Source organism: Streptomyces sp. NPDC091682 (genome assembly GCF_044756625.1).
GTDB lineage: Bacteria > Actinomycetota > Actinomycetes > Streptomycetales > Streptomycetaceae > Streptomyces.
On record NZ_JBIVTH010000007.1, the window covers coordinates 172099 to 228990 of the forward strand.

Sequence of the window (56892 nt, forward strand, 5' to 3'; positions counted from 1 at the left end):
GAGCTGGCCGTCGCGCGCGCCGGCTCCGCCGACGTCGATGTGGCTGTGCACCACCTGGCGGCTCCGGAGCGGGCGGAGAAGCTTGCCGAGCGGCTCCGCGAACGCATCCCCGGGCTGGTCGAACTGCACGTCAGCGAGGTCGGCGCGGTGATCGGGGCGCACACCGGCCCGGGGCTGCTGGCGGCGGTCGTCTCGCCCCGCTGATCACCGGAACGGGTGGCTCGGTTATCCACAAGGGAGCTTTTTTCCACCGGAATTGAGTGATCCGAACCGGGGACGGGATCGGCCTCTACGGTCGTGGCATGACTCTTCGAACGCGTGCTTCGCATCCGTCGGGCGCCACCGGTGGCCCGGGCCGCTCCCGTCTCTCCGACGGTCGACTTTCCGATGGCCGGCTCTCCGGCAGCGGCCTGCGCCATCGTCGTACGGCGCGACGTGGCCGGCGGGTTCCTCATCCGGAGCCGGGCGCGGTGCGCCGACGGGCCGAGGCCTTGCTGGGCGGCAGCAGCCCGCCGCATGTACCGCCCCCGCCACCGCCCCCGCCCGCGCCGCTCCGGGCGCTCCAGACCCCGCCCGGGGCCCCCGACGGGGTGGATGTCCAGGCGCCGCCCGATGAGGCGCCCGGGCTGCCCTCAGGGGCTGCGTGGAGGCTGGCCGTGCGGGAGCGGCTACCGCTGTGGCTGCAGGACCGCTGCGAGATGCGGCCGCGTGCGGTGGCTGCCGTCGGAGTGGTGCTGCTCGCCGCGGTCGGCTTCGCCGGGCAGCAGTACTGGTCGGACAGGCCGCGGGCGGTGACCGTACCCGCGGTGGTCGCCCCGGGGGCCGTACCGGCGGCGGCCACGGCACCGGCCGGGGCTCCGGCAGCGGGGACCGGCGGGGTCGGTGGGGCCGCGCGGATCGTCGTCGACGTCAGTGGCAAGGTCCGGGACCCCGGGGTACGGCGGCTGCCCGCCGGTTCGCGGGTGGAGGACGCGTTGGCCGCCGCCGGGGGAGTGCCTCCCGGCACCGACACGACCGGGCTGAACCGGGCCCGCGTGCTGGTCGACGGCGAGCAGGTGGTTGTGGGCGCCCCGGCGCAGCCGCCACCGGCCGCCGGTGCGGGCGGCGGTGTCGGCTCCGGTCCGGGCGCCGGCCTCGGCCCCGGACCGCTGAGCCTGGGCTCGGCCACGGTCGCCCAGCTCGACGGCCTGCCGGGGGTCGGGCCGATACTGGCGCAGCACATCGTCGACTTCCGTACCGCCCGCGGCGGCTTCCGCTCCGTGGAGGAGCTCCGCCAGGTCGACGGCATCGGTGAGCGGCGCTTCGCCGACCTGCGCGCGCTGGTGCGGCCGTGAACCGCCCGGCGGGACCGGTTCCGCCGGACCTCCGCCTCGCGGTGCCCGCCGTGGCCGCCTGGGCGGCGGCCGCGGTCGCCCTGGACATGCCCGTCCACCAGACCGCCCTCGGGGTGGGCCTGGCGATGGTCTGCGCGGGCCTGCTGATGCTGGGCGCGTGCCGGCGTCCGGGCCGGCTGTGGCGGCTCGCGCCGGTCGCTGCGGCGGCCCTGCTGTGCGGGGCCGCCGGGGCGGGGGTGGCAGGGCTCCAGCAGGCCGAGGCACGGGCCGGGCCGGTGACCGGTCTGGCACGGCAACACGCCCGTGTTTTCGCGGAGCTCACCGTCGGCTCCGACCCCAGGGCCGCCCGGAGCGCGAGCGGGCCACCGGTGGTGGTGCTGGACGCGGTGGTGACCCGGGTGACCGGGCCCGACGGGTCGAGCACCCGGGTCGATACCCCGGTACGGGTGCTGGCCGGGCATCCGGAATGGGCCCGCCTGCAGCCTTCCACCCGGGTGGTGGCGGCCGCCCGGCTGGCCCCGGCGCAGGGCGGGGAGCGGGCCGTGGCGCTGCTCCGCCCGGCCGGTGACACCCCGCCCGGGGTGACCGGCGGCCCGGATACCGTCCAGCGGATCGCGGGGCGGATGCGATCCGGGCTGCGCGAGGCCACCGAAGGGCTCGCACCGGACGCCGGGGCCCTGCTGCCGGGGCTGGTCGTCGGGGACACGTCCAGGGTTCCGCCCGATCTGCACGAGGCCTTTCGGGCCACCGACCTGCTGCACCTGCTGGCCGTCTCCGGGTCCAACCTGACCGTGGTGCTGTTCCTGCTCATCGGGTCCCCGGCCCGGGCGCAGCAGGCCGAACGGCGCGGGCTGGCACCCCGGCTCGGCCTCTCGCTGCGGGTGACCGCCCTGTGCGGGGCGGCCCTGACGCTGGCCTTCGTGGTGGTGTGCCGGCCGGAACCGAGCGTGTTGCGAGCAGCTGCCTGCGGTGCGGTCACCCTGTTGGCCATCGCCACCGGACGGCGCAGGTCATTGATCCCGGCCCTGGGCGCGGCCGTGCTGCTGCTGGTGCTCTACGACCCGTGGCTGGCCCGCAGCTACGGCTTCCTGCTCTCCGTGCTGGCCACCGGGGCGCTGCTCACCCTCGCTCCGCGATGGAGCCAAGCCCTGCGGCGCCGTGGGGCGGGGCCGCGACTCGCCGAGGCGCTGGGAGCTGCCGCGGCCGCGCAGGCGGTGTGCGCGCCCGTGGTGGCCGTGCTGGCCGCCCGGGTCAGCCTGGTGGCGGTGCCGTGCAACCTGCTGGCCGAACTGGCGGCCGGTCCCGCGACGGTACTCGGCTTCGCCTCGCTCGCGGTGGCTCCGGTGTGGATGCCCGCCGCGGAGCTGCTCGCCCGTTGCGCGGGGGTGCCGGCGGGGTGGATCGCGGGTGTGGCCCGGGCCGGGGCCCGGTTTCCGGGTGCGGAGCTCTCGTGGCCGGGCGGGCTCACCGGCGGCGTTCTGTTGGCCGCCGCCACCCTGGCCGTCGTCGTGGTCGTCGGTGTCCGGTTCCGCGGGCGCGGGTGGCTCTGCTCCGCCCTGGCGGCGCTGCTGCTCCTGGCCGTACTGCGGCCACCGCAGCTCACCCGCACGCTCTCCGGCTGGCCGCCGCCCGACTGGAGCTACGTTCAGTGCGCCGTCGGGCAGGGGGACGCTGCTGCGCTCTCCGTCGGCCCGGGGGAGGCCCTGGTGGTGGACGCCGGCCCGGAGCCCGGACCGGTGGACGAGTGTCTGCGCGCCCTGGGCGTGCACCGCGTTCCGCTGCTCCTGCTGACCCACTTTCACGCCGACCACGTAGGAGGTCTGCCGGGGGTGCTGCGGGGCCGGTCCGTCGGTGTGATCCAGACCACCGCACTCGAAGATCCGCCGGGGCAGGCCGAGTTCGTCCGGCGGACCGCGGCGGCCGCCGGCGTGCCGATCGTGAAGGCGGTGCAGGGCGAGCGCCGCCGGGCCGGGGCGTTCGAGTGGGAGGTGCTCTGGCCGCCGCCGGCCGGGCCTCCGCCCGAGGGGCCCAACGATGCGAGCGTCGCCCTGTCGGTGCGCGGCGCGGGGCTGACCCTGCTCCTGCTCGGCGACCTCGAACCTCCCGCCCAGCAAGCCCTCTTGAGGGCACATCCGGACCTCGGCCCGGTGGACGTCCTCAAGGTCGCCCATCACGGTTCCGCGCACCAGGACCCGGAGCTGTACGCCCGGATCCGGCCACGGCTCGCGCTCGTTCCCGTCGGCGCGGCCAACCGCTACGGACACCCCGCGCCGAGTACGCTCGCCCGGCTGCGGGAGTTGGGGTCGACCGTGCTGCGCACCGACACCGACGGCTCGATCGCCGTCGCAGGAAGCGGAGTTCAGTTACGTTCGTTTCCGGCCAATCGGCGGCGGAATCGGCGCGGCCATACCGGGCGCGACCACTCTGTTTGCCCACAACCCGACAGCATGATCGAATGCGTCTTCGCCAGAACGGTCCAAGTCCACACAGCACGGGGGTGCATCAGCCATGTTCGGTCGCCGACGGGGGATGGAGTCGGCCGGAAGTTCCAGCCCGACCACATCCGCGACACTGACGTTGCCGCCGACGGCGCGTCTGCTCAGCGGCCGGGTTCTCGACACGGTCCACCGACCGGTTCGGCAGGCCGCGTTCGAGGTGACCGACCCGATCGGCCGGCGCATCGTCAGCGGCGAGACCGACCCGTACGGTGGCTTCGCCGTGGCCGTACCGGAGGGGGAGTACCGGCTCTCCGTGACCGCGGAGGGGTACGCGCCCTTCCACGGGGTGACGATCGTGGGGGATCCGGGGCAGCCCGGCACCGCGGAGATCATCCTCAACACGGTGGAGCCGCCGTTGCTGCCGCAGCCCGGCCACTGGGAGCTCGACCCGACGCACTCGTCCATCGGCTTCACGGCCCGCCACATCGGTCTGGCCCGGATCCGCGGCCGGTTCACCACGTTCGCCGGGGCGGTACGGATAGCCGAGCGCATGGAGGACTCCTCCATGCACGTGATCATCGATGCGGCGAGCATCGACACCGGGGTGCGGCTGCGCGACGACCACCTGAGGTCGGGGGACTTCCTGGACGCGGTCCGCCACCCGACGGTGGAGTTCTACAGCGAGCGGTTCATCCACCGCAGCGGCAGCGCGTGGACCGTCGCCGGGGCGCTGACCCTCCACGGGGTGAGCCGGTCCGTGACCCTGGACACCCAGTACCTGGGTTTGGGCACCGGCCTGGAGGGCGAGCTCCGGGCGGCCTGCCGGGCCACCACCGAGCTGCACCGCGAGGACTTCACCCTGAACTGGCAGTCGATGCTGGCGCACGGGATCGCGGCCATCGGTTCGAGCGTGGAAGTGACGCTGGACGTCCAGGCCGTGCGCAAGGCCTGACGCGCAGTCCCCTACGGGGCTTCCAGCCAGCCCTCGTACTCGGCGGCGAGGTCGTCCAGCGAGGTGGTGTCGAGCCGTTCCCGCGGGTCCTCGACGATCACCAGCCACTGGGCGTCCTCGGCGTCGTCCTCGCCGGCCAGCGCGTCGCGGACCAACTGCGGCTCCTCCGGGAGGCCGAAGCGGTCGACGGCCTCCTGGGCCACCTCCTCGGCGGCGTCGCGGTCGGGCAGGACGAGTACGTGTCGCACATTCACGCGACCATTCTCGGGTACGCGGGGCGATGGGCTGTCAGTGCGGCGTGGGATGCTGGAGCCGATGGCCACCAGGAAGAACTCCACCGACGATCCGCTCGCCCCGCTCACCCTCGCGGTGGGGCAGGAGGAGCTGCTGCTCGACCGCGCCGTGCGCGAGGTGGTGACGGCCGCCCGCGCCGCCGACGCCGACACGGACGTCCGCGACCTCACCTCCGATCAGCTCCAGCCCGGCACGCTCGCCGAGCTGACGAGCCCCTCGCTCTTCTCCGAGCGCAAGGTGCTGGTCGTGCGCAACGCGCAGGACCTGTCCGCCGACTCGATCAAGGAGGTCAAGGCCTACCTCGCCGCACCCTACGAGGAGATCATCCTGGTCCTCCTCCATGCGGGCGGGGTCAAGGGCAAGGGCCTGCTGGACGCCGCGCGCAAGGCGGGCGCGCGGGAGATCGCCTGCCCGAAGATGACGAAGGCCGCGGACCGGCTGTCCTTCGTGCGGGGCGAATTCCGCACGCTCGGCCGGTCGGCGACCCCGGAGGCCTGCCAGAACCTGGTGGACGCGATCGGCAGCGACCTGAGGGAGCTGGCGAGCGCCGCCGCGCAGCTGTGCGCCGACGTCGAAGGCACCATCGACGAGGCCGTCGTCGCCCGCTACTACACCGGGCGGGCCGAGGCCTCCAGCTTCACGGTCGCCGACCGGGCGGTCGAGGGGCGCGCGGCCGAGGCACTCGAAGCCCTGCGCTGGTCCCTGTCCACCGGGGTGGCGCCGGTCCTGATCACCAGCGCCCTGGCGCAGGCGGTCCGCGCGATCGGCAAGCTCGCCTCCGCCCCGCGCGGAGCCCGCCCCGGCGACCTCGCCCGGGACCTGGGCATGCCGCCGTGGAAGATCGATCGGGTCCGCCAGCAGATGCGCGGCTGGTCGGCGGACGGGGTCTCGGACGCCCTGCGCGCCGTGGCCGCCGCCGACGCCGGGGTCAAGGGCGGCGGCGACGACCCCGAGTACGCCCTGGAGAAGGCGGTCGTCGCGGTGGCCCGCGCGGCCCGCCCCCAGCGCCGTTAGCGGACGTCCCGCATGAGCGTCGATGCCGAGCACTGGGAGCGCTGGATCGCGAAGCTGCTGGGCATCCTTGCCGCCGATGCCCCGGACCAGCTGGCTTGGGCCGGTGAGCACGGCGTGAAGAGCGCCCCCCTCGTCGAGGACGTCGACTTCGTCCTCCACCTGGCCGAGGGGATGCAGGAGCGGGGGACCCTCGCACCGCAGGTCCAGTGTGACCTCCGGGCCATCAGCCGGCTCCTCGACGAGGCGGACGTCCTCGGCCGCGCCGGCCCGTGGGCCGGGTCCCTGACGACGGAGCCCGCCTGGAGCGGGGTGCGCACCTTGGCCCGCCGGATCCTCGTCGCCCGCGAGGGCGACTGGCGCCGCCCCCTCCCGCACCGGGTACCTCCGCAGGACATCTACGACTGAGCAGGCCCGCCCCGTGCGGTGCGCCGGACAGCACGAAGGCCCCGGCCACCGCCCTGGGGAAGGGAGGAGGCCGGGGCCTTCGGATACTTCTGGTTGCGCCGCACCCGCGTGGCGAACGCTTCGTGTGCGGAGCGGGGTGCCGGTCAGGAGCGGGAGAGAGGGCCCACTAGGTCCCTTCCGGCGATCACATCAGGAGCTTCAGCCCTGCAGGGAGGCAACCTTGGTGGCCAGCGCCGACTTCTTGTTGGCGGCGGCGTTCTTGTGGATGACACCCTTCGAGACAGCCTTGTCGAGCGCACGCGCGGCAGCGCGAGAAGCCACGGTGGCCTTCTCGACGTCACCGGCGAGGACGGCCTCGCGGGCCTTGCGGATCGCGGTCTTGAGCGAGGACTTGACGGCCTTGTTGCGCAGGCGCGCCTTCTCGTTCGTCTTGTTCCGCTTGATCTGGGACTTGATGTTCGCCACGAAAGAGCCTTTTCAGGTTCAGAGTTTGATCTTCGGATTGTGCCTCGACAGCTGAGAGGGCATACGAGACACAGCTGCCCAGGCTACCAGGCACGCTGCGGGCGGCCCAAACCGAGCGCACTGCCCCGTCCATGGGACCATGGGAGTCTGCGTAGAGATCCGACATCGCGCCGCCGACAGCGACGGGAGCCGGACTTTCGCTCCGACCGACGCTCCGCAAACGCTTCCGACTGCGACCGAGAATCAGGACACTGCGTGCCCGCGATCCCCAGCCACGTGCCCGAGCCGAGCCGTACCGACTCGGCGCTGATCCGCAACTTCTGCATCATCGCGCACATCGACCACGGCAAGTCGACCCTTGCCGACCGGATGCTCCAGATCACCGGTGTGGTCGACCAGCGGCAGATGCGCGCCCAGTACCTCGACCGCATGGACATCGAGCGTGAGCGCGGCATCACGATCAAGTCCCAGGCGGTCCGGCTGCCCTGGGCGCCCACCACGGGCGAGGGTCAGGGCAACACCCACATCCTCAACATGATCGACACCCCCGGGCACGTCGACTTCACCTACGAGGTTTCGCGCTCCCTCGCCGCGTGCGAGGGCACCGTCCTCCTGGTGGACGCCGCCCAGGGCATCGAGGCGCAGACCCTCGCCAACCTGTACCTGGCGATGGAGAACGACCTCGCGATCGTCCCCGTCCTGAACAAGATCGACCTGCCGGCCGCCCAGCCGGAGAAGTTCGCGGAGGAGCTCGCGAACCTGATCGGCTGCCAGCCCGAGGACGTGCTGCGCGTCTCGGCGAAGACCGGTCTCGGCGTCGAGGCGCTGCTCGACAAGGTCGTCGCCACGGTCCCGGCCCCGGTCGGCGTCAAGGACGCCCCGGCCCGCGCCATGATCTTCGACTCCGTCTACGACTCGTACCGCGGCGTCGTCACGTACGTCCGTGTGGTCGACGGGCAGCTGAACAAGCGCGAGCGCATCCGGATGATGTCCACCGGCGCCACCCACGAGCTGCTGGAGATCGGTGTCTCCTCCCCGGAGATGACCCCGTCCGACGGCATCGGCGTCGGCGAAGTGGGCTACATCATCACCGGCGTGAAGGACGTCCGTCAGTCCAAGGTCGGTGACACCATCACCAGCCTGCACAACGGCGCCACCGAAGCCCTCGGTGGCTACAAGGACCCGCGGCCGATGGTCTTCTCGGGCCTCTACCCGCTCGACGGCTCGGACTACCCCGACCTGCGCGAGGCCCTGGACAAGCTGCAGCTCAACGACGCCGCGCTCGTCTACGAGCCGGAGACCTCGGCGGCGCTCGGCTTCGGCTTCCGCGTCGGCTTCCTCGGCCTGCTCCACCTGGACGTGGTCCGCGAGCGCCTGGAGCGCGAGTTCGGCCTCGACCTGATCGCCACCGCGCCCAACGTGGTCTACCGGGTGGTCATGGAGGACGGCAAGGAAGTCACCGTCACCAACCCGAGCGAGTTCCCCGAGGGCAAGATCTCGGACGTGTTCGAGCCGGTCGTCAAGGCCACCGTGCTCGCGCCCACCGAGTTCATCGGCGCGATCATGGAGCTGTGCCAGCAGCGCCGCGGCACCCTCCTCGGCATGGACTACCTCTCCGAGGACCGGGTCGAGATCCGCTACACCCTCCCGCTCGCGGAGATCGTCTTCGACTTCTTCGACCAGCTGAAGTCCAAGACGCGCGGTTACGCCTCCCTGGACTACGAACCCACTGGCGAGCAGTCCGGCAGCCTGGTCAAGGTCGACATCCTGCTGCACGGCGACAAGGTCGACGCCTTCTCCGCCGTCACGCACAAGGACGCCGCCTACGCCTACGGCGTGCGCCTCGTCGCCAAGTTGCGCGAGCTCATCCCGCGGCAGGCCTTCGAGGTGCCGATCCAGGCCGCGATCGGCTCCCGCGTCATCGCCCGCGAGACCATCCGCGCCATCCGCAAGGACGTCCTCGCCAAGTGCTACGGCGGTGACATCTCCCGTAAGCGGAAGCTGCTGGAGAAGCAGAAGGAAGGCAAGAAGCGGATGAAGATGGTCGGCTCCGTGGAGGTCCCGCAGGAGGCCTTCATCGCCGTCCTCTCCAGTGACGAGTCCGGCGGCAAGAAGAAGTAGCAGCCCCGCCGTCACCCGACGCAGACGGGCCCCCGCACTCCGGTGCGGGGGCCTGTTTCGTTATCAAGCGGCCGCTCGCGGGCCCTTACGCACGCGCCGGTCGCGCTCTAGTCTGATCACTGCTCGACGGTTACTCGCCAGTTTAGAAAGCCACCGGCTGCAAACCCGCCAGTCCCAAGCGCCCCCCAGCGCCCCACGCCCACGCACTGCCGCGTGGAACGGTCCGGAGGATGTCGTGAGCGACACACAGACCTATCTCGAGAACCGCCCGCCCACCGTGGCGGTGCTCTTCCTTGAGCGCGTCGCAGCGACGCCGAACGACGAGGCCTACCGGTACCCGGTGCCGGCGGCCGGCGGCCACGGCGGCCCAGACGATTGGAAATCACTCAGCTGGGGCCAGGCGGCCGAGCGGGTGTTCGCCACCGCCGCCGGGCTGATCTCCCTCGGCCTGGAAACGGAACAACGCGTCGCGCTCGCCTCCAACACCCGGGTCGAGTGGATCCTCTCCGACCTCGGCGTGATGTGCGCGGGCGGCGCGGTCACCACGATCTACCCCAGCACCAACGCGGACGAGTCGGCGTTCATCCTCGCGGACTCCGAGAGCCGGGTGCTCATCGCCGAGGACGCGGCGCAGCTGGCGAAGGCGCGCGAGCGCCGCGCCGACCTGCCGGACCTCGCCCACGTCGTGGTGCTGGACGCCGCCGACGCCGTCGCCGCCGAGGGCGACCCCGAGGGCTGGGTGCTCTCCCTCGCCGAACTGGAGGCGCTCGGCAAGGAGCACCTCGCCAAGCACCCCGAGGCGGTCAACGAGCGGATCGCGGCCATCACCTCCGACCAGCTCGCCACCCTCATCTACACCTCCGGCACCACCGGCCGCCCCAAGGGCGTGCGACTGCTGCACGACAACTGGTCGTACCTGGCCAAGGCCATGGTCGCCACCGGGCTGATCGGCAAGGAGGACGTCCAGTACCTGTGGCTGCCGCTGGCCCACGTCTTCGGCAAGGTGCTGACCTCCGGGCAGATCGAGGCCGGGCACGTGACCGCCGTCGACGGTCGGATCGACAAGATCATCGAGAACCTGCCGGTCGTGCAGCCCACCTACATGGCCGCCGTCCCGCGCATCTTCGAGAAGGTCTACAACGGTGTGGCGGCCAAGGCCCGGGCCGCCGGCGGAGCCAAGTACAAGATCTTCCAGTGGTCGGCCGGCGTCGCCCGCGAGTACGCGAAGGTCACGCAGGACAACTTCCGCCGCACCGGCCAGGCGACCGCCCCCTTCGGCCTCAGCACCAAGCACAAGATCGCCGACGCGCTCGTCTACTCCAAGCTCCGCGAGGCCTTCGGCGGGAAACTGCGGGCCGCCGTCTCCGGTGCCTCCGCCCTGGCCCCCGAGATCGGCTTCTTCTTCTCCGGCGCGGGCGTCCACATCCTGGAGGGCTACGGCCTGACCGAGTCCAGCGCGGCCTCCTTCGTCAACCCGGGCGAGGCCTACCGCACCGGCACGGTCGGCAAGCCGCTCCCCGGCACCGAGGTCCGCATCGCCGACGACGGCGAGGTCCTGCTGCGCGGCCCCGGCATCATGCAGGGCTACCACCGGCAGCCGGACAAGACCGCCGAGGTCCTGGAGTCCGACGGCTGGCTGCACACGGGTGACATTGGCGAGCTGTCGGCCGACGGCTACCTGCGCATCACCGACCGCAAGAAGGACCTGATCAAGACCTCGGGCGGCAAGTACGTCGCCCCGGCGGAGATCGAGGGCCAGTTCAAGGCGATCTGCCCGTACGTGTCGACGATCGTCGTGCACGGCGCCGACCGGAACTTCTGCTCGGCGCTGATCGCCCTCGACGAGCCGTCGATCCTGACCTGGGCGACCGAGAACGGGCTGGAGGGCAAGACGTACGGACAGGTCCTGGCGGCGCCGGAGACCAGCCGACTGATCGAGACGTACGTACAGACCCTGAACGAGGGCCTGCAGCGCTGGCAGACGATCAAGAAGTTCCGGGTGCTGCCGCGCGACCTCGACGTCGAGCACGGCGACCTCACCCCCAGCCTGAAGCTGAAGCGACCGGTGGTCGAGCGTGAGTTCAAGCACCTGATCGAGGAGATGTACGAGGGGTCCCGCGAGGCCTGACGCCCGCCGCGGGCCCGACGGGGCGGGGCGGTGGACCGCCCCGCCGGCCCCGCCGACCCCAATGTTCCCGGGCGGCCCCGGGCATCGGCTGCGCGCCGTGTCCCGGGGCCCCGCCCCGAACCCCGCGCCCCCGACGCCGGCGGGGCCGGACGCGCCGCCGCCGGGACCGGACGCGAGCGGGGCCGGGCGGTGCGGCGGTGCGGGATGATGGGGGCATGCCTTCCGCACTCCCCGACGGTGAACCCATGCCCGAAGACGGCGCGCTGCCGTCGCACGCCCTGGTGGGTGCGGGGGAGCGGCCGCTCGGGTTCTACCTGCACGTCCCGTACTGCGCCACGCGCTGCGGGTACTGCGACTTCAACACCTACACGGCCACCGAGCTGCGGGGCACCGGCGGTGTGCTCGCCTCCCGGGAGAACTACGCCGACACCCTGATCGACGAGGTCCGCCTCGCGCGGAAGGTGCTCGGGGACGACCCGCGGGCCGTACGGACGGTGTTCGTGGGCGGCGGCACGCCCACGCTGCTGCCCGCCCGGGACCTCGTACGGATGCTCGCGGCGATCCGGGACGAATTCGGCCTGGCCGAGGACGCCGAGATCACCACCGAGGCCAACCCGGAGTCCGTGAACCCGGAGTACCTCGCCGAGCTGCGCGCCGGGGGCTTCAACCGGGTCTCCTTCGGCATGCAGAGCGCCAAGCAGCACGTCCTGAAGGTGCTCGACCGCACCCACACGCCGGGGCGCCCCGAGGCGTGCGTCGCCGAGGCGCGGGCGGCGGGCTTCGAGCACGTCAACCTCGACCTGATCTACGGCACGCCCGGGGAGTCGGACGAGGACTGGCGGGCCACCCTCTCGGCAGCGCTGGGCGCCGGGCCGGACCACATCAGCGCCTACGCGCTGATCGTCGAGGAGGGCACGCAGCTCGCGCGCCGGATCCGCCGCGGCGAGGTCCCGATGACGGACGACGACGTGCACGCCGACCGGTACCTGATCGCGGACTCGGTCATGGTCGAGGCCGGGTACGCCTGGTACGAGGTCTCGAACTGGGCCACCTCGGAGGCCGGGCGCTGCCTGCACAACGAGCTGTACTGGCGCGGCGCCGACTGGTGGGGCGCGGGCCCGGGCGCGCACTCGCACGTGGGCGGGGTGCGGTGGTGGAACGTGAAGCACCCGGGTGCCTACGCCGCGGCGCTGGCGGAGGGCCGCTCCCCGGGCGCGGGACGCGAGATCCTCTCCGAGGAGGACCGGCGGGTGGAGCGGATCCTGCTGGAGCTGCGCCTCGTGGACGGGGTCCCGCTGTCCCTGCTCGCCCCGGCCGGACTGGCCGCCTCCCGCAAGGCCCTGGCGGACGGGCTGCTGGACGCCGTGCCGTACGAGGCCGGGCGTGCCGTGCTGACCCTGCGGGGGCGGTTGCTGGCCGACGCGGTGGTCCGGGACCTGGTGGACTGATCACTCCACGGAGTGAATCGCTGCGAATGAGGGCAGGCGCGGCCTAGCCTGTTCGTAGCCTTCTGTCGCATACCCGGCGGCAGAAGTGGAGGGCACGGAGATGACCGCTGTGGACGATCGCCGGATGACCGAGTACTTCGAGAGCTTCGAGGCTCCCGAGGGGGTCAAGGTTGAGCTCCTCAGGGGGGAAATCGTGATGATGGCGGGGCCCGACGTGGTCCACAACCTGATCGTCCTGTTCGTCCAGCGGCAGATCCCCGTGGGACGCTGGTACCCGCTCCAGACGCAGGACGTGGACATTCCGGCGGAGTCGTCCGAGCCGCAGCCGGACCTCGTGGTCCTGCCGAGCGAGGCAGCGCCCGAGTCGGGCCGGTTGGTGCCCGCTTCAGCTCTGGCGATGGTGGTCGAGGTCGTCTCCAAGACCAGCAAGCTGCGCGACTACGTGACGAAGCGCTCCATCTACGCGGCGGGCGGCATCCCCACCTATTTGATCATCGACCCCTTCCAGGCCAAGTGCGTGGTGCTCACCGAACCTTTCGGCGCCGGAGAGGAAGCCGACTACCGGACCGAGCGGACCAGCAAGTTCGGTGAACCGGTCCCGCTCGACGTCCTCGGTGTCACGCTCGACACCACGGAGTTCGGCACCCTGCCGTAGCTCAAACCGGTGCCGTGACGAAGTCGATCAGCTCCTCCACGCGCCCCAGGAGCGTCGGCTCCAGGTCCTTGTAGGACGTCACCCGGGACAGGACGTGCTGCCAGGCGGCGCCCGTGTTCTGCGGCCAGCCCAGGGCCCGGCAGACCCCCTTCTTCCAGTCCTGGCCGGGCGGGACCACCGGCCACGCGCGGATGCCCAGCGCGGACGGCTTCACGGCCTGCCAGACGTCCACGTACGGGTGGCCCACGACCAAGACGTCCGGGCAGGTCACCGACGCCGCGATGCGGGACTCCTTCGAACCCGGGACGAGGTGGTCGACCAGGACGCCGAGGCGCGCGTCCGGGGCCGGGGCGAAGTCGGCGACGACGGCCGGGAGGTCGTCGACGCCCTCCAGGTACTCCACCACCACGCCCTCGATCCGCAGGTCGTCACCCCAGACCCGCTCCACCAGCTCCGCGTCGTGCCGGCCCTCGACGTAGATCCGGCCGGCCCGCGCCACGCGCGCCCGCGCCCCGGGCACGGCCAGCGAGCCCGAAGCCGTCAGGAGCGGACCGGAGGGCCGGCGCGCGGGCCGGACCAGGGTGACCACGGCGCCGTCCAACAGGAAGGCGCGCGGCTCCATCGGGAACACCCGCCGTTTGCCGAAGCGGTCCTCCAGGGTCACCGTGCCCGCCTCGCAGGCCACCACCGCGCCGCAGAAGTCCGTACCGGCCACCTCGACCACCAGGTCGGGATCCGCCGCCACCTCCGGCACGGCCTCGGGTCGCTTCCACTGCGGGGTCAGGTCGGGGGAGTACTCGCGCATCCGGCCGACACTAGGAGAGCCGCCCGCATCACGCCTCCGACACGCCGAAACGAGCCGCCAGTGTGGCGCGTTGCGCACGGACGAACTCCGCCCCGACCACCGCTCCGTGACCCGGCACGTACAGTGCGTCGTCCCCGCCCAGTGACAGCAGCCGGTCCAGGGCGGCGGGCCACTGCCCGGGGGCGGCGTCCGGGCCCGCCATGGGCTCGCCCGACTCCTCGACCAGGTCCCCGCAGAAGACCACCTCGCGCTCGCCCGGTACGAAGACCGCCAGGTCGTGCCCGCTGTGCCCGGGCCCCACATTGGCCAACAGCACCTGCACGCCGCCCAGTTCCAGCGTCCACTCGCCCGACACCGAATGCCGGGGCAGCACCATCAGGTCCACCGCCTGGGCCGCCTCCGCCTCCGCGAGCCCCTGCCGGACCGCGTCCTCGCGCAGCTCCTCGCGCTCCGCCGCCAGCAGTGCGGCCAGTCCGACCGCCCCGAACACCTCGGCCCCGGGGAAGGCGGACGCGCCCAGGACATGATCGAAATGACCGTGCGTGAATGCGATATGGGTCACGCTCCGCCCCGTCAGCCGCTCCGCCTCGGCCCGCACCTCGGCCCCCTCGCGCAGGCACGACCCGGGGTCGATCAGGAGGACCGAATCCTCGCCCACCACCAGCCCCACGGTGCAGTCCCACACCGGCAGCCGCCGCCGGCCGGCCCGCCCGGTCAGCCGTTCCCAGCCCGACCCTTCCCAATCCACGTCCATGCCGCGACGCTACCCTGGCGGTCCTCCCTTGCCAGGGGCTTACCGCCCGGCCGTACACTGAGCGGGGGCTCTCTGGCACTCGAACGATCAGAGTGCCAACGAACACGGCAGAAGACGGCAACGGACCACAGCTGGAGGTGTGCGCGATGCTCAGCGAACGCAGACTCGAAGTGCTGCGCGCCATCGTCCAGGACTACGTCGGGACGGAGGAGCCGGTCGGCTCCAAGGCGCTCACGGAGCGGCACCGGCTCGGCGTCTCGCCCGCCACCGTGCGCAACGACATGGCCGTGCTGGAGGACGAGGGCTACATCGCCCAGCCCCACACCAGCGCCGGCCGGATCCCCACCGACAAGGGCTACCGGCTCTTCGTCGACAAGCTGGCGGGGGTCAAGCCGCTGTCGTCGCCCGAGCGCCGGGCCATCCAGAACTTCCTCGACGGCGCCGTCGACCTCGACGACGTGGTCGGACGCACGGTGCGGCTGCTCGCTCAGCTCACCCGGCAGGTCGCCGTCGTCCAGTACCCGAGCCTGACCCGGTCGACCGTCCGGCACGTGGAGCTGCTCTCGCTCGCTCCCGCGCGCCTGATGCTCGTACTGATCACGGACACCGGGCGGGTCGAGCAGCGGCTCGTCGACTGCCCGAGCCCCTTCGGGGAGACCTCGCTGGCGGACCTGCGGGCCCGGCTCAACAGCCGGGTCGTCGGGCGCCGCTTCACCGATGTGCCCCCGCTCGTCCAGGACCTCCCCGAATCCTTCGAGGCCGAGGACCGCGGCACGGTCTCCACCGTGCTCGCGACGCTCCTCGAAACCCTGGTCGAGGAAGCCGAAGAGCGGCTGATGATCGGCGGTACCGCCAATCTCACCCGCTTCGGACACGATTTTCCCCTGACGATCAGGCCGGTGCTCGAAGCACTCGAGGAGCAGGTCGTGCTCCTCAAGCTGCTGGGCGAGGCCAACGAGTCGGGAATGGCCGTACGGATCGGGCACGAGAACGCCTACGAGGGACTGAACTCCACGTCGGTCGTCTCGGTCGGTTACGGTTCGGGCGGCGAAGCAGTCGCCAAACTCGGCGTGGTCGGACCGACCCGCATGGACTACCCCGGAACGATGGGAGCGGTACGCGCAGTGGCACGTTACGTCGGACAGATCCTGGCGGAGTCGTAAGTGGCCACGGACTACTACGCCGTTCTCGGCGTGCGCCGCGACGCATCGCAGGACGAGATCAAGAAGGCCTTCCGGCGCCTCGCGCGTGAACTCCACCCGGATGTGAATCCGGACCCGAAGACGCAGGAGCGCTTCAAGGAGATCAACGCGGCCTACGAGGTGCTGTCGGACCCGCAGAAGAAGCAGGTCTACGACCTCGGCGGCGACCCGCTGTCCTCCTCGGGCGGCGGCGGCGGAGCGGGCGGCTTCGGAGCGGGTGGCTTCGGCAACTTCTCCGACATCATGGACGCCTTCTTCGGCCAGGCCTCGCAGCGCGGCCCGCGCTCGCGGACCCGGCGCGGCCAGGACGCGATGATCCGCCTCGACCTGGAACTGGACGAGGCGGCCTTCGGGACGACCAAGGACATCCAGGTCGACACGGCCGTCGTCTGCAACACCTGCTCCGGTGAGGGCGCCGCTCCCGGCACCTCGGCGCAGACGTGTGACATGTGCCGCGGCCGAGGTGAGGTCTCGCAGGTCACCCGGTCCTTCCTGGGCCAGGTCATGACCTCGCGCCCCTGCCCGCAGTGCCAGGGCTTCGGCACCGTGGTCCCGACCCCGTGCCACGAGTGCGCGGGCGACGGCCGTGTCCGCTCCCGCCGCAGCCTCACGGTCAAGATCCCGGCGGGCGTCGAGAACGGCACCCGGATCCAGCTCGCGGGCGAGGGCGAGGTCGGCCCCGGCGGCGGCCCCGCCGGCGACCTGTACGTGGAGATCCACGAGCTGGCGCACCCGACCTTCCAACGGCGCGGGGACGACCTGCACTGCACGGTCACCATTCCGATGACGGCGGCCGCGCTGGGCACCAAGTGCCCGCTGGAGACGCTGGACGGACTGGAGGAGATCGACATCCGACCCGGCACCGGGTCCGGCCAGGCGATCCCGCTGCACGGGCGCGGCGTCACCCACCTGCGCGGTGGCGGACGCGGCGACCTGATCGTGCACGTCGAGGTCACCACCCCGGGCAAGCTGGACGCCCAGCAGGAGGACCTGCTCCGCCAGCTGGCGAAGCTGCGCGGCGAGGAGCGGCCGATGGGTCAGTTCGCGCCGGGTCAGCAGGGTCTGTTCAGCCGTCTGAAGGACGCTTTCAACGGTCGCTGATCGACCTCGGTCCACCGTCACGAGCCCGGCCTGGGGATTCCCCGGCCGGGCTCGTCACGTGGGCCCGGCGACGGCCGGGGGCCGGTCGGGAAGCGGACTATGCCAGGCGAATGCCACGGTTCGGCCCCATGCGTCGGACGTGGCACGATGCAGTCCATGTCCTCGGCACCGAACGGTCTCTCCCCGTACCCGATCGTGCAGGCTCCCATGGCGGGCGGCGCCTCCTGCCCCGCGCTCGCCGCCGCCGTGTGCGAGTCGGGCGGACTGGGCTTCCTGGCCGGCGGCTACAAGACCGCCGACGGGATGTACCAGGAGATCAAGCAGGTGCGCGCGCTGACCCGGCGCCGTTTCGGCGTCAACCTCTTCATGCCGCAGACCGGTTACGTCGATCCGGCCGCCGTGGAGGCCTACCGCGGGCAGCTGGCCGGTGAGGCGAGTTGGTACGAGATCTCGCTCGCGGAGGAGGACATCATCGGCACCAGCGACGACGGCTACGACGCCAAGATCGCCATCCTCCTCGAAGACCCGGTCCCGGTGGTCTCGTTCACCTTCGGCTGTCCCTCCTTCGCGGCCCTGGCGGCCCTGCGCAAGGCCGGCACGTACACCGTCGTCACGGTGACCTCCGCCGAGGAGGCCCGCAGCGCCCAGTACGCCGGTGCGGACGCGGTCTGCGTCCAGGGCGCCGAGGCCGGCGGTCACCAGGGCACCCACCGGGACGACCCGCAGATCGACGGCACGGCGACCGTGGGCCTCCTCGCGCTGGTGGCGCAGGTGCGGGAGGCCGTGGCGCTCCCGATCATCGCGGCGGGCGGGGTCATGCGGGGCGCGCAGATCGCGGCCCTGCTGGCGGCGGGCGCGGAGTCGGCGCAGCTCGGGACGGCCTTCCTGGCCTGCCCGGAATCGGGGGCGGACCCGGTCCACAAGAAGGCGCTGACGGACCCGCTGTTCGTCCGCACCGAGCTGACCCGGGCCTTCTCCGGGCGGCCGGCGCGGGGGCTGGTGAACCGCTTCATGCGCGAGCACGGGCCGTACGCCCCGGCCGCGTACCCGCAGGTCCACCACCTGACCTCGGGGCTGCGCAAGGCCGCCGCCGCGGCCGGGGACCCGCAGGGCATGGCCCTGTGGGCGGGGCAGGGGCACCGGCTGGCGCGACCACTGCCGGCGGGGGAGCTGGTGGAAGTGCTGACGGCCGAACTGGCCCAGGCGCAGAGCACGTTGAAGGCAAGGCAGATGAGGAGTGCGTCATGACCGCCCCGGTGTTCGTGGTGGAAGAGGTCCCCGCGGGGCCGGAGTTCGTCCTGGACGGCCCGGAGGGCCGGCACGCGGTGTCCGTGAAACGCCTGAACCCGGGAGAGGACGTGGTCCTCACGGACGGGCTCGGCCACTGGGCGGAGGGCGTGGTCAAGGCCGCCGAGGGCAAGGACCGGCTGGTCGTCACGGACCTGCACACCGTCGCGGAGGAGCCGGAGCCGGAAGTGCGGATCACGGTGGTCCAGGCACTCCCCAAGGGGGACCGGGGCGAGCTGGCCGTCGAGACGATGACCGAGACCGGCGTGGACGCGATCGTGCCCTGGCAGGCCTCGCGCTGCATCACGCAGTGGCGCGGCGACCGCGGAGCCAAGTCACTGGCCAAGTGGCGGGCCACGGCCCGGGAGGCGGGCAAGCAGTCCCGCCGGGTGCGCTTCCCGGAGGTGGCCGAGGCCATGTCCACCAAGCAGGTGGCGGCGCTGCTGGCCGGCGCCGACCTGGCGATGGTGCTCCACGAGGACCGCGACGCCCCGTCCGGGGCGCTGGCGACGGCCGAGCTCCCGAAGACCGGTTCCGTGGTGCTGGTGGTCGGCCCGGAGGGCGGTGTCTCCCCGGAGGAGCTGGCCGTCTTCGCCGCCGCGGGAGCCCACCCCTACCGCCTGGGCCGCTCCGTCCTGCGGACCTCCACGGCCGGGACGGCGGCCACGGCGGTGCTGCTGGCCCGCACGGGCCGCTGGTCGTGACGGCCCGCTGGTCGTGACGGTCCCCGGGTCCTGACGGGCCGCTCCGGCCCCTGGTCCGGCCGGCCCGGGGGCAATCGGCCCGTCCGGCCCGGGGCCTGCGGCCCGGCCGGTCGAAATGCCGTCCCGCGGCGGGCGTCCGGCTGGATACGATGCCCGGACCGATCACCGTCACGGGAGGCGAAGCAATGGCCGGGGAACCGCAGGCCGACTGCCTGTTCTGCAAGATCGTCGCGGGGCAGATCCCCGCGACCGTGGTACGGGAGACCGAGACCACGGTCGCCTTCCGGGACATCAACCCGCAGGCGCCCACGCACGTGCTCGTCATCCCCAAGGTGCACTACGCCGATGCGGCCTCCCTCGTGGCGGCCGAGCCGGGCGTCGCCGCCGACATACTGCGCGAGGCCGGCCAGGTCGCCCTCGACGAGAAGATCGTCGAACACGGCTACCGGGTCGTGTTCAACACCGGCTCCGGCGCCGGGCAGACCGTCTTCCACGCCCACGCGCACGTCCTCGGCGGCCGCGGCCTCCAGTGGCCCCCCGGATAGCACGTGTCCGTACGAGAGTTCGTGGTGCTGGGCACGGCCAGCCAGGTGCCCACCCGCCACCGCAACCACAACGGCTACCTGCTGCGCTGGGACGGCGAGGGCATCCTCTTCGACCCGGGCGAGGGAACCCAGCGCCAGATGCTGCGCGCCGGGGTGGCCGCGCACGACATCAACCGGATCTGCATCACCCACTTCCACGGTGACCACAGCCTCGGCCTCGCCGGGGTGATCCAGCGGATCAACCTCGACCAGGTCCCGCACCCCGTCACCGCGCACTACCCGGCCTCGGGGCAGAAGTTCTTCGACCGGCTGCGGTACGCCACCGCCTACCGGGAGACCGTCCCGCTCCGCGAGGAGCCGGTGGCGGCGGACGGCGTGCTCGCGCAGGGGCCCTCGTACGTCCTGGAGGCCCGACTGCTCTCGCACCCGGTCGAGTCCTTCGGCTACCGGATCACCGAGCCCGACGGGCGACGCATGGTGCCCGAGCTGCTCGCGCGCCACGGGATCATGGGGCCGGACGTGGGCCGGATCCAGCGCGAGGGGCGGCTCGGCGAGGTCACCCTGGACGAGGTCAGCGAACCCCGGCCCGGGCAGCGGTTCGCGTTCGTCATGGACACCCGGCTCTGCCCGGGCGTGGACGCGCTGGCCGAGGGCTGCGACATGCTGGTGATCGAGTCGACCTTCCTCGACGAGGACGAACGGCTGGCCACCGACCACGGGCACCTGACCGCCGGCCAGGCGGCGCGGGTGGCGCGGGACGCCGGCGTGCGGCACCTGGTGCTGACGCACTTCTCGCAGCGCTACACCGACCCGGCCGAGTTCGAGCGCCAGGCCCGCGCGGCCGGCTTCGAGGGCGAGCTCACCGTGGCCGCGGACCTGGTGCGGGTGCCCCTGCCCAAGCGGGGCTGACCGCGGGCCCGGGCACGCACCCCGGCCCGGCCGCGCCGGCCGGCCCGGGGCGTGCTCGCCGAGCGGCCCGAGCGGCCCGAGCGGCCCGAGCGACCGGGGGCCTTCCATGGGTGATCTGCGCCACACTGGGTTTTGGTCCTGTCCGGGGTGGGCAGGGCTGGCAGCTTTCCATGGGAAGCGTCATGCAGGAACGGGCCTTCGAGGAACAACGGGGAGATCGCCGTGACCGGTCGGGACTACGAAATCCGCGCAGCAGCAGTGGACCCGCTCGGTCCGCTGCGTGACCCCCGGGAACCCGGCTGTGACGTCTTCCTGACCGGAACGGTCTTCCTCGACATCATCTTCACCGGCCTCGACTCGGCCCCCGTGCGCGGTACGGAGTCCTGGGCGCGCGGCATGGGCTCCAGCCCCGGCGGCGTCGCCAACATGGCCACCGCCCTGGCCCGGCTCGGCCTGCGCACCTCGCTGGCCGCCGCATTCGGGGACGACCACTACGGCGAGTACTGCTGGGACGCCCTCGAACAGGGCGAGGGAATCGATCTGTCCATGTCGCACACCATCCCCGGCTGGCACAGCCCCGTCACCGTTTCGATGGCCTACGAGGGTGAGCGCACGATGGTCTCGCACGGCCACGAGGCTCCGCCGCCGGCCGGCCCCGGGCCCTTCCCGCAGTGCCCGCCACGGGCCCGCGCGGCCGTGGCGGCCCTGGGACCCGGCCGCGGCGAGGAGTGGATCGGCGAGGCCGCCCGGCGCGGCTCGCGGATCTTCGCGGACGTGGGATGGGACGAGAGCGGCCGGTGGGACCTGGGCGCCCTGGCCGACCTGGAGCACTGCGAGGCCTTCCTGCCGAACGCGGGCGAGGCGATGCGCTACACGCGGACCGACTGTCCGAGAGCCGCGGCCCGGGCGCTGGCGGAGAAGGTGCCGATCGCGGTGGTGACCATGGGCGCGGAGGGCTCGTACGCGGTGGACGGGCGCACCGGGGAGACCGCGCACGTCCCCGGGATCACGGTGGACGAGCTGGACCCGACGGGGGCGGGAGACGTCTACGTGGCGGGCTTCGTGACCGGCACCCTGGCGGGCTGGCCGCTCGCGGACCGCCTCGCCTTCGCCGGGCTGACGGCGGCCCTGTCGGTGCAGGAGTTCGGCGGCTCCCTGTCGGCCCCCGGCTGGCCGGAGGTGGCCCACTGGTGGCGGGACGCCCCGCAGGAGCTGCGCGGCCGGTACGGCTTCCTGGACGATCTGGTCCCGCCGGGCGGGACTCCGGCGGCCCGGCGCAGGGCGGTACCGACGATCGGCTTCCGGCACTCGCTCTAGCGGTGCGACCGGGCGGTAAAACCTCTCGGGGAAGCCGCGGCGGAGACGTACGCTTGGTACTCCGGAGGTCGTCGATCGGCGCGGCCCCTCAGCGGGAGGTATGCGCAGGCCACAGTGCCGGCCCATGACTCAGACACCGACAGCCCACATCCCCGCGCCGGGGCAGGCGCGAGCCCACTTCACCGTTCCGGCCACGCACCCGATGGTGACCGTGCTCGGCTCGGGTGACGCCCTGTTGCGCGTGATCGAGAAGGCCTTCCCGAAGGCCGACATCCATGTTCGGGGCAATCAGGTCAGCGCGATCGGTGCAGCGGCGGAAGTCGCGCTGATCCAGCGACTTTTCGACGAGATGATGCTGGTGCTCCGCACCGGGCAGCCGATGACGGAGGACGCAGTGGAACGCTCGATCGCCATGCTCAAGGCGAGCGGCAACGGCAATGGCGACGGGCCGGCCGAGACGCCCGCGGAAGTGCTCACCCAGAACATCCTCTCCAGCCGCGGCCGCACCATCCGACCCAAGACCCTCAACCAGAAGCGGTACGTCGACGCGATCGACAAGAACACGATCGTCTTCGGCATCGGCCCCGCCGGTACCGGCAAGACCTACCTCGCCATGGCCAAGGCCGTGCAGGCCCTGCAGTCCAAGCAGGTCAGCCGGATCATCCTGACCCGACCCGCCGTCGAGGCGGGGGAGCGGCTCGGCTTCCTGCCGGGCACCCTCTTCGACAAGATCGACCCCTACCTGCGCCCGCTCTACGACGCGCTGCACGACATGATCGACCCCGACTCGATCCCGCGGCTGATGGCGGCGGGCACGATCGAGGTGGCGCCCCTGGCGTACATGAGGGGGCGTGCGATGCCCGTCTTCACGAAGGTGCTGACGCCGGACGGCTGGCGCCCCATCGGCGATCTCCAGGTGGGCGACCTCGTCGTCGGGTCGAACGGTGAGCCGACCCCGGTCCTCGGCGTGTACCCGCAGGGCGAGAAGGACATCTACCGCCTCACTGCCCAGGACGGCGCCTGGACCCTTTGCTGCGATGAGCACCTGTGGACCGTCAGGACGCGCGACGACAAGCGCCGTGACAAGCCGTGGCGGGTCATGGAGACCAAGGAGATGATCGGCAACCTCCGTGCGGGGCACGCCCGCCGATACGAACTGCCGATGCTCACCGCTCCCGTGGCCTTCCCCGAGCGCGAGATCCCCATGGACCCGTACGCGCTCGGTCTGCTGCTCGGCGACGGCTGCCTCACCGGCTCCACCACACCGTCCTTCTCCACGGTGGACGAGGAGCTCGTCCGCGCCCTGGAGGCAGCGCTTCCCGGAGTGGCCGTACGCCACAAGGGCGGCCCCGACTACGTCCTGAACAGGGTGAAGTCGCCCGGTGACATGATCACTCTGGAAAACCCGGTCACTCGGGTGATGCGCGAACTGGATCTGCTCGGCAGCCGTTCGCACTCCAAGTTCGTGCCGGACGACTACCTGTTCAACACGGCGGAGGTCCGCCTCGCGGTACTCCAGGGCCTGCTCGACTCCGACGGCGGACCGGTCACCCAGCGGGACCGTACCTGCCGGGTCCAGTACTCCACTGCCTCGATCGTCCTGCGGGACGACGTGATCGCACTCGTCCAGTCGCTCGGCGGCGTGGCCTACACCCGACGACGCAGGGCGGCGGACCGGGTGCAGGGCACTGCCATTGGCGCGCACCGGCACGACGCGCACGTCGTCGACATCCGACTCCCCGAGGACATCGAGCCCTTCCGCCTTGCCCGCAAGCGGGACGCGTACCATGCGGCCGGCGGCGGTGGGCGTCCGATGCGCTTCATCGACTCCATCGAGCCCGCGGGACGGGAGGAGGCGGTGTGCATCCAGGTAGCCGCCGAGGACTCGCTGTACGTGACGCAGGACTACCTGCTGACGCACAACACGCTCAACGAGGCGTTCGTCGTCCTCGACGAGGCGCAGAACACCACCGCCGAGCAGATGAAGATGTTCCTGACCCGGCTCGGTTTCGACTCGAAGATCGTCGTCACCGGTGACATCACCCAGATCGACCTGCCGGGCGGCGCCAAGAGCGGTCTGCGGGAGGTCCAGAAGATCCTGGAAGGGGTGCCCGACATCCACTTCTCGCGGCTCACGTCCGAGGATGTCGTCCGGCACAAGCTGGTCGGCCGTATCGTCGACGCGTACGAGAAGTACGACGACGGCCAGCCGGCCTCCAACGGCCACCAGCGGAAGTAGAACCCAGCGCACCATGTCGATCGACGTCAACAACGAGTCCGGAACCGAGGTCGACGAGCAGGCGATCCTCGACATCGCCCGCTACGCGCTCACCCGGATGCGGATCCACCCGCTCTCCGAGCTCTCCGTCATCGTCATCGACGAGGACGCCATGGAGCAGCTCCACATCCAGTGGATGGATCTGCCCGGTCCGACCGACGTCATGTCCTTCCCGATGGACGAGCTCCGTCCGCCGACCAAGGACGACGAGGAACCCCCGCAGGGGCTCCTCGGTGACATCGTGCTCTGCCCCGAGGTCGCCAAGCGGCAGGGCGAGGAAGCCCCGACGCAGCACTCCATGGACGAGGAGCTCCAGCTCCTGACCGTCCACGGAGTGCTGCACCTGCTCGGCTACGACCACGAGGAGCCGGACGAGAAGGCCGAGATGTTCGGCCTCCAGGCAGCGATCGTCGACGGCTGGCGCGGCGAGCGCGGCATCACCGGTCCGTCCCCGGCTCCGACCGTCTCGTGAACGCCCCCCAGCTGATCACCGGGGCGGTGCTGCTGGTGGTGGTGGCCTGGTTCGCGGCCTGCGCCGAGTCCGGCATCGCCCGCATCTCCAGCTTCCGGGCCGAGCAGGCCGTACGGGAGGGCCGGCGCGGGAGCGAGAAGCTCGCCCAGGTCGCCGGCGACCCCACCCGCTACCTCAACGTGGCCCTGCTCGTCCGGGTCACGTGCGAGATGGCGGCCGGGGTGCTCGTCACCTACGTCTGCCTCGACGAGTTCGGCGAGAACTGGACCGCGCTGCTCGTGGCCATCGCCGTCATGGTGCTCGTCTCCTTCGTCGCCGTGGGCGTTTCCCCGCGCACGATCGGCCGCCAGCACCCGCTGAACACGGCGACCGCGGCCGCGTACGTCCTCGTGCCGCTGGCCCGGATCATGGGGCCGATCCCGCAGCTGCTGATCCTCATCGGCAACGCGCTCACGCCCGGGAAGGGCTTCCGCAAGGGGCCCTTCGCCTCCGAGGCCGAGCTGCGCGCGATGGTGGACCTCGCGGAGAAGGAATCGCTGATCGAGGACGACGAGCGCCGCATGGTGCACCAGGTCTTCGAGCTCGGCGACACGCTGGTGCGCGAGGTGATGGTGCCGCGCACCGACCTCGTCTGCATCGAGCGGTACAAGACGGTCCGTCAGGCGACCACGCTCGCGCTGCGGTCCGGTTTCTCCCGCATCCCGGTGACCGGGGACAACGAGGACGACATAGTCGGGATCGTCTACCTGAAGGACCTCGTCCGCAAGACGCACATCAGCCGGGAGGCCGAGGCCGACCTGGTATCGACCGCGATGCGGGCGGCCGTCTTCGTACCGGACACCAAGAACGCGGGCGATCTGCTGCGCGAGATGCAGCAGGTGCGCAACCACGTGGCCGTCGTCATCGACGAGTACGGCGGCACGGCCGGCATCGTCACCATCGAGGACATCCTCGAAGAGATCGTCGGAGAGATCACCGACGAGTACGACCGGGAGCTCCCGCCGGTCGAGGACCTCGGCGAGGACCGCTACCGGGTCACCGCGCGCCTGGACATCACCGACCTCGGTGAGCTGTTCAAGGTCGAGGCCTTCGACGACGAGGACGTGGAGACGGTCGGCGGACTGCTGGCGAAGGCGCTCGGGCGGGTGCCGATCGCGGGCGCCTCCTCGGTGGTGGAACTGCCCGACGGGCGTCCGCTGCGGCTGACCGCCGAATCCCCGGCGGGCCGGCGGAACAAGATCGTGACGGTCCTGGTCGAACCGGTGGCCGCGGCGGAGTCCGCGGGGGAGGAGGGGGAATGACCCCGGAGCAACTGCGCGCGTTCTGCCTGGGCTTCAACGCGGCGGTGGAGGAGTTCCCCTTCACCCCGGAGACCTCGGTGTTCAAGGTGCTGGGCAAGGTGTTCGCGCTGTCGGCGCTGGACGCGGCGCCGCTCAAGGTCAACCTCAAGTGCGATCCGGAGCTGGCGGTGCGGCTGCGCGAGGAGCACGAGGCGATCGTGCCGGGCTACCACATGAACAAGCGGCACTGGAACACGGTGACCGTGGGCGGGCCGGGCGGCCTGCCGGAGCGGCTGGTGCGGGAGTTGGTGGAGGACTCGTACGACCTGGTGGTCGCGGGTCTGCCGAGGGCGGAGCGGCTGCGGCTGGACCGGCCGTAGCGCTGGCCCCCGCCCCGGCGGCGGGGTGGTCGTGCGGGGGCGCGGGGCGCCTCCCTATGCTTTCGCCCATGACCGACAGCACCGGGATCGACCCCGAGGACAGCAAGATCATCACGCTGGCGCGCAGCGCCCGGGCCCGCAACGCGGTGCCCGAGGGGGCGGCGGTGCGGGACGAGACGGGCCGCACGTACGTCGCCGGGACGGTGGAGCTCGACTCCCTCAAGCTGAGCGCACTGCAGACCGCGGTCGCGATGGCGGTGGCGAGCGGTGCGCGGTCCCTGGAGGCCGCGGCCGTCGTCAGCACGGCCGACACTCCGGCCGAGGCCGACCGCGCGGCCGTCCGCGACCTCGGCGGCCCGGACACCCCGGTCCTGCTGGCGGCCCCGGACGGCACCCTGAAGTCCACCACCCCGGCCGGCCCCTAGCCTCCCGGCGGGGCGGCCGACGAACCCTCCGCACCCCTGCCGGCCCATCCCGGCCGCCGGGCCGTTCGCCCCTGGCCGGGCATCTCCAGCCCCGCCGGCGTTTGAGCAGGGTGGGCACCTCCCAGCGGTAGCTGGGGGAGGGTCCGGGCGGAGCCCGGTGCCCGGCGGGGCCGGGTTTCCTGGGGCTCCGCCCAGACCCCGCGCCTCAAACGCCGGCGGGGCTGGATTCGGCGGGGGCCGTCGGGGGCCTGCGGCGGAGGGTCATCGACATCAGGGCGGCCATCGCGCACAGCGCGCCCGAGGCGTACCAGACGGTGTCGTACGAGCCGGTGAGGTCGCGGGTCAGGCCGCCCAGGAAGGCCACCGCGGCCGCGCCGATCTGGTGCGAGGCCAGGACCCAGCCGAAGACGATCGCGCCGTCGTCCCCGTAGTGCTCGCGGCACAGGGCGATCGTGGGCGGAACGGTCGCGACCCAGTCCAGGCCGTAGAAGACGATGAAGAACAGCAGCGGCGGCCGCACCGACGGTGCCAGCAGCATCGGCAGGAAGAGCAGCGAGATCCCGCGCAGGGCGTAGTAGACGGCCAGCAGCCGCCGCGAGTCGAAGCGGTCCGTGAACCAACCCGAGGCCACCGTGCCGATCACGTCGAACACGCCGACCACCGCCAGCAGCCCCGCCGCAGCCGTCACCGGCATGCCGTGGTCGTGGGCGGCGGGCACGAAGTGGGTCTTGACCAGGCCGTTGGTCGAGGCCCCGCAGATCGCGAAGGTGCCCGCCAGTAGCCAGAACGGGCCGGTGCGGGCCGCGTCGAAGAGCACCCGCAGCGCGCGCCGGGCAGCTCCCGGGACCGGTGCCGGCTTCTGCACGTACGTGCCGCCGTACGGCGCGAGTCCCACGTCCGCCGGGTGGTCGCGCATCAGCAGCCACGCGAAGGGGGCGACGGCCAGGGCTGCCAGGGAGACCGTCACCGTCGCCGGGCGCCAGCCGTGCTGGTCGACCAGCCAGGCCAGCAGCGGCAGGAAGACCAGCTGGCCGGAGGCCCCGGCCGCGGTCAGGATGCCGGTGACCAGGCCGCGCCGGGCGGTGAACCAGCGGCCCGTCACCGTCGCCGCGAAGGCCAGGGCCATGGAGCCGCTGCCCAACCCCACGAGGACGCCCCAGAACAGCACGAGCTGCCAGGGCTCGGTCATCCACACCGTGGCCAGCGAGCCCGAGGCGATGACGAGCAGGGCCAGGGCCACGACCCGCCGGATGCCGAAACGGTCCATCAGGGCCGCGGCGAAGGGGGCGGTGAGCCCGTACAGCGCGAGGTTGACGGAGACGGCGAGGCCGATGGTCCCGCGCGACCAGTCGAACTCGGCGTGCAGCGGCTCGATGAGCAGTCCGGGCAGGGAGGCGAAGCCGGCCGCGCCGATGATCGTCACGAAGGCGACGGCGGCGACGAACCAGGCGCGGTGGACGCGGGCGGGCCGCTGCGGGGAGCGGCGGTCCGCGGGGGCGGGGGCGGAGGCGGGGGCGGGGGCTGTCTGGGGCACGTCGACAGCATTCGGCCATCTGGGGATCGCCTGAAAGTGGCTTGACTGTCATGCTTCGCTACGATCGGGCCATGGAGCCGGAGAAGTCGGAGAAGTCGGAGAAGATGGCGCACCGGGTGGTCGTCCTCGCCCTCACCGGGCTGCTGCCCTTCGAGCTCGGCATCCCGCACAGGATCTTCGGGCGCGCCAAGAGTTCGGCCGGGCAGCCGCTGTACGAGATCCTCACCTGCGGGCTCGCCCCGGGGCCGGTGCGCACGGACGCAGACTTCGCGATCCACGTCGAGCACGGCCCGGAACTGCTGGCCACCGCCGACACGGTGGTGGTGCCGGCCTCGTACGAGCTGGGCCCGGTGCACGAGGAGGGCCGGCTGACCGACGAGCTCGCGGCGGCGCTGGCGCACATCCGGCCCGGCACCCGGCTCGTCTCCATCTGCACGGGCGGGTACGTGCTGGCCGCGGCCGGGTTCCTCGACGGGCGTCCCGCCACCACCCACTGGGCCTGCGCCGAGCACTTCCAGCGGCTCTTCCCGGCCGTCCGGGTCGACCCGGACGTGCTCTACACCGACGACGGGGACGTGCTGACCTCGGCCGGAGTCGCCGCCGGTGTCGACCTGTGCCTGCACATCGTGCGCCGCGACCACGGCGCGGCCGTCGCCAACGAGGTGGCCCGGCGGACCGTCGTGCCGCCCCACCGGGAGGGCGGGCAGGCGCAGTTCATCGCGCGCCCGATGCCGGAGCCGCAGCTCGCCACCACCACGGCGGCCCGGGCCTGGGTGCTGGACCGGCTGCACGAACCGCTCCGACTGACGGACCTGGCCCGCCAGGAGGCCATGTCGGTACGGACCTTCACGCGCCGGTTCCGCGAGGAGTCGGGCGTCAGCCCCGGCCAGTGGATCGTCGGCCGGCGGGTGGAACGGGCCCGGCAGCTGCTGGAGCAGACGGAGCTGCCGATGGAGCACGTGGCGCGGGACAGCGGCTTCGGTACGGCCCAGTCGCTGCGCAAGCACGTGCAGGCGGCGCTGGGGGTGAGCCCGACGGCCTACCGCCGCACCTTCCGCGCGGCCGGTGGGACGGGCAACCTGCCATCTCCTGATGGGCCATCAGTTATTGCCGGGCCCGCGCATTGACTTCTCCCGCCCCCCGCTCGTGAATGGCCCCCTGCGCCGGGCTCGGGCGCGCGGGACCTTAAGGGGCGGGCAGTGCGAATCGGGGCGCGGAAGCGGAGATGGCCGGCGGCCGTGGGCATGGCCGTGCTGGTGGCCACGACCGGGGGCGCGCTCGGCGCACCCGCCGCGGCCGAGGGGGAGACGCCTCCGGGCCAGGTGGACTTCCCGACCCACTGCCCGGCGCCCCAGGAGGCCGGGCTCCCGTCCGCGGACGGGCCGACCACCGCGCGGATCACCGTCGACGATCCGGCCCCGCAGGTCGGTGACACCGTCACCGTGACCTACCAGGTGGTCCGGACCCCCGCCGTCAACCCGGTCGGCGGCGAGCTCCCCGCCGACGTGTTGACCCCGACCGGCCGGATCCTGCTGGCGGGCGCCCAGAGCGGCGAGGTCACCGTGGTCGGGGCCAAGCGGAACGACCCCGTTCCGGCGGGCGCGGCCCTCCCTGCCGTCACGATGACCGGCACGTTCACCGTCACCGCGCCCGGCGAGACCACGCTCGCCCCGGGCGGCTACACGCTGCACACCAGCCACTTGCTTGACCTCGACACCACCTGCACCGCTGATGCAGCGTCCGCCGCCCCCGTCTCCGCCCGCCTGGCCGCGACCGGACTGCCGACGGCCAACCTGCGCAGCGTCTTCCTCGGCGCGGCCCGGGGCGGGCCGGGCGCCAAGGTCAAGGTCACCGCCGCCGGCTTTCCGCCGGGCGCGGCCGTTACGGTGGCCGGCCGGGCAGGCGCCGCCGAGACCGCCGACCGGGTGAGCGCCACCGCCGACGAGCTGGGTACGGCCCTGGTCGAGCTGCCGGTCACGGACAAGGCCACCACGGCGGTGATCGCCTACGAGGGCGCTGCCTGGTCGGCGCGCCAGGGCTCGGGCCCGGCCGCGTACACGGTCATCGACGCGGCTCCGGCGCCGCCCTCCGCCACCACGCAGAAGGTCATGGCCACCGTCGAGCCGGGAGTCCTGGGCATGACCCAGGCCGGCGAGGACATCACCCTGGGCGCCGTCCCGTACGGCGACGGTGGCGCCGCCCCCGGCCGGATCGGGACGGTGACCGTCACCGACGCCCGCGGCGGCCCGGCCGGCTGGACCCTGATCGGCAAGGTCACCGACTTCACCGGACCCGGCGGGATCCGCATCCCGGGCGCCTCCCTGTCCTGGACCCCGAGGTGCGCGGCGGCCGGGGGGAGCCGCAGCGTCTGTACGCCGGGCAGCGCGGGCGTGGTCGGGGCCGACGGGGCGGTGCTCGCCTCCACCCCCGACGCACCGCTGGTCGGCGGCACCTTCACGATCGATGCCACGGTCACCCTCACGGTGCCGCCGTACACCCCGCCGGGTGCGTACACGGCGGTCCTGACGCTGACCCTGTCGTGACGCGGCGCCTCACCCTTCCCCAGCTACCGCTGGGAGGCGCCCCCTGGCGGGGCTTCAAGATCGGGGCTCCGCCGCGGACCCCGCGCCTCAAACGCCGACGAGGCTGGATTTTCCGGAGCCCGGTTTCGGGAAGGGGCGGGGCGGGGGACGGGCTCCGCGCAGCGGCAGCCCTGCTCGTCGCCGCCGGGCTCGTCCTCCTGCTCGCCGCGCCGGCCGAGTCCGCGGACGACGGGCAGTGGTCCGTGTCGCCCGTCGCGAACACCGTCGGGCAGCGGCCCTCCTTCTACCTCGCCGCCGCGCCCGGCCAGTCCGTCGAGGACGCCGTTACCCTCACCAACCGCACCGACCGGCCCCGCACCTTCCGGCTGTACGCCGCCGATGCCTACAACACCGCCCGCGACGGCGGCTTCGCCCTGCGCGGCCCCGACGAGCCGCGGCTGGCCACCGCCGCGTGGGCGAGGCTCGATCGGGAGCGGGTCACCGTAGCGGCCCGCTCGTCGGTCGCCGTCCGCTTCACCCTCACCGTCCCCGACCGGGCGGAACCGGGGGACCACCCCGGCGCCGTCGTGGCCCTGGAGGAACGGCCGGCCGCCGAGGCCGACACCGGCCGGGGGATCGGCGTGCAGCAGGCCGTCGCCGACCGGCTGTACCTGCGGGTGACCGGCCCCACCGCCCCCGACCTCACCGTCCTGGGGGTCACCGTGAACCGGCGCGGCTCCGCCGCGGACGTCGCGTACACGCTCCGCAACACCGGCAACGTCACCCTCCGCCCCCGGGCCGCCCTCACCGCCACCGGAGCCCTCGGCCGCCCGCTCCTCGCCCGCGCGCTCGGCGGGCTGCCCGCCGAACTGCTGCCGGGTCAGGAAGTACGGCTCAGCGCCCGTTGGGAGGGCGCGCCGAGAGCGGAATGGGCCGAGGTCACGGTGCGCGCCCGGGCCGACGGAACCACAGCTCAGGGCCGTGCGGACCTGGTCCGGCGGCCCTCGCCGATGGCCGTGCCGGCTCTTGCCGCAGTGATCTGGTCGGCGCTGGGAGCCGCATCGGGGAGAATGGCCCGTATGAGCGATCGTTCCCCCGAGTCCACCGCCCCGCACCGTGCGGGGTTCGCCTGCTTCGTCGGCCGCCCCAACGCGGGGAAGTCGACCCTCACCAACGCACTCGTGGGCACCAAGGTCGCGATCACCTCCAACCGGCCGCAGACCACCCGCCACACCGTTCGCGGCATCGTGCACCGCCCCGACGCGCAGCTCGTCCTCGTGGACACGCCCGGCCTGCACAAGCCGCGCACCCTGCTCGGCGAGCGCCTCAACGACGTCGTACGGACCACCTGGGCCGAGGTCGACGTCATCGGTTTCTGCCTGCCGGCCGACCAGAAGCTCGGCCCCGGCGACAAGTTCATCGCCAAGGAGCTGGCGGGGATCAAGAAGACCCCCAAGATCGCCATCATCACCAAGACCGACCTGGTCGAGTCCAAGCAGCTGGCCGAGCAGCTCCTCGCCGTGCACCAGCTCGGCGCCGAGCTCGGCTTCGAGTGGGCCGAGATCGTTCCCGTCTCGGCCGTCGGCGACACCCAGGTCCAGCTGCTGGCCGACCTGATCGCGCCGCTGCTGCCGGAGAGCCCGCCGCTGTACCCGGAGGGCGACCTCACCGACGAGCCCGAGATGGTCATGGTCGCGGAGCTGATCCGCGAGGCCGCACTGGAGGGCGTACGGGACGAGCTCCCGCACTCCATCGCCGTGGTCGTCGAAGAGATGATCCCGCGCGAGAACCGTCCGGCGGACCGGCCGCTGCTCGACATCCACGCCAACGTCTACATCGAGCGGCCGAGCCAGAAGGGCATCATCATCGGCCCGAAGGGCTCCCGCCTGAAGGAGGTCGGGATGAAGTCGCGCAAGCACATCGAGGCGCTGCTCGGCACCCCGGTCTTCCTCGACCTGCACGTGAAGGTCGCCAAGGACTGGCAGCGGGACCCCAAGCAGCTGCGCAAGCTCGGTTTCTGAGGCGCGGACCGCGCACCCGGCGACGACGAACGGACGCGACCCCCGCACCGGGGCCGCGTCCGTTCGCCGTTCAGCCCGTCGTTCCGTCCTACCGTCGTTCCGTCACGCTATGCGGGCCGGCGCACCCGGACCACGTTGTCCGTACGGGTCCCGGGCGTTCCGTCGGGCTGGTTCTGGATCCGCTCGGTCTCCTCGGCCCGCAGCACCTCCCAGCCCGCCGTGACCGGCTCCAGCTGCGCGAGGACCTCCTCGGGCGTGGGGAAGTGCGCCTCCTCCCGCTCCTTCTGCCACGGCGCCCAGCCCGCGTGGCCGACCACCAGCAGGGTGCCGCCGGGGGCCACGGCCGCGGCGGCCGTGCGCAGGACCGCGTCACGGGGGAAGTCCCCGTAGTTGTGCAGGAAGCACGCGGAGACGAGGTCGAACTCCCCCTGCGGGAAGGACTCCGTCAGGTCGTGCCGTGCGAAGGAGACGCGGTCGCTGACCCCGGCCTCCGCCGCGTGCTCGGTCGCCCGGCCGAGGGCGACCCCGGAGATGTCGGTCCCGGTGACCGTCCATCCGCGGCGGGCCAGCCAGACGGCGTCGGCGCCCTCCCCGCACCCCAGGTCCAGGGCCCGGCCCGGGGCGAGGGCGGACACCTCGTGCACCAGCATGGCGTTGGCCTCGCCGCTCCAGATGCGGTGGCCCTCCCCGTACCGGCCGTCCCAGAACTCCTCGCCCGCCACCGCTCCGGGCTCGGGGTGGTGGTGGGCGTGCGTGTGGGTGTGCGCGTGCTCGGTCATGGCTTCCTCTTCCCGTCCGGGTGCCGGTACGGCAGATGCTCCGCCCGTCCGGCGAAGTGCGGCAAACTTTGTTGCCGACCCGGCAAAAGAGGAATCTGGCGACCGCGCGGGCGCATTACGCCGGCGGCTCGGCGATCAGGGCCGTGGCCACCCGGCGGAAGCCGATGCGGGCGTAGACGCGGGCCACGTCCTCGTCGCCCGCCGACAGGAAGACCGTACGGGCCCCGCGCTCCCGGGCCCGTGCGACCAGGGCGGCCGTGACCCCGAGGGCCAGGCCCTGGCGGCGGGCCGACGGGAGGGTGCCGACGCCCACCACCTCCACGACGTCCCCGACCGGGTTGTACTGGCCCGCGCAGAGCACCACCCCGTCCCGTACGGCCGCGGCCAGGACCGTGCTGCCCGCGGCCAGCTTCTCGGCCACGCGGGCCCGGCCCGCCTCGGCCGCCGGGTCCGTCAGCGCCGCCGCCAGTTCCGCCGGGCCCGCCTCGCCGACCGCCGTTCCCGGGGCCGCGAAGGCCAGGGCCGGGACCGTCACGGCGGCGGTGAGCAGCGGGTCGTCGGCGTCGAGCAGACGGACTTCGGGGTGCGGGGGAAGGGCCTCGGCCGCCGGGTCCAGGACCATCAGCGGGTGGGCGTGGACGTGGAGCCCCGCCGCCTCCACCGCGGCCCGGAGCGAGGGGCTGGTTTCGGCCACCCACTCGAAGGCCTCGGGGACCTTCAGCTCCCGCTGGCGCTGCCAGACCCGCTCCACGTCGGCCCGGGTTGCCCCGGGGCCGCCGAGCGCGGGCCGCGCGTAGTACGGCCAGCCCGCGCCCTCCTGGACGAACAGGGTCAGGGGGCCGAAGTCCTCGGCGCGGGCCCCGCCCACCCGCGGCACCGTGTCGTAGTACCGCTCGAGCTCGGACAACGTCGGGTCGATCATGTGGTCGGTCATCCGGTCATCCAAACAAAGGGGCGCCGCGCGGGCACCTCCTTTCCGGACCGCTCAGGCGCCCTCCTTCAGCACGCGCGAGATCAGCGCCCGCTGGGCGTCGGAGAGGTTCGGCTCCGCGCAGGCCAGCGTCCGCCCGTCCACGGTGATCCGGTAGGAGAAGCCGTCCCGTACCCGGTCCGCAGGGTCGCCCGGCGGCCCGGGCCGCAGCGCGAGCTGGGCCAGGGCCTTCCACTCGTCCTCGTCCGGCCGGCCCGCGGTGTCCACCTCGGCCCGGCGCTCGATGCCCGCGAAGCCGCCCGTCCGTACCACCTGAATGCGCATGGGTGCCCTCTACCCCGCGAGCGGGACACCCACCGCGGACCACGCCTTCTGGAGCGCCTGGTGCTCGGCGCCGCCGGCCCCGTACCGGGTCACGGCCGCCGCGGTCGAGAGCCGGGCGAAGTCCGCGAAGTTCGCCCGGGGGGTGAGGTCGCCGCCGGTCAGGGTGTCGTACCAGATCCGTCCGGCCCGCTCCCAGGCCTTGCCGCCCAGCTCGGTCGCCACGATGTAGAAGGCGTGGTTGGGGATGCCGGAGTTGATGTGGACGCCGCCGTTGTCGCTGTGGGTGTTCACGTAGCCGTCCATCGTGGCCGGCTGCGGGTCCTTGCCCAGCTCGTCGTCGTCGTACGCGGTGCCCGGGGCCTTCATCGAGCGCAGTGCGACCCCGGTGACGTTGGGGCCGAGCAGCCCGGCCCCGATCAGCCAGTCGGCCTCCTCGGCCGTCTGCTCCAGCGAGTACTGCTTGATCAGCGAGCCGAAGACGTCCGACATCGACTCGTTCAGGGCGCCCGACTGGCCGCGGTAGACCAGGTTCGCCGTGTACTGGGTGACGCCGTGGGTCAGCTCGTGGCCGATGACGTCCACCGACACGGTGAAGTCGAGGAAGAGGTCCCCGTCCCCGTCGCCGAAGACCATCTGCTGGCCGTCCCAGAACGCGTTGTTGTACTCCTCGCCGTAGTGGACGGTCGCGTCCAGGGGGAGCCCGGAGTCGTCGATCGAGCGCCGGCCGAAACCCTTCAGGAAGAGTTCGTACGTCGCCCCGAGGCCCGCGTAGGCGCGGTTGACGGTGGCGTCCTTGCTCAGCGGGTCGCCCTCCCCGCGGACCTTCGCCCCGGGCAGCCGGGTGCGGTGCTGGGCGTCGTAGACGGTCCGGTCCGGATCGTCGGAGGTCGGCGCGGCGAGCACGGGGACGATCCCGCGGACGGCGGTGACCCGGCGCCGGGTGCGCAGCATGGAGTCGCGCTCCAGCGTGCGCTGGGCGAGGTCGGCGCGGCGGGAGTCCTCGGACAGGGCGGCCTTGTCGAGGAGGTGCGGCGGGACGACCGTGCAGAAGACGGGGTGGTGGCGGTGGGTGTGGGAGGCATCCATGCCCGGCAATGTGGCAGTGGGTCATGGTGGTGTCACTACCTGCGACCATGATTCATTCACTTGTCTGAAAGCGGTAACGCCGGGTTGACGGAACAACCGGACCCGGGCGGGATGAAGGAGGCTTGGCTCACATTTGGTGCAAATCGGACGCTCTGGTCTTGCATACTGAAACAGGTCCTCGCGTCACGGCGCGGCTCGGCTAGGCTCGGCCCATCATGCGTTTCGGGCTGCTTCTCCTTAGCTGCCGCGGCGAGGGTCTGTAGTCGTAGGCCGACCCCCTCCCCGCGGAGTTTGGTGTTGCGGTTTTCACTACCGCCGTCGGCCGTCCCAGCGAACTACACGCGGACACGCGAGGAGCCCAACGCCATGAGCCAGCAGCCTTTTGTCGGTCGCCCCACGCCCATCACCAACGCGACCCACACCCAGAAGTCCTCCGGGATGCCGATCCACAAGTACGGCTCGTACGAGCAGGTGGAGATCCCCGACCGCACCTGGCCGAACGCCCGCGTCACCAAGGCTCCCCGCTGGCTCTCCACCGACCTGCGCGACGGCAACCAGTCGCTGATCGACCCGATGACCCCCGCCCGCAAGCGCGAGATGTTCGACCTGCTGGTGCGCATGGGCTACAAGGAGATCGAGGTCGGCTTCCCCTCCTCCGGCGAGACCGACTTCGCCTTCGTGCGCTCCATCATCGAAGAGGGCGCGATCCCGGACGACGTCACCATCTCCGTACTGACCCAGGCCCGCGAGGACCTGATCGAGCGGACCGTGGAGTCCCTGGTCGGTGCGAAGCGCGCCACCGTACACCTGTACAACGCGACCGCCCCGACCTTCCGCCGGGTGGTCTTCCGCGGCTCCAAGGAGCAGATCAAGCAGATCGCCGTCGACGGCACCCGCCTGGTCATGGAGTACGCGGACAAGCTGCTGGGCCCGGAGACCACCTTCGGCTACCAGTACAGCCCGGAGATCTTCACCGACACCGAGCTGGACTTCGCCCTGGAGGTCTGCGAGGCCGTCTGTGACGTCTGGCAGCCGGCCGAGGGCCGCGAGATCATCCTGAACCTGCCCGCCACCGTGGAGCGCTCGACGCCGTCCACGCACGCGGACCGCTTCGAGTGGATGGCCCGCAACCTGACCCGCCGCGAGCACGTCTGCATCTCCGTGCACCCGCACAACGACCGCGGCACCGCCGTCGCCGCCGCCGAGCTCGCCCTGATGGCCGGCGCCGACCGCATCGAGGGCTGTCTGTTCGGGCAGGGCGAGCGCACCGGCAACGTCGACCTGATCACCCTGGGAATGAACCTGTTCTCCCAGGGCATCGACCCGCAGATCGACTTCTCGCAGATCGACGAGATCCGTCGCACCAGCGAGTACTGCAACCAGATGGAGGTCCACCCGCGCCACCCCTACGCGGGCGACCTGGTCTACACCGCCTTCTCCGGCTCCCACCAGGACGCCATCAAGAAGGGCTTCGACGCGATGGAGGCCGACGCGGCCGCCCAGGGCAAGACGGTCGACGACATCGAGTGGGCCGTTCCGTACCTGCCGATCGACCCGAAGGACGTCGGCCGCTCCTACGAGGCGGTCATCCGGGTCAACTCTCAGTCCGGCAAGGGCGGCATCGCGTACGTCCTGAAGAACGACCACAAGCTGGATCTGCCGCGCCGCATGCAGATCGAGTTCTCCCGGATCATCCAGGCCAAGACCGACGCCGAGGGCGGCGAGGTCACGCCGAAGGCGATCTGGGACGTCTTCTCCGACGAGTACCTGCCCAACTCCGACAACCCGTGGGGACGCATCCAGCTGCGGTCGGGTTCGACGGCCACCGACAAGGACGGCACGGACACGCTGACCGTCGAGGCGGTCGTGGACGGTGTGGAGACGGTCCTGGACGGCACCGGCAACGGTCCGATCTCGGCCTTCTTCGACGCGCTGGCCGGCATCGGCGTCGACGCCCGCCTGCTGGACTACACCGAGCACACCATGAGCGAGGGCGCCTCGGCCGTGGCCGCCTCGTACATCGAGTGCGCGATCGACGGCCGCGTCCTGTGGGGCATCGGCATCGACGCCAACACCACCCGCGCCTCCCTGAAGGCGGTCATCTCCGCCGTCAACCGCGCGGGCCGCTGACCCCCCGTACGCGACCCCGCTCCCTCCCCTCCGGAGGGGGCGGGGTTCCGCCGTCCCCGCGCCGGCCGGATGGCGCGCCGGCGCGGGGGCGCGGGCGGGCCCTCAGCGGGCCAGGTAGCCGCCGTCCACCGGCAGGACCACGCCCGTCACGAACGAGGCCGCGTCCGAGGCCAGGAAGGCGATGACGCGGGCCACCTCCTCGGGCTCCCCGAGCCGGCCCATGGGGTGCGCCCCCGCGATCTCCGACAGGTACTCCGGACCGCCCGGCTCGTCCTTCAGCGCGATCACCCGCTCCGTACGGATGGTTCCCGGTGCCACCGCGTTGACCCGGATCCCGTGTGCGGCCCACTCCACCGCGAGGTGCTTCGTCAGCCCGGAGGCCACGAACTTCGCGGGTCCGTACGCGGCCTGGCGGGCCTGCCCGGCCACTCCCGAGATCGAGGACACGCAGACCAGGGCCCCGCCGGGGCGCGGCTGCGCGGTCATCGCCTCGATGGCGTACTTGCAGGTCAAGAACATGCCGCGGCCGTCGACCGCCATGACGTGGTCCCAGTCCTCGGGGCTGGTCTCGCGGACGTCGGAGAGGGGGAGCACCCCGGCGTTCGCCACGGCCACGTCGAGGCGCCCGTACGCCCCGACGGCGGCCGCGACCATCGCGCGGTTGGCCTCCGGATCGGAGACGTCACCGGCGACCGCGGTGATCGCACACCCCTCGTCGGCCAGTTCCGTACGCAGGGCCTCGACCCCGGGGCCATTGATGTCGGCCGCGGTCACCCGGGCCCCGGAGCGGGCCAACAGCCGGGCGGTGGCCCGGCCGATCCCGCTCGCGGCGCCGGTGACCAGACAGGACTTCTCGTTCATGCGGCGAACCCTAGAGGGAGCGGGGAGGAGGCGGGGGGACGCCGGGGACGCAGACCGGCCAAGTCCGGGGCCCGGCACATGTTGTCTTGTCACACGACTGACGCATCCTCACCGATGTGGCTAACATCACGCCCACCCGGCGATGTTGCCGGAAGGTTACGGAGGTGCGACGTGCTGCCAGTTCGGGGTGGGGACGGCCGGAAGCTGACGGTCTGGGGCACCCGTACCACCTGGAGCACCGTGGGGGACGGGGAGTTCTTCTGCCCCGCCTGCGGTGGCGACCGCAATTACCGCAGGCGGACCGGGCGGCGCCGGTTCACCGTCCTCGGGGTGCCGCTGCTGCCCCGCGGGCAGGCCGGGCCCGTCATCGAGTGCCAGGGCTGCCGTGCGCGCTTCGCCACCGACGTCCTGGACCACCTCACCACGACCCGCTTCACGGCCCTCCTGCGCGACGCCGTGCACACCGTGGCGCTGGCCGTGCTCACCGCGGGCGGAACGGCCTCGCGCGGCGCGCTGGAGGCCGCCGTGGGCGCCGTACGGGCCGCGGGCTTCCAGGAGTGCACCGAGGAGCAGCTGGAGTCCCTCGTGGACGCGCTGTCCACGGACGAGGGCCGGCAGGGGCTGTACGACGTCCCGGAGTGTTGCGGGGCCGCGCTGTCGATAGAGCTCCACGAGGCCCTGGAACCGCTGGCCCCGCACCTGGCCGGCCCGGGTCGCGAATCGATCCTGCTCCAGGGGGCCCGCATCGCGCTCGCGGACGGCCCGTACACCCCGGCCGAGCGCGAGGTGCTCGCGACGGTCGGTTCGGCGCTGCGGATCGACACGGACGAGGTGACCCGACTGCTGTCGGCGGTGCGCGCTCCCTGAGGGGCGTTCCACGGATCTCACACGAGCGGCCCTGTGCGAATTCATCGCGCAGGGCCGCTCGTGTCCGACCCGTGGACTCCGGACGGGCCCGTTCCGCCCAAAACGGCCTTCCGTGGCGTAACGATCCGGCCTCGCAGGGCCCGTTTCGGGACGCGTGAACGCCGTGTGAAGGGTGCAGGCGCAAGCCCCGTGCCCGATGTGTCCACCAGTCGGACGGCCGGAACGGCGCCTTCGAGTTTGCCCGTCCGAAGGGCTGCAAACCTGGTATCCGCACGTCATGGGGCAGGTGCTTCACGGGTGCGCCGGGGGAAGATCCGGCCCCGCACCGTTGTGCGCATACCCCTGTCGAGAGCGCCGCACCACTGGAGAAACCTACAGATCGAGCAGGCCTGGACGTCAACAGTTTGTCGAAGTCGACGATATGTGTGAGGCCACCCACAGGCGTTCAATTCCGGTCACACGACAAGACGGCGCCGTTAACACAGCGCGGCTTCCATTCGCTCCACCGTGAATGCACTGACAACCCCGGCGTACCAACGGGTTAGCGACCCACTGCGCCCCAGGGACAACCAGATCTCCTCTCACTTACCTACCTTGAAGGGCAAGGCTGAGATGGCACGTGTCGCCGCCCGGCTTTCCACCGACGGAGAGCAGAGCACGCACCCGGTCGACGAGGTGCTCCCCCTCCCCAAGCTCGCGCTGTACGGCTTCCAGCACGTACTCGCCTTCTACGCCGGCGCGGTGATCGTTCCGATCATCGTCGGCAACGCGCTGAAGCTGAGCCCTGAACAGCTGGTCTACCTGATCAACGCGGACCTCTTCACCTGCGGCATCGCCTCGATCATCCAGGCCTGGGGCATCGGCCGGATCGGTGCGCGCCTGCCGCTGATCCAGGGCGTGACCTTCACCGCCGTCTCGCCGATGATCGCCATCGGTCTCGGCGCCGGCGGCGGCACCGCCGCCCTGCTGGTCATCTACGGCGCGGTGATCACCGCCGGTATCGCCACCTTCGCCTTCGCCTGGCTCCCGGCCAAGGCGTTCCGGACCGTGATGCGGCTGTTCCCGCCGGTCGTCACCGGCACGGTGATCACCGTGCTGGGCATCGTCCTGATCCCGGTCGGTCTCAACGACGCCGCCGGCGGCCTCGGCAGCCCCGACTTCGGAGACCCGAAGAACTTCGCCTACGCCGGCGGCACGATGCTCTTCATCCTCATCCTGATGAAGATCGGCAAGCCGTTCCTCTCCAGCATCTCGATCCTCCTCGGCCTGGTCGTCGGCACCACCGTCGCCTTCCTGCTCGGCGACGCGAAGTTCGGGGACGTGAGCAAGTCCGAGTGGATCGGCGTCACCACCCCCTTCCACTTCGGTGCCCCGAAGTTCGAGTGGTTCCCGATCGTCCTGATGCTCATCGTCATGCTGATCACCATGGTCGAGACGACCGGTGACACCTACGCCGTCGGCGACATCGTCGGCAAGGAGGTCGACAGCGAGACCGTGGCCCGCGCCCTGCGCGCCGACGGCGCCGCGACCGCGCTCGGCGGTGTCCTCAACTCCTTCCCGTACGTGGCCTTCGCCGAGAACGTCGGCCTGGTGCGGATGACGAAGGTGAAGAGCCGGTTCGTGGTGGTCGCCGCGGGTGTCTTCATGATCGCCTTGGGTCTGCTGCCCAAGGCCGCCGCGATCGTCGCCGCCGTCCCGCACGGGGTCCTCGGCGGCGCCGCGACCGTCATGTTCGCCATGGTCGCCCTGGCCGGCATCCAGACCCTGGCCAAGGTGGACCTGAAGGAGGAGAAGAACGCGCTGATCGTCGGCGTCTCCCTCGCCTTCGCCCTGCTCCCCGCGACCGTCCCGGTCTTCTTCACCAAGCACATGGACCCGGACCTGTCCTCGCTCCTCAACAGCGGTGTGACGCTCGGTGCCACGGCCGCCATCGGTCTTCAACGGCCTGGGCAAGGACGGCGCCCACGACGCCCCCAAGGTCGAACTGCCCGTCCAGCCGACGGCGGGCGAGGAGTCCTCGGCAGCCGTACCGGCCCCGTCGGGCGAGGGCGAAGAAGCCCGGACGCCGGCCTCCTGACCCTCCCAAGGGGTGACCCCGGCCGGGCCCCGCGCCCGGCCGGGGTCGCTGCCGTTCGTTGTCGTTCGTTGCCGGGACGCACTGCCCGTGGTCGCCTCGCCGTACGGGACAATGGGCGCATGAGTCTGTTCCGCGACGACGGCATCGTGCTGCGCACCCAGAAGCTGGGTGAGGCGGACCGCATCATCACCCTGCTGACCCGCGGCCACGGCCGGGTGCGGGCCGTCGCCCGCGGGGTCCGGCGCACGAAGTCCAAGTTCGGCGCCGGGCTGGAACCTTTCTCCCACGCCGACGTGCAGTTCTTCGCCCGGGGCAGCGAACTGATCGGCCGCAGCCTCCCGCTCTGCACCCAGACCGAGATCATCGCCCCGTACGGCAACGGCATCGTCACCGACTACGCCCGCTACACCGCCGGCACCGCCATGCTGGAAACCGCCGAGCGGTTCACCGAGAACGAGGGCGAGCCCGCCGTCCAGCAGTACCTGCTGCTCGTCGGAGCCCTGCGCACCCTCTCGCGCGGCGAGCACGAGCCCCACCTCATCCTCGACGCCTTCCTGCTGCGCTCCCTCGCCGTCAACGGCTACGCGCCCAGCTTCGAGGACTGCGCGAAGTGCGGCATCCACGGACCCAACCGGCACTTCTCCGTCGCCGCGGGCGGGGTCATATGCGGGGACTGCCGGGTGCCCGGCAGCGTCGTACCCTCATCAGAGGCCATCGCCCTGCTCAGCGCCCTGCTGACGGGCGACTGGGGGCATGCCGACGCGTGCGAGGCGCGTCACGTGCGGGAGGGCAGCGGGCTGGTCTCCGCCTATTTGCACTGGCATCTGGAGCGCGGGCTACGCTCCCTGCGATACGTCGAGAAATAGGAGCTGGGCACATGGTACGACGCGGGATTCTGGGACGCTCTCGCCGGGAGTACAAGGTTCCCGAGCCGCACCCGTCCGGTGCGGTCCCGCCGAAGATCCCCGGTGAGCTGGTCCCGAACCACGTCGCCGTCGTCATGGACGGCAACGGCCGCTGGGCGAAGGAGCGCGGTCTGCCGCGCACCGAGGGGCACAAGGTCGGCGAGGGCGTCGTGCTCGATGTGCTCAAGGGCTGCCTGGAGATGGGCGTCAAGAACCTCTCCCTGTACGCCTTCTCGACGGAGAACTGGAAGCGCTCGCCCGACGAGGTCCGCTTCCTGATGAACTTCAACCGCGACGTCATCCGGCGCCGCCGCGACGAGATGAACGAGCTGGGCATCCGCATCCGTTGGGTCGGCCGCATGCCGAAGATGTGGAAGTCGGTCGTCCAGGAGCTCCAGGTCGCGCAGGAGCAGACCGTCGACAACGACGCCATGACCCTGTACTTCTGCGTCAACTACGGCGGCCGTGCGGAGATCGCGGACGCGGCGCAGGCCATCGCCCGCGATGTCGCGGCGGGCCGGCTGGACCCGTCGAAGGTGAACGAGAAGACCTTCGCGAAGTACATGTACTACCCGGACATGCCGGACGTGGACCTCTTCCTGCGCCCGAGCGGCGAGCAGCGGACCTCCAACTACCTGCTCTGGCAGAGCGCGTACGCCGAGATGGTCTTCCAGGACGTGCTGTGGCCGGACTTCGACCGCCGCAACCTCTGGGCGGCCTGCCTGGAGTACGCCCAGCGCGACCGCCGCTTCGGCGGCGCCGTGCCGAACCAGCCGGAGTCCACCGCCTGACGGGGGTGCGGGACGGCCGGATTCCGCCCGGCCGGTAGGGTCCGCTGTCATGAACACGGATGAGGATCATGCACAGCGGACCGAGCAGGCCGCCTTCGTCTACCAGCTCACGCTCGCTGACCTCCAAGGGGTCGTCCGGGTGCGTGCCTGGCGGACGGGAGCGGGGCGCGCGGAGATGCTCCTGCCCCCGCTGATGACCACTGCCCTCGTGGTGGCGTTCGGCCTGTTCCGCGGGTTCCTGCCGGTCGTCACCGTGGTCAGCGCGGTGGTGGGACTCGGTGCCGGACTCCTCGGAGTCGTTCGGGGCCGACGCGGCATGGCGCGCCGGCTTCACGCGGTGTGGGTTCAGTACGGGCAGTGCCGCACGCTGGTCGACGACCGGGGCGCCGCGACCACGGGCGAGACCATGTCGTACACGGCCGACTGGAAGCTCTTCACGGACTACGCCGAGACGCCGGACCTCTTCGTCCTGGTCGGGGGCCCGCGAGCGAGCTGCCTCGCGGTGGTGCCGAAGCGGGGGGCCGAGGAGCCCGCCGACATCGACCGCCTCCGCGCGATCCTGGACCGGAACCTGAAGCGGGTCTAGCCGGCGGCGGCGCAGTCGGCGCAGGTGCCGAAGATCTCCACCGTGTGGGCGACGTTCACGTAGCCGTGCTCGGCCGCGATGGACTCCGCCCACTTCTCCACGGCCGGGCCCTCCACCTCGACGGCCTTGCCGCACTTGCGGCAGACCAGGTGATGGTGGTGATCGCCGGTGGAGCAGCGGCGGTAGACGGACTCGCCGTCGCTGGTCCGCAGGACGTCGACCTCGCCGGCGTCCGCGAGGGACTGGAGGGTGCGGTAGACGGTGGTCAGGCCCACGGAGTCGCCACGGTGCTTGAGCATGTCGTGGAGCTCCTGGGCGCTGCGGAACTCGTCCACCTCGTCCAGCGCCGCCGCGACCGCGGCCCGCTGCCGGGTGGATCGTCCTCGTACTGGCGCGGTATTCATCTCGCCAGGCGCAGTCGCCACCGGTTCCTCCTCGTATAGGCCTGCGGCCATTGTGCCAGCCCTTCAGGGGGCGTCCGGCGAATCGGACGCCCCCTAGACCTTCACATCGTCGCGCGTGCAGACCTCTTCGGCCGCGAGTGCGGCTCTGGCCCGGCGCCGGGCCAACGGGGCGGAGAGGGCGGTCATCACCATGAAGACGCCGATCGCGAGCAGCACGATCGTCGCGCCCGAGGGCACGTTGATGTAGTAGGTGGCCGCCGTGCCGGTCAGCGAGACGGTCACGCTGATGGCCATGGCCAGGCCCAGCGTGGCCGCGAAACTGCGGGTGAGGCGCTGCGCTGCCGCGACCGGGATCACCAGCATCGCGCTGACCAGCAGCAGGCCGACGATGCGCATCGCGACGGTGACGGTGACGGCGGCGGTGACCGCGATCAGCAGGTTCAGGGCGCGCACGGGCAGGCCGGTGACCCGGGCGAACTCCTCGTCCTGGCAGACGGCGAAGAGCTGCCTGCGCAGGCCGATGGCCACGGCGAGGACGAAGGCGGCGAGGATCGCCATCGCGGTCACGTCCTCGGCGGAGACCGTGGTGATCGAGCCGAACATGGAGCCCAGGAGGCTGGCCGTCTGACCGCCCCCGAGGTTGATGATCATGACGCCGCCCGCGAGGCCGCCGTAGAAGAGCATGGCGAGGGCGACGTCTCCGCTGGTCCTGCCGCGGGCCCGGATCAGTTCCATGCCGACGGCGCCGACGACGGCGACGAGCGTCGCCATCCAGACCGGGCTGGTCTGGAGGACGAAGCCGAGCGCGACACCGGTCATGGCGACGTGGCCGAGGCCGTCGCCCATGAGCGCCTGGCGGCGCTGGACGAGGTACGTGCCGATGGCGGGGGCCGTGATGCCGACCAGGGCCGCCGCGATCAGCGCGCGCTGCATGAAGGCGTAGTCGAGGATGTCCATCAGCTCAGCAGTCCCGTCCGCAGGGGCCCGGCGTCGTGCGCCGCGTGGGGGTGTACGTGGTCGTGGCCGGGCAGGGCGTGCTGCCCCACGGCCTCCGGGGGCGGGCCGTCGTGGACGACGCAGCCGTCGCGCAGGACGACGGCGCGGTCGATCAGGGGCTCCAGCGGGCCCAGCTCGTGCAGGACGAGCAGGACGGTGGAACCGGCGGCGACCTGCGCGCGCAGGGCGTTCGCCAGGACCTCCTGGTTGGCGAGGTCCACGCCCGCCATCGGCTCGTCCATGATCAGCAGCTCGGGTTCGACGGCGAGCGCCCGGGCGATGAGCACGCGCTGGTGCTGGCCGCCGGAGAGGGCGTCCACCGAGACGTCGGCGTACGAGTCCATGTCGACCAGGGCCAGGGCCTGCTCTATGGCCGTCCTGTCGGCCTTGCGCAGGAGGCCGAAGCGGGTGCGGGCGAGCCGGCCGGAGGAGACGACCTCGCGGACGGTGGCCGGGACGCCGCCGGCGGCGGTGGTGCGCTGGGGGACGTAGCCGATGCGCGACCAGTCGCGGAAGCGCTTGAAGTCCGTACCGAAGAGGCTGAGGGTTCCGTCGGTCAGCGGGACCTGGCCGACCACGGCGCGGACGGCCGTGGACTTGCCTGAGCCGTTGGCGCCGAGCAGCGCGACGACCTCACCGCGGTGGACGGTGAGGTCGATCCCGCGCAGCACGGGGCGCGAGCCGAGCGAGGCCGTGGCCCCGCGCAGGGATATGACGGGTGACTGGTCCGCTGCCCGTCCTGGCGTGGACTGCATGGCTCGCGCCTCCGTTGCTGCTGTCATCTACTTGGCTCCGAGCGCCTTCTGGAGGTTCTTCAGGTTGGACCGCATGACCTCGAAGTAGTCAGCGCCCTGGGACGTGTTGGTGATTCCTTCGAGGGGGTCCAGGACATCGGTCTTCAGGCCGGTGTCCGTCGCGAGGGTCTTGGCCGTCTTGTCGCTGGCCAGGGTCTCGAAGAACACGGTGGTGACATTGTCCTTCTTCGCGACGGCCTGAAGATCCTTCATCCGGGCCGGGCTCGGCTCGGACTCGGGGTCGACGCCGGAGATGCCCTCCTGGTCGAGGCCGTAGCGCTCGGCGAGGTAGCCGAAGGCGGAGTGGGTGGTGATGAAGGTCTTGGAGGCCGTGTTCTTCAGGCCGTCCTTGAACTCCGTGTCCAGCGCGGTCAGTTTGCCGACCAGCTCGTCGGTGTTCTTCTTGTAGTCCGCGGCGTGGTCGGGGTCGGCCTTCTCCAGGGCGGCGCCGACCCCCTTGGCGATCTCCGCGTACTTGACGGGGTCGAGCCAGACGTGCGGGTCCTTGCCGCCCTCGTCGTGGTCGTGGCCCTCGCCCTCGCCCTCGGCGTGGCCCTCGGCGCCGTGGTCGTGGCCGGCCGAGCCGTGGACCTCCAACTCGGTGAGGGTCGCGGCATCGACGACGTTCTTCACGCCGGACAGGGCGACGGCCTTGTCGACGGCGGGCTGCAGGCTCTTGAGGTAGAGGACCACGTCGGCCTCGCCGAGCTGCCCGGTCTGCTTCGGGGTGATCTCCAGGTCGTGCGGTTCGACGCCGGGCTTGGTCAGGCTGTCGACCTTCACGTGCTCCTTGCCGATCTGCTCGGCGAGGAAGGCCATGGGGTAGAACGACGTCGTCACGCCGACCTTGCCGTCCTTGCTGCCACCGGCGCCGGCGGCGGCTCCGGAGCAGGCGGTTAGGGCCGTGGCGCCGAGGGCGACGGCTCCGGCGAGGGCGGCGGTGGGTATGAGGCGTCGTACGTTCATGACATCCATTTTCATCAAAGATGGAAACGATTGTCAAAAACCCAGGTGGGGGGCCGGGGTGGGTGGGCGTGGAAGGGGAACCGATTTGAAAGGGGGGGTGCGGGCGCCGGTAATCTAAAGACTTCGCCGTTCGTCCTCGTAATGAAGAGAGCACCGTGGCCGCCGACAAGATCGAAACCATCGTCAGCCTGAGCAAGCGCCGTGGCTTCGTTTTCCCGTGCAGTGAGATCTACGGCGGCTCCAAGGCCGCCTGGGACTACGGCCCGCTCGGTGTCGAGCTCAAGGAGAACATCAAGCGCCAGTGGTGGAAGGCCATGGTCACCGGGCGTGAGGACATCGTCGGTATCGACTCCTCCGTGATCCTGGCCCCCGAGGTGTGGGTGGCCTCCGGCCACGTCGCCACCTTCTCGGACCCGCTGACCGAGTGCACCTCCTGCCACAAGCGCCACCGCGCGGACCACCTTGAAGAGGCGTACGAGGCCAAGCACGGCCGGATGCCCGCCAATGGTCTCGCCGACATCAACTGCCCCAACTGTGGCGTGAAGGGCCAGTTCACCGAGCCCAAGCAGTTCTCCGGCATGCTGGAGACCCACCTCGGCCCGACCCAGGACACCGGCTCGAAGGCGTACCTGCGCCCCGAGACCGCCCAGGGCATCTTCACCAACTTCGCCGTGGTGCAGACCACTTCGCGCAAGAAGCCGCCCTTCGGCATCGCGCAGATGGGCAAGTCCTTCCGGAACGAGATCACTCCGGGCAACTTCATCTTCCGCACGCGCGAGTTCGAGCAGATGGAGATGGAGTTCTTCGTCAAGCCGGGCGAGGACGAGCAGTGGCAGGAGTACTGGATGCAGGAGCGGTGGAACTGGTACCGCGACCTCGGCATCCGCGAGGAGAACATCCGCTGGTACGACCACCCGAAGGAGAAGCTGTCCCACTACTCGAAGCGCACCGCTGACATCGAGTACCGCTTCAACTTCGGTGGCAACGAGTTCTCCGAGCTCGAAGGCGTCGCCAACCGCACCGACTTCGACCTCAAGGCCCACTCCGCCGCCTCCGGCCAGGACCTGGTCTACTTCGACCAGGAGACCAAGGAGAAGTACACCCCGTACGTCATCGAGCCGGCGGCCGGCGTGAACCGCGCCATGCTCGCCTTCATGCTCGACGCGTACAACGAGGACGAGGCTCCGAACGCCAAGGGCGTCATGGAGAAGCGCACCGTGATGCGCCTCGACCCGCGCCTGGCCCCGATCAAGGTCGCCGTGCTGCCGCTGTCCCGCAACGCGCAGCTGTCGCCGAAGGCCAAGGGCCTCGCTGCCGACCTGCGCAAGTTCTGGAACATCGAGTTCGACGACGCGGGCGCCATCGGCCGCCGCTACCGTCGCCAGGACGAGATCGGTACGCCGTTCTGCGTCACCGTCGACTTCGACACCCTGGACGACAACGCGGTGACCGTGCGCGAGCGCGACACCATGAAGCAGGAGCGCGTCTCGCTGGACCAGATCCAGGCCTACCTCGGCAGCCGTCTGCTCGGTTGCTAGGTCCTGCTCCACGAAGACCGGTGGCCCGGTGCGCTCGCAGCGCACCGGGCCACCGGTCTTTACTCGGGGTGGGGCGGGGTGGGGCGGGCCCGGATCAGGAGGCCGCTGCCGCCTGCGCCGCCGCCTCGGCCGCGCGGCGCTCTCCCTCGGCCCTGGACCGCTTGCCGTACCAGCCGGTCCACGCGCCGAGTGCGCCCAGCACCGCGTAGATCATGATCGGGCTGACCACCAGCATGGTCTCGGTGGGCAGCGCGTAGGCGAGGGCGATGCGGACGAGGGCCTCGATGACGTACGCGACGCCCCACACCAGCGTCATCCGGTTCATGGTGGTGCGGAAGCCCTCGTACTGCCACAGGCCGTTCCACCAGGCGGTGCTCTCCGGGGTGCCGTCGGTGGCGAACTTGCGGCCGAAGTAGAACATCAGCGGGCGCGGCGCCAGCAGCGTCCCCAGGCAGAGCAGTCCGAACAGCCCGGTGACCCCCGAGTCCTTGACGAGCAGGGCGCGGGCCGAGTGCGCGCCGACGAGCGAGACGACGGCGGTGATCACCAGGAACACCATGGTGATGACGGCGAACTCGTCGAGCTTGCGCCGCCAGGCCAGGCTGATGACGCTCTCGAGCACCGGCCAGGCGCTGCTGAGCAGGAGTGCGGAGAACTCGCTCCAGCCGTGGTCCTTGGTGAGGATGTTGTACGTGATCAGCGGCGCGACCACGTTGAGCCCGATGGTCAAGATCCAGCCGAGGACGGCAGCGCTGCCCGAGCGCTTCGGAGGTGCCGGTTGTGTGGAGTGAGTTGCTGGAGCGGACAAGGTTCCCCCTGAAACGTGCCTGGTGAAGTGCGGTAGGGAGACCGTAAGGAGTTTGACTGGACGCGAACAACCTGACCGGACCAAAATGATCATCAAGTTGTCCGGAGTGACTGATTCCGGCTGGCGATCGCACCAGGTCAGGCGCGCAGGCCCCGGATCACGAGCGCGGTGACCGCCTCGAACTCGGTGATGATCGTCGGCGAGAGCCAGTCGGCCGCGTACTGCGGGTCGTGGAAGCGGCCGGTGGCGTCGAAGACCGCGCGGGCCGCCGCCGGCACGTCTTCGGCGGCGAGCGAGCCCGCCGCGACGCCCTCGGCGATGATCCGGCCCAGCTGGTCGATCAGCTCGCTCAGGTGCGCGTCCACCACGCCGCTGTTCTCGGCGAGCAGCACGGTGTAGGTGGCGAACAGTTCCGGGTCGTCGCCCGCCTTGTGGCGCTTGGCCTCGAAGAGGGCCTCCAGCCACGCCTCCAGCTTGGAGGGGGCGCTGCCGGTGGGGGCCGAGGCGATCTCCTCCAGCATGACCACGCTCCGGGCCAGCCAGCGGTCCGTGACGGCCTCGCGCAGCGCCGCCTTCGACGGGAAGTGCCGGTACACGCTGCCGTGGCTGACGCCCAGGGCGCGGGCCACGTCCACCACGGTCGCCTTGGTGGGACCGAAGCGGCGCAGCACCTCCTCGGTGGTCGCGAGGATGCGCTCGGGAGTCAGGGGCTCGGCAGCAGCGGGAGGCATGGGTACGACCGTACCGTCAGCTCAGTGCTCACTGTCGAGGTGGGCCATCTGGGCCGCCGGGTACCTCTCGCCCGCCGCGGCGCCCGCCGGGACCGCTTCCTCGATGGCGGCCAGGTCGGCGGCGTCGAGCGAGACGTCCATGGCACCCAGTGCCTCGGCAAGCCGGTCCCTGCGCCGGGCGCCCACCAGCGGCACGATGTCGACCCCGTGCCGCGGCCCCTGCGCGAGCACCCAGGCGATCGCGGTCTGGGCGACGCTCGCGCCCTTGCCCTCGGCCACCTTGCGCAGCGCCTCCACCAGGTCGAGGTTCCGGTCGAGGTTGTCGCCCTGGAAGCGGGGGCTCATGCCGCGGAAGTCGCCCGGGGCCAGTGCGCGGTCGCGGGTGAAGTGACCGCTGATGAGGCCGCGGGACAGCACCCCGTACGCCGTGATCCCTATGCCGAGCTCGCGGGCGGTCGGCAGGATCTCGGCCTCGATGCCGCGGGAGATCAGCGAGTACTCGATCTGGAGGTCGGAGATCGGGGCGACGGCAGCGGCTCGGCGCAGGGTGTCCGCGCCGACCTCCGAGAGGCCGATGTGGCGCACGTGTCCGGCCTCGACCGCCTCGGCGATGGCCCCGACGGTCTCCTCGATCGGTACGTCCGGGTCCACCCGCGCGATCCGGTAGATGTCGATGTGGTCCCGGCCGAGCCGCTGGAGCGAGTAGGCCAGGAAGTTCTTGACGGCCTCCGGCCGGCCGTCGTAACCGGTGAAGCCGCCCTCGACCGTGCGCAGCGCGCCGAACTTGACGCTGGTCAGCGCCCGCTCGCGGGCCTCGGCGGGCGCCGTGCTCAGGGCCTCGGCGATCAGCAGTTCGTTGTGCCCCATGCCGTAGAAGTCGCCGGTGTCCAGCAGCGTGTGCGTGCCGTCGGGGGCGGCGTCCAGATAGGCGTGGATGGTCGCGAGGGACTCGGCGCGGTCCGCCTCCCCGTAGAGGGCGGACATCCCCATGCAGCCCAGCCCCAACGGGAAAAGGGTGGGGCCGGTGCTGCCCAGGGTGCGGCGGTCGGCGGTCGTGTGGGTGCTCTCGTTCGTCGTCATGGAACGAGAATGGCATGACGAGTGACAGATTTCAATATCTGTCACTCGTCAGTGTCAGGCGAGGATCCGCAGCGCCAGGGCGGCCGCCGCGGCCAGGGTCAAGACGGCCGCCGGTGCCAGCTCGTAGTCCTTGACCCGGAGGTGGCTGATGACCGCGCCGATGAAGTAGAGGGTCACGCCGGCCGCCGCGGCCACCCCGAGCGGAGTCACCCACAGGCCGGCCACCAGGCCGATCGCGCCCGCGGCCTTGAGCGTGGCGAGGCGCGGCAGCCACGAGTCCGGGACCCGGACCTTCTGCATGCTCGCCACGATCTGGTCGTTGCGCTGGAGAGTGAAGGTGGCGGAGGCGGTGAGGACGAGGGCGAGCAGGACGCCGACGACGGCGTAGGCGATGAACATGAAGATCTCCAACGGTCGGTAATGTGAAATCATTGAATAGCATCAACGATATCTCGAATGCAATCATTTCCTGGTTGCTACGATGTGGACCATGACGGCAGATCAGGACGGACCGCACCCTCCGCAGCGGCTGGGCCTGCTGCTGGCCTGGCACGGCTCGGTCACCCAGACGCGGATGAAGCGGGCGCTCGGCGCGGCCGGACTCACTCCCCGGCACGCGATGACGCTGATGCACCTGGAGGGCGGCCCCATCAGCCAGCGGGCGCTCGCCGAGCGGCTGGAGGTGGACCCGAGCGTGCTCGTCGGGATCCTGAACGACCTGGAGGGCGAGGGCCTGGCCGAACGCCGCCGGGACCCGTCCGACCGGCGCCGTCACAACGTGGCCATCACCGAAGCCGGGGGAGCGGCCCTCCACAAGACGAACACCGCCCTCGACGAGGTCGAGAGCGGCATCTTCGCGGGCCTGTCGGCCGCGGAGCGCGACCTCCTGCGCGGCCTCCTCGACCGGGTCAACATCTCGGCCGAGGACTTCAGCTGCGGCGATTAGCCGCCCGGGCGGAGGATCCTCAAGTCCGCGGGGAACCCGTCACGGCGGCGGCGCCGACCGCGTCCTCCAGGGTGCGGGCGGTCCGTTCCGCCGTCGCACGGGCCCACGCACCGCTCGTTGCCGCGCCCACGACCAGGACGAGCAGCCCGCAGATCGTGATGATCCACCAGGCCGGTTGGGCCGCGCCCGAGAAGTCCGAGCCGTTCGCCAGCCCGGCCGCCAGCACCGAGCCGATCACCGCGACGCCCAGGGTGCCGCCGGTCTGCCGACTGGTGGAGGCGATGGCTGCCGCCACCCCGGCCTGGGAGCGCGGCATCCCGGACACCGCCGTATTGGTGATCGGTGCGTTCACCATGCCGAAGCCGAGCCCGAACAGCATGTACCCGGTGAACAGGAGCGGGTTGGACGTCTCGGCCTCGAACAGGGCGAACAGCAGCCCGCTCGACACCATGGCCACCCCCGCGATCAGTAGGCAGATCCGCGGCCCCCGACTGCCCACCAGCCGCCCGGCCAGCGGCGCGAACAGGACGGTCAGCCCGGCCATCGGCAGCATGTAGAGCCCCGCGTGCAGGGCGCTGAGCCCCCGTACGTCCTGGAGGTACAGCGTGTTCAGGAAGAGGAAGCCGGCCAGCCCGGCGAAGGCGCTGATCGCGATCACGGTCGACCCGCTGAAGGGCGCGCTCCGGAAGAACCGGAGATCGATCAGCGGCTCCTTGCGGCGGGGCTCGTAGACCAGCAGCCCCAGGAACGCGGCCACGGCCACCACCGCACACCCCACGATCAGCGGCGAGCGCCAGCCGGCGGCCGGTGCTTCGATGATCCCGTACGTCAGACTGCCCAGCAGGGCGATCACCAGCACCTGCCCCAGCGGGTCCGGACGGCGCGGCCGGGCCGCCCTGGACTCGGGGATGTGCCGCAAGGTCAGCGCGAACGCCGCCAGACCGATCGGCAGATTGATCAGGAAGATCGAGCGCCAGCCCACGGAGTCCACCAGCACCCCGCCGATCAGGGGACCCGCCGCCATGGAAACGCCCCCGACCGCACCCCACACGCCGATGGCCCGGGCCCGCTCGGCGGGATCGGTGAAGGTGTTGGTGATGATCGACATCGCCACCGGGTTGAGCATCGCGCCGCCCACCGCCTGCACCATCCGGAAGACGACGAGCCAGTCGAGGCTGGGGGCGAGCGAGCAGAGCAGGGAGCCGCCGGTGAAGGCCACCAGACCGGCCACGAAGACCTTCCGGCGCCCGATCCGATCGGCCGTGGACCCCGCGAGCATCAGCAGCGAGGCCAGTACGAGGGTGTAGGCGTCGATGCTCCACTGCAGCCCCGAGACCGAGGCGTCCAGGTCGCGGCGCATCGAGGGCAGAGCGACGTTCAGCACGGTGTTGTCGAGGCTCACGATCAGCAGGCTCATGCAGCAGATCGCGAGGACGAGCGTGCGCTGCCGGGGACTCGGCTCGATCATGCGCCGATGCTACGTCCCCCCCACCCCCTCGGCATGCGGGACAATGGGCGGATGACCACGCTCCCCCCGCCCCTCGCGATCGGCCCGCACACCGTGCAGCCCCCGGTGGTGCTCGCACCCATGGCCGGCATCACCAATGCCCCGTTCCGTACCCTCTGCCGGGAGTTCTCGGGCGGCAAGGGGCTGTTCGTGAGCGAGATGATCACGACCCGCGCCCTGGTCGAGCGCAACGAGAAGACCATGCAGTTGATCCACTTCGACGAGACCGAGAAGCCCCGCTCGATTCAGCTGTACGGGGTGGACCCGGTCACGGTCGGCAAGGCGGTCCGCATGATCGTCGAAGAGGACCGCGCCGACCACATCGACCTCAACTTCGGCTGCCCGGTCCCCAAGGTGACCCGCAAGGGCGGCGGCTCGGCCCTCCCGTACAAGCGCAACCTGCTGCGCGCGATCCTGCGCGAGGCCGTCGCCGGCGCCGGCGACCTGCCGGTCACGATGAAGATGCGCAAGGGCATCAACGACGAGCACCTCACCTACCTCGACGCGGGCCGGATCGCCGTCGAGGAGGGCGTCACCGCCATAGCCCTGCACGGCCGGACCACCGCCCAGCACTACGGCGGCACCGCCGACTGGGAGGCCATCGCCCGGCTGAAGGAACACGTACCGGAGATCCCGGTGCTCGGCAACGGCGACATCTGGTGCGCGGAGGACGCGCTGCGCATGGTCCGCGAGACCGGCTGCGACGGCGTGGTCGTGGGGCGCGGCTGCCTGGGGCGGCCGTGGCTGTTCAACGACCTGGTGGCGGCCTTCGAGGGGCGCCCCGAGGACTTCCACAAGCCCACCCTGCGCGAGGTGGCGACCACCATGCACCGCCACGCGCAACTGCTGGGGGAGTGGATCGGCGACGAGGCGCGCGGGGTGATCGACTTCCGTAAGCACGTGGCCTGGTACCTCAAGGGCTTCTCGGTGGGTTCCGAGATGCGCAAGAAGCTCGCGGTCACCTCGTCCCTGGCCGAGCTCGACGCTCATCTGAGCGAGCTCGATCTGGATCAAGCGTGGCCGGAGAGTGCGGACGGGCCTCGCGGTCGGACGTCCGGAAACAACCGAGTTGTCCTGCCGGACGGCTGGCTGAAGGACCCGTACGACTGCGCGGGTGTGAGCGAGGACGCTGAACTGGACACCTCCGGAGGCTGACAAATCGCCCTCCGTGGTGCGTGATATACGCCACGCATGGGAAGGGTTTCGCTCAGATGAGCGCAGAAATCACGGGTAAGACTTTCAAAGGGTGGCACTGGGTGCCACCCTTTGTGCGTTCAATACTTGAACGCAAATGTATCGATGATCGCTCATCCAAGCGTGATCAGGCCTCAGGAGCCCCCTCACCCTTCGGGATGTGAACGCTCTTCCTACTTTCTGATTACCCATGAGTTACTTTCGATCTGCTGGCGCACGGGTGGTTACAGCCATATGACGACCAAGTGGACGTACCCAGAAGCCTTCGATCTGGGTATGTTCCTGGCCGTCAGGGCAGCCACCGAGCCTCGAGGAGTCGAGACCCGTGTCGGAAAACAAAGATCAGAAGTTCGTCTACGACTTCACCGAGGGCAACCGCGACCTCAAGGACCTTCTCGGTGGCAAGGGTGCCAACCTCGCCGAGATGACCAACCTGGGTCTGCCGGTCCCTCCCGGCTTCACCATCACCACCGAGGCCTGCAAGGTCTACCTCGAGAGCGGTACGGCCCCGGCCGAGCTGCGCGAAGAGGTCAGCGCCCACCTTGCCGCCCTCGAGGCGAAGATGGGCAAGAAGCTCGGACAGTCGGACGACCCGCTGCTGGTCTCCGTGCGTTCCGGCGCGAAGTTCTCGATGCCCGGCATGATGGACACCGTCCTGAACATCGGCCTCTCCGACGAGTCCGTGAAGGGCCTCGCCTCCCAGGCCGGCAACGACCGCTTCGCCTGGGACTCGTACCGCCGCCTCATCCAGATGTTCGGCAAGACCGTGCTGGACGTCGACGGCGAGCTCTTCGAGGAAGCCCTCGACGAGGCCAAGGCCGCCAAGAAGGTCACCGTCGACACCGACCTCGACGCCGCCGACCTGAAGAAGCTGGTCACCCGCTTCAAGAAGATCGTCGCCAAGCAGGCCGGCCGCGAGTTCCCGCAGGACGCCCGCGAGCAGCTCGACCTCGCCGTCGAGGCCGTCTTCAACTCGTGGAACACCGACCGCGCCAAGCTCTACCGCCGCCAGGAGCGCATCCCGAGCGACCTCGGCACCGCGGTCAACATCTGCTCCATGGTCTTCGGCAACCTCGGCCCCGACTCCGGCACCGGCGTCGCCTTCACCCGTGACCCCGCCAGCGGCCACGCGGGCGTCTACGGCGACTACCTGCAGAACGCCCAGGGCGAGGACGTCGTCGCGGGCATCCGCAACACCGTGCCGCTCGCGGACCTGGAGGCCATCGACAAGGCCTCGTACGACCAGCTCATGACGATCATGACGACGCTGGAGACCCACTACAAGGATCTTTGCGACATCGAGTTCACCATCGAGCGCGGCCAGCTGTGGATGCTCCAGACCCGCGTCGGCAAGCGCACCGCGGGCGCGGCGTTCCGCATCGCCACCCAGCTCGTGGACCAGGGCCTGATCGACGAGGCCGAGGCCCTCCAGCGCGTCAGCGGCCACCAGCTGGCCCAGCTGATGTTCCCGCGCTTCGACGAGGGCGCCAAGACGGCCCTGCTCGGTCGCGGCATCGCCGCCTCCCCGGGCGCGGCGGTCGGCAAGGCCGTCTTCGACTCCTACACGGCCGTCAAGTGGTCCCGCTCCGGCGAGAAGGTCATCCTGATCCGCCGCGAGACCAACCCCGACGACCTGGACGGCATGATCGCCTCCGAGGGCATCCTGACCTCGCGCGGCGGCAAGACCTCGCACGCCGCCGTCGTCGCCCGCGGCATGGGCAAGACCTGCGTCTGCGGCGCCGAGGAGCTCGACGTCGACACCAAGCGCCGCCGCATGACGGTCGGCGAGACGGTCATCGAA

52 protein-coding genes and 3 pseudogenes (2 of these 55 cut by a window edge) are annotated in these 56892 nt (G+C 71.4%); 36 read left to right on the plus strand and 19 right to left on the minus strand.

The genetic code is table 11. The annotated features are described in order from the left end of the window. The 4 genes and pseudogenes from ACIQK6_RS18125 to ACIQK6_RS18140 form a co-directional block, all read left to right on the plus strand. Positions 1–204 carry the 3' end of a DegV family protein gene (locus ACIQK6_RS18125; RefSeq protein WP_329102140.1) on the plus strand. It extends 642 nt beyond the left edge of the window, so only the last 204 of its 846 coding nucleotides appear in the window; its start codon lies off the left edge, out of view; it ends in the stop codon at positions 202–204. Between the two features lie 452 nt (positions 205–656). Beyond that, complete coding sequence (locus ACIQK6_RS18130; protein WP_402695079.1) at positions 657–1334, plus strand: helix-hairpin-helix domain-containing protein; 678 nt, start codon at positions 657–659, stop codon at positions 1332–1334. 146 nt (positions 1335–1480) lie between these two features. Then, positions 1481–3706, plus strand: a pseudogene (locus tag ACIQK6_RS18135) (ComEC/Rec2 family competence protein); the annotation flags it as partial. 136 nt (positions 3707–3842) lie between these two features. Continuing rightward, complete coding sequence (locus tag ACIQK6_RS18140; protein ID WP_402695080.1) at positions 3843–4724, plus strand: YceI family protein; 882 nt, start codon at positions 3843–3845, stop codon at positions 4722–4724. Between the two features lie 11 nt (positions 4725–4735). On the opposite strand, the gene ACIQK6_RS18145 is transcribed toward ACIQK6_RS18140, so the two are convergent. Then, the gene (locus tag ACIQK6_RS18145) at positions 4736–4978 is read right to left on the minus strand and encodes a hypothetical protein (RefSeq protein WP_266596562.1); all 243 of its coding nucleotides are present in this window, start codon (positions 4976–4978) and stop codon (positions 4736–4738) included. 61 nt (positions 4979–5039) lie between these two features. Between ACIQK6_RS18145 and holA the strand changes: the two genes are divergently transcribed. Beyond that, positions 5040–6032 carry a DNA polymerase III subunit delta gene (gene holA, locus ACIQK6_RS18150; RefSeq protein ID WP_329102144.1) on the plus strand — a complete coding sequence of 331 codons (993 nt, stop codon included), beginning with the start codon at positions 5040–5042 and terminating at the stop codon, positions 6030–6032. A gap of 12 nt (positions 6033–6044) precedes the next feature. Next, positions 6045–6437 carry a hypothetical protein gene (locus ACIQK6_RS18155; protein WP_402695081.1) on the plus strand — a complete coding sequence of 131 codons (393 nt, stop codon included), beginning with the start codon at positions 6045–6047 and terminating at the stop codon, positions 6435–6437. Between the two features lie 198 nt (positions 6438–6635). On the opposite strand, the gene rpsT is transcribed toward ACIQK6_RS18155, so the two are convergent. Then, on the minus strand, positions 6636–6902 hold the full coding sequence (gene rpsT / locus ACIQK6_RS18160) for a 30S ribosomal protein S20 (RefSeq protein ID WP_030010251.1): 267 nt from the start codon (positions 6900–6902) through the stop codon (positions 6636–6638). A 255-nt stretch (positions 6903–7157) separates the two neighbouring features. On the opposite strand from rpsT, the gene lepA reads away from it, so the two are divergent. The 4 genes from lepA (at position 7158) to ACIQK6_RS18180 (ending at position 13254) form a co-directional block, all read left to right on the plus strand. Further along, positions 7158–9023, plus strand: coding sequence for a translation elongation factor 4 (lepA, locus tag ACIQK6_RS18165; protein WP_189736883.1), 1866 nt, complete (start codon positions 7158–7160; stop codon positions 9021–9023). Positions 9024–9258: 235 nt separating this feature from the next. Further along, on the plus strand, positions 9259–11151 hold the full coding sequence (locus ACIQK6_RS18170; protein ID WP_402695082.1) for an AMP-dependent synthetase/ligase: 1893 nt from the start codon (positions 9259–9261) through the stop codon (positions 11149–11151). Positions 11152–11366: 215 nt separating this feature from the next. Further along, complete coding sequence (gene hemW, locus ACIQK6_RS18175; RefSeq protein ID WP_329102148.1) at positions 11367–12599, plus strand: radical SAM family heme chaperone HemW; 1233 nt, start codon at positions 11367–11369, stop codon at positions 12597–12599. 100 nt (positions 12600–12699) lie between these two features. Continuing rightward, complete coding sequence (locus ACIQK6_RS18180; RefSeq protein WP_402695083.1) at positions 12700–13254, plus strand: Uma2 family endonuclease; 555 nt, start codon at positions 12700–12702, stop codon at positions 13252–13254. 1 nt (position 13255) lies between these two features. Here ACIQK6_RS18180 and ACIQK6_RS18185 read toward each other — a convergent pair whose 3' ends face one another. Both ACIQK6_RS18185 and ACIQK6_RS18190 read right to left on the minus strand, forming a co-directional pair. Continuing rightward, positions 13256–14059: a DUF3097 domain-containing protein gene (locus ACIQK6_RS18185; RefSeq protein WP_329102152.1), complete on the minus strand. Its 804-nt coding sequence runs from the start codon at positions 14057–14059 to the stop codon at positions 13256–13258. Between the two features lie 28 nt (positions 14060–14087). Next, positions 14088–14813, minus strand: coding sequence for an MBL fold metallo-hydrolase (locus ACIQK6_RS18190; protein WP_329102154.1), 726 nt, complete (start codon positions 14811–14813; stop codon positions 14088–14090). A gap of 146 nt (positions 14814–14959) precedes the next feature. Here ACIQK6_RS18190 and hrcA point away from each other — a divergent pair, with 146 nt between their 5' ends. The 12 genes from hrcA to ACIQK6_RS18250 all read left to right on the plus strand — a co-directional run bounded on the left by hrcA (position 14960) and on the right by ACIQK6_RS18250 (position 26713). After that, entirely contained in the window at positions 14960–15976 is a 1017-nt protein-coding gene (hrcA, locus tag ACIQK6_RS18195; RefSeq protein ID WP_328790483.1) for a heat-inducible transcriptional repressor HrcA, read from the plus strand. Continuing rightward, positions 15977–17116, plus strand: a complete 1140-nt coding sequence (dnaJ, locus tag ACIQK6_RS18200) for a molecular chaperone DnaJ (protein WP_030010180.1) — start codon at positions 15977–15979, stop codon at positions 17114–17116. Positions 17117–17272: 156 nt separating this feature from the next. Then, entirely contained in the window at positions 17273–18364 is a 1092-nt protein-coding gene (locus tag ACIQK6_RS18205) for a nitronate monooxygenase (protein ID WP_329102156.1), read from the plus strand. Further along, a complete protein-coding gene (locus ACIQK6_RS18210; RefSeq protein ID WP_329102158.1) occupies positions 18361–19107 on the plus strand; it encodes a 16S rRNA (uracil(1498)-N(3))-methyltransferase in 747 nt (248 codons plus the stop codon). Before ACIQK6_RS18205 ends, ACIQK6_RS18210 begins: the two co-directional genes overlap by 4 nt. A 185-nt stretch (positions 19108–19292) precedes the next feature. Next, on the plus strand, positions 19293–19652 hold the full coding sequence (locus ACIQK6_RS18215) for a histidine triad nucleotide-binding protein (RefSeq protein ID WP_329102160.1): 360 nt from the start codon (positions 19293–19295) through the stop codon (positions 19650–19652). Positions 19653–19655: 3 nt separating this feature from the next. Then, on the plus strand, positions 19656–20561 hold the full coding sequence (locus ACIQK6_RS18220) for a ribonuclease Z (protein WP_402695084.1): 906 nt from the start codon (positions 19656–19658) through the stop codon (positions 20559–20561). Between the two features lie 222 nt (positions 20562–20783). Beyond that, complete coding sequence (locus ACIQK6_RS18225; RefSeq protein WP_402695085.1) at positions 20784–21878, plus strand: carbohydrate kinase family protein; 1095 nt, start codon at positions 20784–20786, stop codon at positions 21876–21878. Between the two features lie 124 nt (positions 21879–22002). After that, positions 22003–24117, plus strand: coding sequence for a PhoH family protein (locus ACIQK6_RS18230; protein WP_402695086.1), 2115 nt, complete (start codon positions 22003–22005; stop codon positions 24115–24117). 13 nt (positions 24118–24130) lie between these two features. Then, on the plus strand, positions 24131–24628 hold the full coding sequence (gene ybeY, locus ACIQK6_RS18235) for an rRNA maturation RNase YbeY (RefSeq protein WP_266596591.1): 498 nt from the start codon (positions 24131–24133) through the stop codon (positions 24626–24628). Continuing rightward, the gene (locus ACIQK6_RS18240) at positions 24625–25929 is read left to right on the plus strand and encodes a hemolysin family protein (RefSeq protein WP_402695087.1); all 1305 of its coding nucleotides are present in this window, start codon (positions 24625–24627) and stop codon (positions 25927–25929) included. Before ybeY ends, ACIQK6_RS18240 begins: the two co-directional genes overlap by 4 nt. Next, positions 25926–26288, plus strand: coding sequence for an MmcQ/YjbR family DNA-binding protein (locus ACIQK6_RS18245; protein ID WP_329102168.1), 363 nt, complete (start codon positions 25926–25928; stop codon positions 26286–26288). Before ACIQK6_RS18240 ends, ACIQK6_RS18245 begins: the two co-directional genes overlap by 4 nt. 68 nt (positions 26289–26356) lie before the next feature. Next, positions 26357–26713 (plus strand): cytidine deaminase, encoded by a 357-nt coding sequence (locus ACIQK6_RS18250; RefSeq protein ID WP_329102170.1) that lies wholly within the window; start codon positions 26357–26359, stop codon positions 26711–26713. A 205-nt stretch (positions 26714–26918) separates the two neighbouring features. On the opposite strand, the gene ACIQK6_RS18255 is transcribed toward ACIQK6_RS18250, so the two are convergent. Continuing rightward, on the minus strand, positions 26919–28247 hold the full coding sequence (locus ACIQK6_RS18255; protein WP_329102172.1) for an MFS transporter: 1329 nt from the start codon (positions 28245–28247) through the stop codon (positions 26919–26921). 71 nt (positions 28248–28318) lie between these two features. Between ACIQK6_RS18255 and ACIQK6_RS18260 the strand changes: the two genes are divergently transcribed. The 4 genes and pseudogenes from ACIQK6_RS18260 (at position 28319) to era (ending at position 32790) form a co-directional block, all read left to right on the plus strand. Continuing rightward, positions 28319–29374, plus strand: coding sequence for a helix-turn-helix domain-containing protein (locus ACIQK6_RS18260; RefSeq protein ID WP_329102173.1), 1056 nt, complete (start codon positions 28319–28321; stop codon positions 29372–29374). A gap of 117 nt (positions 29375–29491) precedes the next feature. Next, positions 29492–30790, plus strand: a complete 1299-nt coding sequence (locus ACIQK6_RS18265) for a beta-xylosidase (protein ID WP_402695141.1) — start codon at positions 29492–29494, stop codon at positions 30788–30790. A gap of 242 nt (positions 30791–31032) precedes the next feature. Next, a pseudogene (locus ACIQK6_RS18270) lies at positions 31033–31344 on the plus strand (WxL protein peptidoglycan domain-containing protein); the annotation flags it as partial. 495 nt (positions 31345–31839) lie between these two features. Beyond that, a complete protein-coding gene (gene era / locus ACIQK6_RS18275) occupies positions 31840–32790 on the plus strand; it encodes a GTPase Era (RefSeq protein ID WP_030384631.1) in 951 nt (316 codons plus the stop codon). Positions 32791–32897: 107 nt separating this feature from the next. On the opposite strand, the gene ACIQK6_RS18280 is transcribed toward era, so the two are convergent. The 4 genes from ACIQK6_RS18280 to ACIQK6_RS18295 all read right to left on the minus strand — a co-directional run bounded on the left by ACIQK6_RS18280 (position 32898) and on the right by ACIQK6_RS18295 (position 35910). Next, positions 32898–33569 (minus strand): SAM-dependent methyltransferase, encoded by a 672-nt coding sequence (locus ACIQK6_RS18280; RefSeq protein WP_402695088.1) that lies wholly within the window; start codon positions 33567–33569, stop codon positions 32898–32900. 115 nt (positions 33570–33684) lie between these two features. Next, positions 33685–34503 (minus strand): GNAT family N-acetyltransferase, encoded by an 819-nt coding sequence (locus ACIQK6_RS18285; protein ID WP_329102177.1) that lies wholly within the window; start codon positions 34501–34503, stop codon positions 33685–33687. Between the two features lie 51 nt (positions 34504–34554). Beyond that, the gene (locus tag ACIQK6_RS18290) at positions 34555–34824 is read right to left on the minus strand and encodes a protealysin inhibitor emfourin (protein WP_329102180.1); all 270 of its coding nucleotides are present in this window, start codon (positions 34822–34824) and stop codon (positions 34555–34557) included. Between the two features lie 9 nt (positions 34825–34833). Next, positions 34834–35910, minus strand: coding sequence for a M4 family metallopeptidase (locus ACIQK6_RS18295; protein WP_329102182.1), 1077 nt, complete (start codon positions 35908–35910; stop codon positions 34834–34836). A 366-nt stretch (positions 35911–36276) separates the two neighbouring features. Here ACIQK6_RS18295 and leuA point away from each other — a divergent pair, with 366 nt between their 5' ends. Continuing rightward, positions 36277–38040 (plus strand): 2-isopropylmalate synthase, encoded by a 1764-nt coding sequence (leuA, locus tag ACIQK6_RS18300; RefSeq protein ID WP_329102183.1) that lies wholly within the window; start codon positions 36277–36279, stop codon positions 38038–38040. 102 nt (positions 38041–38142) lie between these two features. Here the strand turns inward: leuA and ACIQK6_RS18305 are convergent, their stop codons facing one another. After that, on the minus strand, positions 38143–38901 hold the full coding sequence (locus tag ACIQK6_RS18305) for an SDR family NAD(P)-dependent oxidoreductase (protein ID WP_329102185.1): 759 nt from the start codon (positions 38899–38901) through the stop codon (positions 38143–38145). Between the two features lie 171 nt (positions 38902–39072). Here ACIQK6_RS18305 and ACIQK6_RS18310 point away from each other — a divergent pair, with 171 nt between their 5' ends. The 5 genes and pseudogenes from ACIQK6_RS18310 to ACIQK6_RS18330 all read left to right on the plus strand — a co-directional run bounded on the left by ACIQK6_RS18310 (position 39073) and on the right by ACIQK6_RS18330 (position 44127). Continuing rightward, entirely contained in the window at positions 39073–39768 is a 696-nt protein-coding gene (locus ACIQK6_RS18310; RefSeq protein WP_329102187.1) for a TerB family tellurite resistance protein, read from the plus strand. A gap of 612 nt (positions 39769–40380) precedes the next feature. Continuing rightward, a pseudogene (locus ACIQK6_RS18315) lies at positions 40381–41649 on the plus strand (nucleobase:cation symporter-2 family protein); the annotation flags it as partial. Between the two features lie 315 nt (positions 41650–41964). Further along, positions 41965–42711, plus strand: a complete 747-nt coding sequence (gene recO / locus ACIQK6_RS18320; RefSeq protein ID WP_030009060.1) for a DNA repair protein RecO — start codon at positions 41965–41967, stop codon at positions 42709–42711. 11 nt (positions 42712–42722) lie between these two features. Further along, positions 42723–43541, plus strand: a complete 819-nt coding sequence (locus ACIQK6_RS18325) for an isoprenyl transferase (protein WP_189736837.1) — start codon at positions 42723–42725, stop codon at positions 43539–43541. 49 nt (positions 43542–43590) lie between these two features. Next, complete coding sequence (locus tag ACIQK6_RS18330; RefSeq protein WP_329102191.1) at positions 43591–44127, plus strand: YcxB family protein; 537 nt, start codon at positions 43591–43593, stop codon at positions 44125–44127. Here ACIQK6_RS18330 and ACIQK6_RS18335 read toward each other — a convergent pair. From ACIQK6_RS18335 to ACIQK6_RS18350, 4 genes are all read right to left on the minus strand, one after another. Further along, entirely contained in the window at positions 44124–44552 is a 429-nt protein-coding gene (locus ACIQK6_RS18335) for a Fur family transcriptional regulator (RefSeq protein ID WP_078626133.1), read from the minus strand. The genes ACIQK6_RS18330 and ACIQK6_RS18335 overlap by 4 nt on opposite strands. A 72-nt stretch (positions 44553–44624) precedes the next feature. Then, the gene (locus ACIQK6_RS18340; protein ID WP_329102193.1) at positions 44625–45488 is read right to left on the minus strand and encodes a metal ABC transporter permease; all 864 of its coding nucleotides are present in this window, start codon (positions 45486–45488) and stop codon (positions 44625–44627) included. Then, positions 45488–46282 carry a metal ABC transporter ATP-binding protein gene (locus tag ACIQK6_RS18345; protein ID WP_329107955.1) on the minus strand — a complete coding sequence of 265 codons (795 nt, stop codon included), beginning with the start codon at positions 46280–46282 and terminating at the stop codon, positions 45488–45490. Before ACIQK6_RS18345 ends, ACIQK6_RS18340 begins: the two co-directional genes overlap by 1 nt. A gap of 27 nt (positions 46283–46309) precedes the next feature. Beyond that, positions 46310–47287: a metal ABC transporter substrate-binding protein gene (locus tag ACIQK6_RS18350; RefSeq protein ID WP_402695089.1), complete on the minus strand. Its 978-nt coding sequence runs from the start codon at positions 47285–47287 to the stop codon at positions 46310–46312. A 155-nt stretch (positions 47288–47442) separates the two neighbouring features. Between ACIQK6_RS18350 and ACIQK6_RS18355 the strand changes: the two genes are divergently transcribed. Then, on the plus strand, positions 47443–48825 hold the full coding sequence (locus tag ACIQK6_RS18355; protein ID WP_329102197.1) for a glycine--tRNA ligase: 1383 nt from the start codon (positions 47443–47445) through the stop codon (positions 48823–48825). Positions 48826–48919: 94 nt separating this feature from the next. On the opposite strand, the gene ACIQK6_RS18360 is transcribed toward ACIQK6_RS18355, so the two are convergent. From ACIQK6_RS18360 to ACIQK6_RS18375, 4 genes are all read right to left on the minus strand, one after another. Continuing rightward, positions 48920–49555: a VC0807 family protein gene (locus tag ACIQK6_RS18360; protein WP_329102199.1), complete on the minus strand. Its 636-nt coding sequence runs from the start codon at positions 49553–49555 to the stop codon at positions 48920–48922. A gap of 215 nt (positions 49556–49770) precedes the next feature. Then, positions 49771–50364: a TetR family transcriptional regulator gene (locus ACIQK6_RS18365; RefSeq protein ID WP_329102201.1), complete on the minus strand. Its 594-nt coding sequence runs from the start codon at positions 50362–50364 to the stop codon at positions 49771–49773. A 21-nt stretch (positions 50365–50385) separates the two neighbouring features. Next, positions 50386–51444: an aldo/keto reductase gene (locus ACIQK6_RS18370; protein WP_329102204.1), complete on the minus strand. Its 1059-nt coding sequence runs from the start codon at positions 51442–51444 to the stop codon at positions 50386–50388. A 54-nt stretch (positions 51445–51498) separates the two neighbouring features. Continuing rightward, positions 51499–51843, minus strand: coding sequence for a DoxX family protein (locus tag ACIQK6_RS18375; RefSeq protein ID WP_329102206.1), 345 nt, complete (start codon positions 51841–51843; stop codon positions 51499–51501). 91 nt (positions 51844–51934) lie between these two features. Here ACIQK6_RS18375 and ACIQK6_RS18380 point away from each other — a divergent pair, with 91 nt between their 5' ends. Further along, entirely contained in the window at positions 51935–52390 is a 456-nt protein-coding gene (locus ACIQK6_RS18380; RefSeq protein ID WP_329102208.1) for a MarR family winged helix-turn-helix transcriptional regulator, read from the plus strand. A gap of 19 nt (positions 52391–52409) precedes the next feature. On the opposite strand, the gene ACIQK6_RS18385 is transcribed toward ACIQK6_RS18380, so the two are convergent. After that, on the minus strand, positions 52410–53858 hold the full coding sequence (locus ACIQK6_RS18385) for an MFS transporter (protein ID WP_329102210.1): 1449 nt from the start codon (positions 53856–53858) through the stop codon (positions 52410–52412). A gap of 33 nt (positions 53859–53891) precedes the next feature. Between ACIQK6_RS18385 and dusB the strand changes: the two genes are divergently transcribed. Both dusB and ppdK read left to right on the plus strand, forming a co-directional pair. Then, on the plus strand, positions 53892–55052 hold the full coding sequence (gene dusB / locus ACIQK6_RS18390; RefSeq protein WP_402695090.1) for a tRNA dihydrouridine synthase DusB: 1161 nt from the start codon (positions 53892–53894) through the stop codon (positions 55050–55052). A gap of 364 nt (positions 55053–55416) precedes the next feature. Continuing rightward, on the plus strand, positions 55417–56892 hold the 5' portion of the coding sequence (ppdK, locus tag ACIQK6_RS18395) for a pyruvate, phosphate dikinase (protein WP_402695091.1). It continues 1233 nt past the right edge of the window; only the first 1476 of its 2709 coding nucleotides appear in the window; it begins with the start codon at positions 55417–55419; the stop codon falls past the right edge of the window.

Bases quoted from the DNA above. Each gene is read 5' to 3' on its own strand.
- ACIQK6_RS18140 (WP_402695080.1), top strand. From the start codon at position 3,843: ATGTTCGGTCGCCGACGGGGGATGGAGTCGGCCGGAAGTTCCAGCCCG.
- holA (WP_329102144.1), top strand. From the start codon at position 5,040: ATGGCCACCAGGAAGAACTCCACCGACGATCCGCTCGCCCCGCTCACC.
- ACIQK6_RS18155 (WP_402695081.1), top strand. From the start codon at position 6,045: ATGAGCGTCGATGCCGAGCACTGGGAGCGCTGGATCGCGAAGCTGCTG.
- hemW (WP_329102148.1), top strand. From the start codon at position 11,367: ATGCCTTCCGCACTCCCCGACGGTGAACCCATGCCCGAAGACGGCGCG.
- ACIQK6_RS18180 (WP_402695083.1), top strand. From the start codon at position 12,700: ATGACCGCTGTGGACGATCGCCGGATGACCGAGTACTTCGAGAGCTTC.
- ACIQK6_RS18185 (WP_329102152.1), bottom strand. From the start codon at position 14,059: ATGCGCGAGTACTCCCCCGACCTGACCCCGCAGTGGAAGCGACCCGAG.
- ACIQK6_RS18190 (WP_329102154.1), bottom strand. From the start codon at position 14,813: ATGGACGTGGATTGGGAAGGGTCGGGCTGGGAACGGCTGACCGGGCGG.
- hrcA (WP_328790483.1), top strand. From the start codon at position 14,960: ATGCTCAGCGAACGCAGACTCGAAGTGCTGCGCGCCATCGTCCAGGAC.
- ACIQK6_RS18205 (WP_329102156.1), top strand. From the start codon at position 17,273: ATGTCCTCGGCACCGAACGGTCTCTCCCCGTACCCGATCGTGCAGGCT.
- ACIQK6_RS18210 (WP_329102158.1), top strand. From the start codon at position 18,361: ATGACCGCCCCGGTGTTCGTGGTGGAAGAGGTCCCCGCGGGGCCGGAG.
- ACIQK6_RS18215 (WP_329102160.1), top strand. From the start codon at position 19,293: ATGGCCGGGGAACCGCAGGCCGACTGCCTGTTCTGCAAGATCGTCGCG.
- ACIQK6_RS18230 (WP_402695086.1), top strand. From the start codon at position 22,003: ATGACTCAGACACCGACAGCCCACATCCCCGCGCCGGGGCAGGCGCGA.
- ybeY (WP_266596591.1), top strand. From the start codon at position 24,131: ATGTCGATCGACGTCAACAACGAGTCCGGAACCGAGGTCGACGAGCAG.
- ACIQK6_RS18245 (WP_329102168.1), top strand. From the start codon at position 25,926: ATGACCCCGGAGCAACTGCGCGCGTTCTGCCTGGGCTTCAACGCGGCG.
- ACIQK6_RS18250 (WP_329102170.1), top strand. From the start codon at position 26,357: ATGACCGACAGCACCGGGATCGACCCCGAGGACAGCAAGATCATCACG.
- ACIQK6_RS18260 (WP_329102173.1), top strand. From the start codon at position 28,319: ATGGAGCCGGAGAAGTCGGAGAAGTCGGAGAAGATGGCGCACCGGGTG.
- ACIQK6_RS18265 (WP_402695141.1), top strand. From the start codon at position 29,492: ATGGCCGTGCTGGTGGCCACGACCGGGGGCGCGCTCGGCGCACCCGCC.
- era (WP_030384631.1), top strand. From the start codon at position 31,840: ATGGCCCGTATGAGCGATCGTTCCCCCGAGTCCACCGCCCCGCACCGT.
- ACIQK6_RS18280 (WP_402695088.1), bottom strand. From the start codon at position 33,569: ATGACCGAGCACGCGCACACCCACACGCACGCCCACCACCACCCCGAG.
- ACIQK6_RS18285 (WP_329102177.1), bottom strand. From the start codon at position 34,503: ATGACCGACCACATGATCGACCCGACGTTGTCCGAGCTCGAGCGGTAC.
- ACIQK6_RS18290 (WP_329102180.1), bottom strand. From the start codon at position 34,824: ATGCGCATTCAGGTGGTACGGACGGGCGGCTTCGCGGGCATCGAGCGC.
- ACIQK6_RS18295 (WP_329102182.1), bottom strand. From the start codon at position 35,910: ATGGATGCCTCCCACACCCACCGCCACCACCCCGTCTTCTGCACGGTC.
- leuA (WP_329102183.1), top strand. From the start codon at position 36,277: ATGAGCCAGCAGCCTTTTGTCGGTCGCCCCACGCCCATCACCAACGCG.
- ACIQK6_RS18305 (WP_329102185.1), bottom strand. From the start codon at position 38,901: ATGAACGAGAAGTCCTGTCTGGTCACCGGCGCCGCGAGCGGGATCGGC.
- recO (WP_030009060.1), top strand. From the start codon at position 41,965: ATGAGTCTGTTCCGCGACGACGGCATCGTGCTGCGCACCCAGAAGCTG.
- ACIQK6_RS18325 (WP_189736837.1), top strand. From the start codon at position 42,723: ATGGTACGACGCGGGATTCTGGGACGCTCTCGCCGGGAGTACAAGGTT.
- ACIQK6_RS18330 (WP_329102191.1), top strand. From the start codon at position 43,591: ATGAACACGGATGAGGATCATGCACAGCGGACCGAGCAGGCCGCCTTC.
- ACIQK6_RS18340 (WP_329102193.1), bottom strand. From the start codon at position 45,488: ATGGACATCCTCGACTACGCCTTCATGCAGCGCGCGCTGATCGCGGCG.
- ACIQK6_RS18345 (WP_329107955.1), bottom strand. From the start codon at position 46,282: ATGCAGTCCACGCCAGGACGGGCAGCGGACCAGTCACCCGTCATATCC.
- ACIQK6_RS18350 (WP_402695089.1), bottom strand. From the start codon at position 47,287: ATGAACGTACGACGCCTCATACCCACCGCCGCCCTCGCCGGAGCCGTC.
- ACIQK6_RS18365 (WP_329102201.1), bottom strand. From the start codon at position 50,364: ATGCCTCCCGCTGCTGCCGAGCCCCTGACTCCCGAGCGCATCCTCGCG.
- ACIQK6_RS18370 (WP_329102204.1), bottom strand. From the start codon at position 51,444: ATGACGACGAACGAGAGCACCCACACGACCGCCGACCGCCGCACCCTG.
- ACIQK6_RS18375 (WP_329102206.1), bottom strand. From the start codon at position 51,843: ATGTTCATCGCCTACGCCGTCGTCGGCGTCCTGCTCGCCCTCGTCCTC.
- ACIQK6_RS18380 (WP_329102208.1), top strand. From the start codon at position 51,935: ATGACGGCAGATCAGGACGGACCGCACCCTCCGCAGCGGCTGGGCCTG.
- ACIQK6_RS18385 (WP_329102210.1), bottom strand. From the start codon at position 53,858: ATGATCGAGCCGAGTCCCCGGCAGCGCACGCTCGTCCTCGCGATCTGC.
- dusB (WP_402695090.1), top strand. From the start codon at position 53,892: ATGCGGGACAATGGGCGGATGACCACGCTCCCCCCGCCCCTCGCGATC.